The 56834-nt window shown below is 60.4% G+C and carries 56 protein-coding genes and 1 pseudogene (2 of these 57 cut by a window edge); 44 read left to right on the forward strand and 13 right to left on the reverse strand.

Going from position 1 to position 56834, the window contains the following annotated elements; genetic code table 11:
• Positions 1-620, forward strand: partial view of a TIM barrel protein gene (locus tag DFS28_RS03830; RefSeq protein ID WP_111448635.1) — the 3' portion only. 169 nt of this gene lie to the left of the window's left edge; only the last 620 of its 789 coding nucleotides appear in the window; its start codon lies beyond the left edge, outside the window; it ends in the stop codon at positions 618-620.
• An 87-nt stretch (positions 621-707) separates the two neighbouring features.
• Positions 708-1634, forward strand: coding sequence for a sugar ABC transporter substrate-binding protein (locus DFS28_RS03835; protein WP_111448636.1), 927 nt, complete (start codon positions 708-710; stop codon positions 1632-1634).
• 52 nt (positions 1635-1686) lie between these two features.
• On the opposite strand, the gene DFS28_RS03840 is transcribed toward DFS28_RS03835, so the two are convergent.
• The 3 genes from DFS28_RS03840 to DFS28_RS03850 form a co-directional block, all read right to left on the reverse strand.
• On the reverse strand, positions 1687-3090 hold the full coding sequence (locus DFS28_RS03840) for an MFS transporter (RefSeq protein ID WP_111448637.1): 1404 nt from the start codon (positions 3088-3090) through the stop codon (positions 1687-1689).
• 603 nt (positions 3091-3693) lie between these two features.
• Positions 3694-4131 (reverse strand): DUF1801 domain-containing protein, encoded by a 438-nt coding sequence (locus tag DFS28_RS03845; protein WP_218281360.1) that lies wholly within the window; start codon positions 4129-4131, stop codon positions 3694-3696.
• A gap of 42 nt (positions 4132-4173) precedes the next feature.
• On the reverse strand, positions 4174-4410 hold the full coding sequence (locus DFS28_RS03850; protein WP_008151753.1) for a hypothetical protein: 237 nt from the start codon (positions 4408-4410) through the stop codon (positions 4174-4176).
• A gap of 172 nt (positions 4411-4582) precedes the next feature.
• On the opposite strand from DFS28_RS03850, the gene DFS28_RS03855 reads away from it, so the two are divergent.
• Positions 4583-6346 (forward strand): L-lactate permease, encoded by a 1764-nt coding sequence (locus DFS28_RS03855; protein ID WP_111448639.1) that lies wholly within the window; start codon positions 4583-4585, stop codon positions 6344-6346.
• A 176-nt stretch (positions 6347-6522) separates the two neighbouring features.
• Here the strand turns inward: DFS28_RS03855 and glcC are convergent, their stop codons facing one another.
• Positions 6523-7290 carry a transcriptional regulator GlcC gene (glcC, locus tag DFS28_RS03860; protein WP_008157088.1) on the reverse strand — a complete coding sequence of 256 codons (768 nt, stop codon included), beginning with the start codon at positions 7288-7290 and terminating at the stop codon, positions 6523-6525.
• Between the two features lie 234 nt (positions 7291-7524).
• On the opposite strand from glcC, the gene glcD reads away from it, so the two are divergent.
• The 6 genes and pseudogenes from glcD to DFS28_RS03890 all read left to right on the forward strand — a co-directional run.
• Positions 7525-9024: a glycolate oxidase subunit GlcD gene (glcD, locus tag DFS28_RS03865; protein ID WP_111448640.1), complete on the forward strand. Its 1500-nt coding sequence runs from the start codon at positions 7525-7527 to the stop codon at positions 9022-9024.
• The gene (glcE, locus tag DFS28_RS03870) at positions 9024-10088 is read left to right on the forward strand and encodes a glycolate oxidase subunit GlcE (RefSeq protein WP_111448641.1); all 1065 of its coding nucleotides are present in this window, start codon (positions 9024-9026) and stop codon (positions 10086-10088) included. The genes glcD and glcE overlap by 1 nt, the downstream gene beginning before the upstream one ends.
• Before the next feature lie 3 nt (positions 10089-10091).
• Positions 10092-11309, forward strand: a complete 1218-nt coding sequence (glcF, locus tag DFS28_RS03875; protein ID WP_111448642.1) for a glycolate oxidase subunit GlcF — start codon at positions 10092-10094, stop codon at positions 11307-11309.
• 20 nt (positions 11310-11329) lie between these two features.
• Complete coding sequence (locus DFS28_RS03880; RefSeq protein ID WP_008157093.1) at positions 11330-11731, forward strand: heme-binding protein; 402 nt, start codon at positions 11330-11332, stop codon at positions 11729-11731.
• A gap of 51 nt (positions 11732-11782) precedes the next feature.
• Positions 11783-13963 carry a malate synthase G gene (locus DFS28_RS03885; protein WP_111449108.1) on the forward strand — a complete coding sequence of 727 codons (2181 nt, stop codon included), beginning with the start codon at positions 11783-11785 and terminating at the stop codon, positions 13961-13963.
• Between the two features lie 395 nt (positions 13964-14358).
• A pseudogene (locus tag DFS28_RS03890) lies at positions 14359-14739 on the forward strand (dienelactone hydrolase family protein); the annotation flags it as partial.
• 21 nt (positions 14740-14760) lie between these two features.
• Here DFS28_RS03890 and mug read toward each other — a convergent pair.
• Entirely contained in the window at positions 14761-15282 is a 522-nt protein-coding gene (gene mug / locus DFS28_RS03895) for a G/U mismatch-specific DNA glycosylase (RefSeq protein ID WP_008157096.1), read from the reverse strand.
• A gap of 8 nt (positions 15283-15290) precedes the next feature.
• On the reverse strand, positions 15291-15917 hold the full coding sequence (locus tag DFS28_RS03900; RefSeq protein ID WP_111448643.1) for a TetR/AcrR family transcriptional regulator: 627 nt from the start codon (positions 15915-15917) through the stop codon (positions 15291-15293).
• Between the two features lie 226 nt (positions 15918-16143).
• Here DFS28_RS03900 and DFS28_RS03905 point away from each other — a divergent pair, with 226 nt between their 5' ends.
• The 5 genes from DFS28_RS03905 to DFS28_RS03925 all read left to right on the forward strand — a co-directional run bounded on the left by DFS28_RS03905 (position 16144) and on the right by DFS28_RS03925 (position 22253).
• A complete protein-coding gene (locus DFS28_RS03905; protein WP_111448644.1) occupies positions 16144-17280 on the forward strand; it encodes an HlyD family secretion protein in 1137 nt (378 codons plus the stop codon).
• A complete protein-coding gene (locus DFS28_RS03910; protein ID WP_111448645.1) occupies positions 17280-18764 on the forward strand; it encodes a DHA2 family efflux MFS transporter permease subunit in 1485 nt (494 codons plus the stop codon). The genes DFS28_RS03905 and DFS28_RS03910 overlap by 1 nt, the downstream gene beginning before the upstream one ends.
• Before the next feature lie 19 nt (positions 18765-18783).
• Entirely contained in the window at positions 18784-20274 is a 1491-nt protein-coding gene (locus tag DFS28_RS03915; protein ID WP_111448646.1) for an efflux transporter outer membrane subunit, read from the forward strand.
• Positions 20275-20297: 23 nt separating this feature from the next.
• The gene (locus tag DFS28_RS03920; protein ID WP_111448647.1) at positions 20298-21248 is read left to right on the forward strand and encodes an aldo/keto reductase; all 951 of its coding nucleotides are present in this window, start codon (positions 20298-20300) and stop codon (positions 21246-21248) included.
• 66 nt (positions 21249-21314) lie between these two features.
• Positions 21315-22253: a LysR family transcriptional regulator gene (locus tag DFS28_RS03925; RefSeq protein WP_111448648.1), complete on the forward strand. Its 939-nt coding sequence runs from the start codon at positions 21315-21317 to the stop codon at positions 22251-22253.
• Between the two features lie 63 nt (positions 22254-22316).
• On the opposite strand, the gene DFS28_RS03930 is transcribed toward DFS28_RS03925, so the two are convergent.
• Entirely contained in the window at positions 22317-22589 is a 273-nt protein-coding gene (locus tag DFS28_RS03930; RefSeq protein WP_111448649.1) for a DUF2790 domain-containing protein, read from the reverse strand.
• A 238-nt stretch (positions 22590-22827) separates the two neighbouring features.
• Here DFS28_RS03930 and DFS28_RS03935 point away from each other — a divergent pair, with 238 nt between their 5' ends.
• Positions 22828-23280, forward strand: coding sequence for a hypothetical protein (locus tag DFS28_RS03935; RefSeq protein ID WP_111448650.1), 453 nt, complete (start codon positions 22828-22830; stop codon positions 23278-23280).
• A 39-nt stretch (positions 23281-23319) separates the two neighbouring features.
• Here DFS28_RS03935 and DFS28_RS03940 read toward each other — a convergent pair whose 3' ends face one another.
• Positions 23320-23724: a RidA family protein gene (locus DFS28_RS03940; protein WP_111448651.1), complete on the reverse strand. Its 405-nt coding sequence runs from the start codon at positions 23722-23724 to the stop codon at positions 23320-23322.
• 142 nt (positions 23725-23866) lie between these two features.
• On the opposite strand from DFS28_RS03940, the gene DFS28_RS03945 reads away from it, so the two are divergent.
• Positions 23867-24787 carry a LysR family transcriptional regulator gene (locus tag DFS28_RS03945; RefSeq protein ID WP_111448652.1) on the forward strand — a complete coding sequence of 307 codons (921 nt, stop codon included), beginning with the start codon at positions 23867-23869 and terminating at the stop codon, positions 24785-24787.
• A gap of 64 nt (positions 24788-24851) precedes the next feature.
• On the opposite strand, the gene DFS28_RS03950 is transcribed toward DFS28_RS03945, so the two are convergent.
• Positions 24852-25169: a carboxymuconolactone decarboxylase family protein gene (locus tag DFS28_RS03950; RefSeq protein ID WP_111448653.1), complete on the reverse strand. Its 318-nt coding sequence runs from the start codon at positions 25167-25169 to the stop codon at positions 24852-24854.
• Between the two features lie 212 nt (positions 25170-25381).
• Between DFS28_RS03950 and DFS28_RS03955 the strand changes: the two genes are divergently transcribed.
• From DFS28_RS03955 to DFS28_RS04060, 22 genes are all read left to right on the forward strand, one after another.
• Positions 25382-26755: a glutamine synthetase family protein gene (locus DFS28_RS03955; RefSeq protein WP_008157169.1), complete on the forward strand. Its 1374-nt coding sequence runs from the start codon at positions 25382-25384 to the stop codon at positions 26753-26755.
• 10 nt (positions 26756-26765) lie between these two features.
• Entirely contained in the window at positions 26766-28157 is a 1392-nt protein-coding gene (locus DFS28_RS03960; RefSeq protein ID WP_111448654.1) for an aldehyde dehydrogenase family protein, read from the forward strand.
• Positions 28158-28160: 3 nt separating this feature from the next.
• Positions 28161-29321 carry an iron-containing alcohol dehydrogenase gene (locus DFS28_RS03965; protein WP_008157173.1) on the forward strand — a complete coding sequence of 387 codons (1161 nt, stop codon included), beginning with the start codon at positions 28161-28163 and terminating at the stop codon, positions 29319-29321.
• Positions 29322-29476: 155 nt separating this feature from the next.
• Positions 29477-31042 carry an amino acid permease gene (locus tag DFS28_RS03970; RefSeq protein ID WP_111448655.1) on the forward strand — a complete coding sequence of 522 codons (1566 nt, stop codon included), beginning with the start codon at positions 29477-29479 and terminating at the stop codon, positions 31040-31042.
• A gap of 195 nt (positions 31043-31237) precedes the next feature.
• Positions 31238-31399: a DUF2986 domain-containing protein gene (locus DFS28_RS03975; RefSeq protein ID WP_111448656.1), complete on the forward strand. Its 162-nt coding sequence runs from the start codon at positions 31238-31240 to the stop codon at positions 31397-31399.
• A gap of 209 nt (positions 31400-31608) precedes the next feature.
• Positions 31609-31971: a DUF6463 family protein gene (locus DFS28_RS03980; RefSeq protein WP_111448657.1), complete on the forward strand. Its 363-nt coding sequence runs from the start codon at positions 31609-31611 to the stop codon at positions 31969-31971.
• Between the two features lie 34 nt (positions 31972-32005).
• Complete coding sequence (locus DFS28_RS03985; RefSeq protein ID WP_256596770.1) at positions 32006-33496, forward strand: M15 family metallopeptidase; 1491 nt, start codon at positions 32006-32008, stop codon at positions 33494-33496.
• Between the two features lie 87 nt (positions 33497-33583).
• On the forward strand, positions 33584-34267 hold the full coding sequence (locus tag DFS28_RS03990; protein ID WP_165933965.1) for a GntR family transcriptional regulator: 684 nt from the start codon (positions 33584-33586) through the stop codon (positions 34265-34267).
• 114 nt (positions 34268-34381) lie between these two features.
• Complete coding sequence (locus tag DFS28_RS03995) at positions 34382-35314, forward strand: 4-hydroxyproline epimerase (RefSeq protein WP_111448658.1); 933 nt, start codon at positions 34382-34384, stop codon at positions 35312-35314.
• Positions 35311-36426: an FAD-binding oxidoreductase gene (locus DFS28_RS04000; protein ID WP_111448659.1), complete on the forward strand. Its 1116-nt coding sequence runs from the start codon at positions 35311-35313 to the stop codon at positions 36424-36426. The genes DFS28_RS03995 and DFS28_RS04000 overlap by 4 nt, the downstream gene beginning before the upstream one ends.
• On the forward strand, positions 36419-36655 hold the full coding sequence (locus DFS28_RS04005) for a (2Fe-2S)-binding protein (protein WP_008157207.1): 237 nt from the start codon (positions 36419-36421) through the stop codon (positions 36653-36655). Before DFS28_RS04000 ends, DFS28_RS04005 begins: the two co-directional genes overlap by 8 nt.
• Positions 36652-37908: an FAD/NAD(P)-binding oxidoreductase gene (locus tag DFS28_RS04010; RefSeq protein WP_111448660.1), complete on the forward strand. Its 1257-nt coding sequence runs from the start codon at positions 36652-36654 to the stop codon at positions 37906-37908. Before DFS28_RS04005 ends, DFS28_RS04010 begins: the two co-directional genes overlap by 4 nt.
• A gap of 74 nt (positions 37909-37982) precedes the next feature.
• On the forward strand, positions 37983-38732 hold the full coding sequence (locus tag DFS28_RS04015) for an AraC family transcriptional regulator (RefSeq protein ID WP_074877194.1): 750 nt from the start codon (positions 37983-37985) through the stop codon (positions 38730-38732).
• A gap of 250 nt (positions 38733-38982) precedes the next feature.
• Positions 38983-39801: a transporter substrate-binding domain-containing protein gene (locus tag DFS28_RS04020; RefSeq protein WP_008157204.1), complete on the forward strand. Its 819-nt coding sequence runs from the start codon at positions 38983-38985 to the stop codon at positions 39799-39801.
• A gap of 10 nt (positions 39802-39811) precedes the next feature.
• Positions 39812-41590, forward strand: coding sequence for an aconitase X (locus tag DFS28_RS04025; RefSeq protein ID WP_111448661.1), 1779 nt, complete (start codon positions 39812-39814; stop codon positions 41588-41590).
• Positions 41583-42248 (forward strand): amino acid ABC transporter permease, encoded by a 666-nt coding sequence (locus tag DFS28_RS04030; RefSeq protein ID WP_008157202.1) that lies wholly within the window; start codon positions 41583-41585, stop codon positions 42246-42248. The genes DFS28_RS04025 and DFS28_RS04030 overlap by 8 nt, the downstream gene beginning before the upstream one ends.
• A 10-nt stretch (positions 42249-42258) precedes the next feature.
• Positions 42259-42909 (forward strand): amino acid ABC transporter permease, encoded by a 651-nt coding sequence (locus DFS28_RS04035; protein WP_008157201.1) that lies wholly within the window; start codon positions 42259-42261, stop codon positions 42907-42909.
• A complete protein-coding gene (locus DFS28_RS04040; RefSeq protein WP_008157200.1) occupies positions 42902-43624 on the forward strand; it encodes an amino acid ABC transporter ATP-binding protein in 723 nt (240 codons plus the stop codon). The genes DFS28_RS04035 and DFS28_RS04040 overlap by 8 nt, the downstream gene beginning before the upstream one ends.
• A 117-nt stretch (positions 43625-43741) precedes the next feature.
• Entirely contained in the window at positions 43742-44770 is a 1029-nt protein-coding gene (locus DFS28_RS04045; protein WP_111448662.1) for a proline racemase family protein, read from the forward strand.
• Between the two features lie 138 nt (positions 44771-44908).
• Positions 44909-45826 (forward strand): dihydrodipicolinate synthase family protein, encoded by a 918-nt coding sequence (locus tag DFS28_RS04050; protein WP_111448663.1) that lies wholly within the window; start codon positions 44909-44911, stop codon positions 45824-45826.
• A 71-nt stretch (positions 45827-45897) separates the two neighbouring features.
• On the forward strand, positions 45898-47295 hold the full coding sequence (gene abaF / locus DFS28_RS04055; protein ID WP_111448664.1) for a fosfomycin efflux MFS transporter AbaF: 1398 nt from the start codon (positions 45898-45900) through the stop codon (positions 47293-47295).
• A gap of 213 nt (positions 47296-47508) precedes the next feature.
• Entirely contained in the window at positions 47509-49089 is a 1581-nt protein-coding gene (locus DFS28_RS04060; protein WP_111448665.1) for an aldehyde dehydrogenase (NADP(+)), read from the forward strand.
• 138 nt (positions 49090-49227) lie between these two features.
• Here the strand turns inward: DFS28_RS04060 and DFS28_RS04070 are convergent, their stop codons facing one another.
• Positions 49228-50235 (reverse strand): Ldh family oxidoreductase, encoded by a 1008-nt coding sequence (locus DFS28_RS04070; protein WP_111449110.1) that lies wholly within the window; start codon positions 50233-50235, stop codon positions 49228-49230.
• Between the two features lie 236 nt (positions 50236-50471).
• On the opposite strand from DFS28_RS04070, the gene DFS28_RS04075 reads away from it, so the two are divergent.
• The 4 genes from DFS28_RS04075 (at position 50472) to DFS28_RS04090 (ending at position 52583) form a co-directional block, all read left to right on the forward strand.
• Positions 50472-50912 (forward strand): Ohr family peroxiredoxin, encoded by a 441-nt coding sequence (locus DFS28_RS04075; protein WP_111448667.1) that lies wholly within the window; start codon positions 50472-50474, stop codon positions 50910-50912.
• 76 nt (positions 50913-50988) lie between these two features.
• A complete protein-coding gene (locus DFS28_RS04080) occupies positions 50989-51441 on the forward strand; it encodes an Ohr family peroxiredoxin (RefSeq protein WP_111448668.1) in 453 nt (150 codons plus the stop codon).
• Positions 51442-51550: 109 nt separating this feature from the next.
• Positions 51551-51991, forward strand: coding sequence for an Ohr family peroxiredoxin (locus DFS28_RS04085; RefSeq protein ID WP_111448669.1), 441 nt, complete (start codon positions 51551-51553; stop codon positions 51989-51991).
• 133 nt (positions 51992-52124) lie between these two features.
• Positions 52125-52583 (forward strand): MarR family winged helix-turn-helix transcriptional regulator, encoded by a 459-nt coding sequence (locus tag DFS28_RS04090; RefSeq protein WP_111448670.1) that lies wholly within the window; start codon positions 52125-52127, stop codon positions 52581-52583.
• Positions 52584-52618: 35 nt separating this feature from the next.
• On the opposite strand, the gene DFS28_RS04095 is transcribed toward DFS28_RS04090, so the two are convergent.
• Entirely contained in the window at positions 52619-53503 is an 885-nt protein-coding gene (locus DFS28_RS04095) for a LysR family transcriptional regulator (RefSeq protein ID WP_111448671.1), read from the reverse strand.
• Positions 53504-53603: 100 nt separating this feature from the next.
• Between DFS28_RS04095 and DFS28_RS04100 the strand changes: the two genes are divergently transcribed.
• Entirely contained in the window at positions 53604-54995 is a 1392-nt protein-coding gene (locus DFS28_RS04100; RefSeq protein ID WP_111448672.1) for an aldehyde dehydrogenase family protein, read from the forward strand.
• 45 nt (positions 54996-55040) lie between these two features.
• Here DFS28_RS04100 and DFS28_RS04105 read toward each other — a convergent pair whose 3' ends face one another.
• Positions 55041-55412, reverse strand: coding sequence for a nuclear transport factor 2 family protein (locus DFS28_RS04105; RefSeq protein ID WP_111448673.1), 372 nt, complete (start codon positions 55410-55412; stop codon positions 55041-55043).
• Positions 55413-55559: 147 nt separating this feature from the next.
• Between DFS28_RS04105 and DFS28_RS04110 the strand changes: the two genes are divergently transcribed.
• Positions 55560-56240 carry a glutathione S-transferase family protein gene (locus DFS28_RS04110; protein ID WP_111448674.1) on the forward strand — a complete coding sequence of 227 codons (681 nt, stop codon included), beginning with the start codon at positions 55560-55562 and terminating at the stop codon, positions 56238-56240.
• Positions 56241-56259: 19 nt separating this feature from the next.
• Here DFS28_RS04110 and DFS28_RS04115 read toward each other — a convergent pair whose 3' ends face one another.
• A protein-coding gene (locus DFS28_RS04115; RefSeq protein ID WP_111449111.1) for an aldo/keto reductase crosses the window boundary here: on the reverse strand, positions 56260-56834 show its 3' portion. Its footprint extends 370 nt past the window's final position; the window shows 575 of its 945 coding nt (coding positions 371-945); the start codon falls outside the window, past its right edge — the gene reads right to left on this strand; its stop codon occupies positions 56260-56262.

The raw sequence follows: 56834 nt of genomic DNA on the forward strand, positions 1-56834 counted from the left end.
CGATGACGGGTTACATCTCGGGCAACCTGACCGATCCCGAAGACATCCAGCGCCTGCTCGACAGCGCACGGGAATCGCTGGCCGTCGCCGCCCAATTGAATTGCCCGAGCCTCAACTTGCATGGCACTGGCCTGGGCGACAAAGGCTTGCCGGTCAAACCCGTGGCCCTCACCACGGGACGCATGTGGTTGAGCGCCTGCAAGACCCTGGAAAAAATCGCTCGCCTGGGCGAAGAGGCAGGCCGGGTATTCTTGCTGGAGAACCTCAATACCGAGGTGGACCACCCCGGCACCCCTTTCGCTCGCGCCGACGATACCCTGGCGCTGATCGAGGCCGTGGGCAGCCCGCATTTGAAGATGAACCTGGACCTTTACCATGCGCAAATCGGTGAGGGAAACCTGATCGAACTGATCCAGCGCGCAGGCAGCGCCATCGGGGAAATCCAGGTCGCCGATGTGCCAGGCCGCATGGAACCGGGTACCGGTGAAATCCATTATCCGGCCATTGCCAAAGCGTTGTTCGGCATGGGATACACCGGGGTCGTCGGACTTGAGGGCTGGGCCAGTGGCGACAGCGAAGCGGCACTCGAACGCTTCCGGCAAGCCTTCACGCTGGATTGAGCCTAATGCCAGCTGCAAAGAGTGCATTGCGGCTTGGCTGACTGATCTTGATGAATGTGGACTCATAACAACAAAAGGAAAACCATCATGCGTCGTTGCACACTGCTATTTGCCACGCTGTTATTACTCTTCAGCCAATGGGCCGCCGCCAGCTATCGCATCGGCGTCAGCATTGCCAGGGTCGACGACAACTTCATGACCTACGTGCGTAGCGGCCTGGAAGACGCCGCCAAGAAGGAGAATGTCCAGATCCAGTTCGAGGACGCCCAAGGCGATGTGGTTCGCCAGCTCAATCAGATCGAGGGCTTTCTTAGCCAGAAGGTGGATGCGGTCATCGTCTTGCCCGTGGACACCGCTGCCACCGCCAACATGACGCGCGCCGCCGTCGAGGCGAAGACACCGCTGGTCTACGTCAACCGCCACCCGGACGAGCGCGTCTTGCCCAAAGGCGTGGTCACGGTGGCGTCCAATGACGTTGAGGCCGGGCAACTGCAGATGCGCTACCTGGCCGACAAGTTGGGGGGCAAAGGCAACATCGCGATCATCATGGGCGACCTGGCGCAAAACTCCACGCACGACCGTAGCGAAGGCGTGAAACAGGTGCTCAAGGACTATCCAGGGATCAAGGTCGTCGAACAACAAAGTGCCGAGTGGCAGCGCAACAAAGGGATGGACCTGACCAGCCACTGGCTGCTGGCAGGTACCCGTTTTGATGCCATCGTTGCCAACAATGACGAGATGGCCATCGGCGCCGCTATGGCATTGCAGCAAGCCGGCAAAGCCAAGGGCGAGGTTGCGATTGTCGGCATCGACGGTCTGCCTGACGGCCTGGCGGCCATCAAGCGCGGGATGCTCGTGGCCTCGGTATTTCAAGACCCCAAAGCGCAAGCGACGAGCGCGCTGCAAGCGGCCATCAAAATGATCAAGGGGGAGCCGGTGGAGGCGGATGTCTGGGTGCCCTTCCAGCTGATCATGCCGGAGCAAGTGGCCGTCTTTGAGCAACACTACAAGTAACGTCAAACGAGCGAATGACCTGCCGACGGAAAGTCAGCAGGTCAATCGTCGTTTACAGATCAGTGATTTCCTTATGGCGTGGCACCAGCGCCTTCATCACGCTCCACGCCACCAGATAGGCCAGCGCACAGATGGCGAACATGATCATGTAGCCGGTATGGATATCGCCGATCAGTTTGTAATGGTCGATCACCCAACCGCCGGTCTTGGTCATCACGACGCCGCCCAGGCCGCCGGCCAAACCGCCAATGCCAACCACCGACGCGATGGATTTTTGCGGGAACATGTCAGACACGGTGGTGAAGATGTTGCACGACCACGCCTGATGCGCCGATGCGCCCACGCCGATCAGCAGCACCGGCACCCAGAAACTGATGTAACCGAATGGCTGCGCCAGCAGTACCAGCAACGGGAAGAAAGCGATCACCAGCATGGCTTTCATACGACCGTCATACGGCGCATCACCGCGTGACATGAAATAGCTCGGGAACCAGCCGCCGCCGATACTGCCCACCATGGTCATGCTGTACAGCACGGCCAGCGGCAACACGATGGCCTGGCCCTTCATGCCGTATTGCGCAGACAAATAGGTCGGAAGCCAGAACAGGAAGAACCACCACACGCCGTCGGTCATGAATTTGCCGAAGGCAAAGGCCCAGGTCTGGCGGTAGGTCAGCAACTTGAACCACGATACTTTTTTGGCAGCGGCACCCGAGTCTGTGCCGGTGAGTGCTTGCGCGCCCTGATCGCTGCGGATGTAGGCCAGCTCTTGCACCGACAGGCGTTTTTGCTGCTCCGGTTTTTCGTACAGCGCAATCCACACCGCCACCCAAACGAAGCCCAACGCACCGATCACGATGAACGCCGCTTCCCAGCCCCATAGACCGGCGATCAGCGGCACGCTGATCGGCGCCAGGACTGCGCCCACGTTGGCGCCGGAGTTGAAGATACCGGTGGCGAAGGAACGCTCCTTCTTCGGGAAATATTCGGCAGTGGCCTTGATCGCAATCGGGAAGTTACCCGCTTCGCCGATCGCCAGCACGGCGCGCGCCAGCATGAAACCTGCAATCGAAACCGGGATGACGGCAAGGCCCAAGGCGCTGCTGATGCCGGCAATACCCTCGCCCATCGGCTCTGCAAAGGCGTGCATGATCGCGCCGGTCGACCAGATGCCGATCGCTATCACATAGGCCTTCTTGGTGCCGATCTTGTCAACGAAGCGGCCGGCGAACAGCATGGAAATCGCGTACACAAACTGAAAGACAGAGGCGATGTTCGCGTAATCGGTGTTACTCCAGCCAAATTGCGTCGACAGATCCGGCGCCAACAGACTCAGTACCTGGCGGTCCAGGTAATTGACGGTGGTAGCAAAAAACAACAGCGCGCAAATCGTCCAGCGGTACTTGCCAACGGCCTGGCCGACTCGTTGCGCATTGATGGGCTCGTTCAGATTCATGGCATCACTTTATTGTTGGTTTATGGTGATGATCTCTCGGTTTCAAGCGAGATCAATGGTGTCGTGATGGTCCACGCCACGGTATTGCGGGCTCGAAAATGGGTACTCCATGCACAGCGGCAGAAGTCGGACATTTGGCAAGAGCTATCGGGCGTTGGGTGGGACAGTTGTATGTGACTGGCCTGACCGTGGGGATGGGCAAGCAGTCGAGGTCGAACCGTAAGAAGCGGCATTCAGGGGGATGCGCAGGCGGGTGGAATTCATGATGGGCCGACACTCGTTTTTATTTTTAGTGTTTAACAGTCGATATTCGTCTGTCGTCGTACAACCGTGTCTTTTATATCGAGTTCACTACCGGGCTGTCAATCTGAAAAAACAGCCGTTCGTCTCTACAAGGACCGCCCATTAACCTTGCGATTTGTGCGCGAGCCATTGGTTGTGGGGCCATTAGCCTTTTGACGTTTCGGGTGTTAAACGCAGGCATGAGTGATTTGATGATTGAGCATCGTTGTACGACAACGCACTTCACAAGCCATGACGAGAGACATCGATTGCGGCCATCTCGTCAGCGTGCTTTTCGACTGGCAGATCGGCGAAGACGAATCAGGACTTCGCAGCCGGTTTGCTGCGAGCGGCCGCTCGTGTCGAGGTGTTGAGCGCCACGGCGGCGAGAATCAGCGCCTTCAACGCGCGCTCATCAAGCGTGTCGCCCTCATGCAAATCAATGGCACGTCGGGTGTTGCCTTCGAGACTGGCGTTGAAGAGGCCGGAAGGGTCTTCCAGCGAGGCGCCCTTGGCAAATGTCAGCTTCACCACCTGCTTGTATGTCTCGCCAGTGCAGATGATTCCGGCGTGCGACCACACTGGAACGCCCCGCCACTTCCATTCCTCGACCACGTCGGGGTCGGCCTGGCGGATGAGCGTTCGGACCCGAGCGAGCGTCTCGCCCCGCCAATCGCCCAGCTCGTTGATTCTCGCATCGATCAGCTGAGAGGCCGAATCGCCCCCCTCTTCTCTTGCACCGACCTGCTCTTTGTTCATGGTGGTTGTCGCCTTCTTCATGAGGGTGTCCAAAACCGGGCTTTACAGCGTTTTTTGACTGTTGCCGAGGGTCTTGGCCTTTTCGATCCCCCAGTCAAAGGCAGCCTCCATGTCCAGCAGGTGCGGTTTTGGATCGTGGTCCTCAAAAATGGCCGTGCCGTCCGGTCGGTAAACACCAATGAACATCCCCAGTGAGCCGTCCTTCAATATCTCGGCTTTGACCTCGATCTTGCATCCGTTCGACAGCGTTTCCTTGTGGTGCATATGGCGTTCAGTCATGGCTGCATTTCTCCCGTCGTTGAAGTCCGAGTAGCGCATTTACCCATTGGCCATGTTAGCTCAGTGCGGCTCACTCAAAGGCCTGCCAGGACAGCGGCGTAATGCCACCTATACTAGAAGCCACCGCCCCCTCGGGGTCTGCACTCCCAACAATAAAAAGCAGAGGTGGAACATGGTCTGGCAGCAAATCTACGATCCGTTCGGTAACCCGATACTTTCAACCATCATGGCAGCGGTGCCGGTCGTGGTCATGCTGGCGGCCCTGGCGTTTTTCCATGTCAAAGCGCATCTGGCCGCCTTGATGGCCCTGGCGTCTGCGCTGGTGATCGCGATCTTCGCCTTCGGCATGCCGGCGAACATGGCCGGCTCGGCCGCCCTGTACGGCGCCGCCAACGGCTTGCTGCCCATTGGCTGGATTGTGCTCAACATCATCTTCCTGCATCGGCTGACCACCGAGAACGGCTCGTTCAAGGTGCTGCAGGATTCCCTGGCGCGCATCACCGACGATCGACGCCTGCAATTGCTGCTGATTGCTTTCTGCTTCGGTGCGTTCTTCGAAGGGGCAGCCGGGTTCGGCACTCCGGTGGCGGTGACCGGGGCGATTCTGATCGGGTTGGGCTTCTCGCCTCTGGCTGCGTCTGGCCTGGCGTTGATCGCCAACACCGCGCCTGTGGCGTTCGGTGCCCTGGGCACGCCGATCATCACCCTGGCCAAGGTGACCGGGCTGGATGAAATGGAACTGTCGATGATGGTCGGCCGGCAATTGCCGTTCTTCTCGGTGATCGTGCCGTTCTGGTTGATCTGGGCCTTCGCCGGTTGGCGCAAGATGCTGGAAATCTGGCCGGCGATTCTGGTGGCCGGGGTCAGTTTCGCCGTGCCGCAGTTCCTGGTATCCAACTACCACGGACCGATGCTGGTGGACGTGATCGCTGCGCTGATTTCCATGGCTTGCCTGACCGGTTTCCTCAGGGTCTGGAAACCGGCCACCGTGCACACCTCCGCCGCGCTGTCTGGACGCGTCGACAACTCCAAAATTGCCGAAGAGCATGACGAAAAACCCGTCGCCAGCGCGACCTTTGCCAGCGATGCCAAACCTGCGGTGATGCGCGCGTGGATGCCGTGGATCATCCTCACCGTGTTCGTGTTCGCCTGGGGCACCCAGGGTTTCAAAAACATGTTCGATACCCGTCCGGCGATTGATCCGGCCACCCATTCGGCCAAGCTCGATCCTCAGGGCAAACCGATGCGCGAAGCGAACCCGATCTTCGCTCCGGTCGTGACATTCACCACGATCCACCAGCAGATCGAGAAGGTCCCGCCGGTGGTCCCAGCGCCTAAAACCGAGGACGCGGTCTACAAGTTCACCTGGTTCACCAGCACCGGCAGCGGCATCCTTCTGTCGGCGATCCTCGGCGGGTTGCTGATGGGTTACTCCATTCCGCAACTGATCAAACAGTACGTGCGAACGCTGTGGGTGGTGCGCTACTCACTGATCACCATTACCGCCATGCTCGCCCTCGGTTTCCTCACCCGTTATTCGGGCCTGGACGCCACCATGGGCCTGGCCTTTGCTGCGACGGGCATCTTCTACCCCATGTTCGGCACCCTGCTCGGTTGGCTCGGTGTGGCGTTGACCGGCTCGGACACGGCGTCAAACGTGCTGTTCGGCGGCTTGCAACGGGTAACCGCCGAGCAATTGGGCCTCAGCCCGGTGTTGATGGCGGCCGCCAACAGTTCCGGCGGGGTCATGGGCAAGATGGTCGACGCGCAGTCGATCGTGGTGGCCTCCACCGCCACGCGCTGGTATGGGCATGAAGGGGAAATCCTGCGTTATGTGTTTTTCCACTCGATCATCCTGGCCATTCTGGTCGGGGGGTTGGTGACGTTGCAGGCGTATGTGGCGCCGTTCAGTCATATGGTTGTTGGTGGGCATTGATTGATGTAGTTCGGGGTGGGATGGGGTGCATATCCGTTTCTGCGGGAGTGGGCCCCTGTGGGAGCGAGCCTGCTCGCGAAGGCGGATTTACATTCAACATTGAAGTCGACTAACAGGGCCTCATCGCGAGCAGGCTCGCTCCCACAGGGGAATGCGTACGCCTAAAGACCCGGGCATTACGCCCACCCCTCAAGTCGCAACGTGGCCCGAACCAACCGTTGTTCCTCGCTTTCGATTTCCTTGAGGTTCTCGCAGATGCTCTGAATATGCGCAATGGCAGCCTTGCGCGCCTGTTCCGGCATACGACCGGTGACAGCGTTGTAGAGCCGCGCATGTTGACGGTCGATCTGACGCTTCTGCGGCTCGCGGTGATAAAGGTTGTTCACCGAAGCAAACACCGTGTTCAGCAGCAAGTCCGTCAGCGAGCGCAACGTCTGCACCAGCACCGGATTATGCGAGGCCTCGCAAATCGCCAGGTGAAACGCATGATCGAGCCGGGCGTGTTCGGACGCCTCCAGCGAACGGCTATGGGCGTCGATCAACGCCTCATAGCTGCGGGTGATGAGCACAAAATCGGCGTCGGTTCCGCGCAACGCCGCCAAGCGTGCGGACTCGCCTTCAAGCAGGCTGCGGACCTCGAACAAATCGTAGAGCGTGCGGGGTTGCGAGCTGAACAAGTGCATCAGTGGTGATGCAGCACCGTGCCCTGAAAGATCGGCAACAAATGAACCTTTGCCCTGCTCTGTCTTGATAATCCCCCGAGCGCGCAACAGCTTCAGCCCCTCGCGAAGTGCCGTGCGGGAAACACCGAGCTTTTCGGTCAGACGACGCTCCGACGGCAACAGTTGCCCGGTCTTGAGTACCCCGTCCACGATCAGCCGTTCTATGCGTTCACAGACCACGTCTGCGACTTGTGGATTACGGCTCGTTTCTGCCCTTTCCATCGACTCTCCAACTGGTATGACCAGCCTCGCTGCCAAAACCACAAACGTTCAACCACATACATAAACTTATGTTTTAAAACAGTTTTTTTTAACAAGTGAAAAACCACCGAATAAAAAACTGGTTCGACCAGCCAAACAACACATAGACAGTAGAACGCCTCAGGCCAATGATGCAAGTCAGTGGTAAACGGACACAGACCTCCTATAAAAACAACTGAGGGTCGTCAACCGACTATGAACATTCTTTACGATGAACGCGTCGATGGCGTCCTGCCTGATGTCGACAAAACTGCCTTGCTACAAGCCCTGCAAACACAGTGGCCGGATCTGGAAGTCCTGCATCAACAGGAAGAGCTCAAGCCGTACGAATGCGACGGACTTTCTGCTTACCGCACCACGCCCATGCTGGTGGTGCTGCCGCGCCACATCGACGAGGTGCAAGGCGTGCTCCGACTCTGCCATGAACGGCAAGTCGCGGTGGTCGCCCGCGGTGCCGGCACCGGTTTGTCCGGCGGTGCATTGCCGCTGGAAAAAGGCGTACTGCTGGTGATGGCTCGCTTCAACTCTATTCTGCACATCGACCCCGCCGCCCGCACCGCTCGGGTTCAGCCGGGGGTGCGCAATCTGGCGATTTCCCAGGCTGCAGCACCGTTTGGCTTGTATTACGCGCCAGACCCTTCCTCACAGATCGCTTGTTCAATCGGCGGCAATGTGGCGGAAAACGCCGGTGGCGTGCATTGCCTGAAGTACGGGCTGACCGTGCACAACCTGCTCAAGGTCGACATCCTCACCGTCGACGGCGAACACCTGACCCTGGGTTCCCAGGCGCTCGATTCTCCGGGCTTCGATCTGCTGGCGTTGTTCACCGGTTCCGAAGGCATGCTCGGTGTCATCACCGAGGTCACGGTCAAACTGCTGCCCAAACCGCAGACCGCGAAAGTGCTGCTGGCGGCGTTCGACTCCGTCGAGAAGGCTGGCCGCGCGGTGGGGGACATTATTGCCGCTGGGATTATCCCCGGCGGCCTGGAAATGATGGACAACCTGGCCATTCGCGCCGCCGAAGACTTTATCCACGCCGGCTACCCGGTCGACGCCGAAGCCATTCTGCTGTGTGAGCTCGATGGCGTTGAAGCCGACGTTCATGATGACTGCGACCGTGTGCGCCAGGTGTTGGAACAGGCCGGCGCCACCGAAGTGCGCCAGGCCCGCGATGAAGCCGAACGGGTGCGCTTCTGGGCCGGGCGCAAGAATGCCTTTCCCGCGGTGGGCCGTCTCTCACCGGATTATTACTGCATGGATGGGACGATCCCGCGCCGCGAGCTGCCCGGTGTGCTGCAGGCGATCGCCGCGCTATCGGCCGAGTACGGCCTGCGGGTGGCCAATGTTTTCCACGCCGGTGACGGCAACATGCATCCGCTGATTCTGTTCGATGCCAACCAACCGGGTGAGCTCGATCGCGCTGAAACCCTGGGCGGCAAGATCCTCGAATTGTGCGTGAAGGTCGGCGGCAGCATTACCGGTGAACACGGCGTGGGCCGGGAGAAAATCAATCAGATGTGCGCGCAGTTCAATAGCGACGAATTGACCGTGTTCCATGCCGTGAAAGCCGCTTTCGATCCGAGTGGTTTGCTTAACCCCGGCAAGAACATTCCGACGCTACACCGTTGCGCCGAGTTCGGTGCCATGCACGTTCACATGGGGCAGTTGCCCTTCCCTGAACTGGAGCGTTTCTGATGCGCAGCGAACACGATATCGACGACAGCGCCTCGCTGCTGGAACAGGTCAACCAGGCGCTACAAAACGCCACGCCGTTGCGCATTCAAGGCTCCAACAGCAAGGCGTTTCTTGGGCGCATCGTGGCGGGCGAAGTGCTCGACACGCGCAGCCACCGAGGCATCGTCAGCTACGACCCGACCGAATTGGTGATCACCGTACGCTGCGGCACCCCGCTGGCAGAACTGGCGGAAGTGTTGGACGCGGCACAGCAGATGTTGCCCTGCGAACCGCCCTCCTTCGGCGACGGCGCCACGGTCGGCGGCATGATCGCCAGCGGGCTGTCGGGGCCACGGCGTCCCTGGTCCGGCTCCGTCAGGGACTTTGTCCTCGGGACACGGGTCATCACCGGCCACGGCAAGCATTTGCGCTTTGGCGGCGAAGTCATGAAAAACGTCGCCGGCTACGACCTGTCGCGGCTGATGGCCGGCAGCTTCGGCTCGCTGGGCGTGGTCACCGAAGTCTCGCTCAAGGTCCTGCCCAAGCCGCGTCAAACCTTAAGCATCAGCCTGGAAATGGACAGTGACCGCGCCTTGCTGCGCCTCGCCGAATGGGGCCAGCAACCGTTGCCGATCAGCGCTGCGTGCCACGATGGGGAACGCCTGCACCTGCGACTTGAGGGTGGCGAAGGTTCAGTGGCAGCGGCACATGACCGATTGGGCGGCGAGTTGCTCGACGCTTCGTATTGGGAGGATCTCAACGAACATCGATTGAGTTTCTTCGATGAGGACCAGGCGCTTTGGCGCCTGTCTGTCCCTCACAGCACGCCTCGGCTTTCCCTGCCTGGCGGTCAGTTGCTCGATTGGGGCGGTGCGCAGCGCTGGCTCAAATCCGACGCAGAGGCAACGTTCATTCGCTCGATCGTCGAAGAAGTCGGCGGGCATGTGACCTGCTACACCCATGGCCTGATCGACAGCCCGTTTCAACCGTTGCCTGACGCATTGATGCGCTACCACCGGAACTTGAAGCAACAACTCGATCCCCGGGGCATCTTCAACCCCGGACGCCTGTACGCGGAGCTTTGACCCATGCAGACCACCTTGAGCGAACAAGCCCGCCAACTGCCCCGCGCCGAAGAAGCCGAAAGCATCTTGCGCACCTGCGTGCACTGCGGTTTCTGCAATGCCACCTGCCCGACCTATCAATTGCTCGGCGATGAACTGGACGGACCGCGGGGTCGCATTTACCTGATCAAGCAGGTTCTGGAGGGCAACGAAGTCACGCAGAAGACCCAACAGCACCTGGATCGCTGCCTGTCCTGCCGTAACTGCGAAACCACCTGCCCTTCCGGCGTCGACTATCACAACTTGCTGGACATCGGCCGGGCGGTGGTCGATGCGGCGGTGCCGCGTCCACTTGGTCAGCGCTTGTTGCGTGAGGGCTTGCGTAGCGTCGTGCCCAATCCGGCATTGTTCAAAGGGTTGGTCAGCAGTGGCCAGGTGTTCCGGGCGTTGTTGCCCAACACCTTGCAGATAAAGTTGCCACGCCGCATCTATCCAGCCAAGCCACGCCCGGTCACTCGCCACACCCGGCAGGTACTGATGCTCGAAGGCTGCGTGCAACCGAGTCTGTCGCCCAATACCAACGCGGCCGCTGCGCGAGTACTGGATCGACTGGGGATCAGCGTCATCGCGACCCGCGAGGCCGGATGCTGCGGCGCCGTGGATTATCACCTCGACGCTCAGGCAACCGGCCTGGATCGCGCCCGCCGCAATATCGATGCGTGGTGGCCAAGCATTGAAAACGGTGCCGAAGCCATCGTGCAAACCGCCAGCGGTTGCGGTGCGTTCATCAAAGATTATGGTCACCTGCTCAGCACCGACCCTGCCTATGCCGGGAAGGCGAAAAAGGTCAGTGCGCTGGCCAAGGATCTGGTCGAAGTGCTGCGCGACGAGCCGCTGGAAAAGCTCGGTATCCACAGCGCCCAGCGCCTGGCCTTTCATTGCCCCTGCACCTTGCAGCACGCGCAGAAACTGGGGGGTGCGGTGGAAGCGATTCTGACGAGTCTGGGCTTCAACCTCACGCCGGTTGCCGACAGTCACCTGTGCTGCGGCTCGGCGGGCACCTATTCGCTGACCCAACCCGAGCTGTCCCGGCAACTGCGCGACAACAAGCTCAATGCGCTGGAAAGCGGACATCCCGAAGTCATTGTCACGGCCAATATCGGCTGTCAGTCCCACCTCGACGGTGCGGGCCGAACCCCTGTCAGGCACTGGATCGAACTGGTCGAAGCCGCCTTGCCCTAACCGAGTACTGGAGTATCCCCATGAAAAGCAAAGCCGTACTGAGCCAGACCGAAGTCAGCCAAATCCTCGCGGCTGCACGCACCGAAGCGCAGAACAACCAATGGGCCGTGACCATTGTGATTGTCGATGACGGCGGCCATCCCCTGGCCCTCGAACGCCTCGACGGTTGCGCTCCGATTGGCGCCTACATCGCCACCGAAAAGGCCCGCACTTCGGCCTTGGGTCGGCGCGAATCCAAAGGCTATGAAGAGATGGTCAATGGCGGGCGCCACGCCTTTTTGTCCGCGCCATTGCTGACATCCCTTGAGGGCGGCGTGCCGATCATCGTCGACGGCCAGGTGATCGGCGCGGTCGGGGTGTCCGGGGTCAAAGCCGAGCAGGACGCGCAGGTGGCCAAGGCCGGGGCGCAATGCCTGAACTGAACAGGGGCGTTATCCGCGCTCAATAAATTCTGTGTGATGGAGATGCAAAAAGTGACCGATTTCGTGAACTGCCAAGGCCTCAAGGTCGCGCCTGTCTTGCAACGTTTCGTTGATCTGGACGTGCTGCCGGGAACCGGCCTGGACTCTCAAGCGTTCTGGAGTGGTTTCGCCGCACTGGTGCATGAACTCGCACCTATCAACCGCGCGCTGCTGGCTGAACGTGATCGCCTGCAAACCGAACTGGACACCTGGCACCGCGCCCACCCGGGACCGGTGACGGACATGGCGGCTTATCGCAGCTTCCTCAGCGGTATCGGTTACCTGCAACCGCAACCCGCAGACGTCAAGGTCAGCACCGCCAACGTCGATACGGAGATCAGTGTGCAGGCCGGACCGCAACTGGTCGTCCCGGCGGTCAACGCGCGTTATGCGCTCAACGCAGCCAATGCGCGCTGGGGTTCGCTGTACGACGCGCTCTACGGTACCGATGTGATTTCCAATGACGGCGGCGCCGAACCGGGCCGGACTTACAATCCTGTGCGCGGGGCGAAGGTCATCGCGTTTGCCCGTGGCTTCCTGGATCAGGCATTCCCCTTGAGCAGCGGTTCCCATGCCGAAGTGGCGCGTTACCGAATCGACAACGGCACACTGCAAGCCTCCTTGAAAGACGGCAGCCAAACCGGTTTATCGAACACCGCGCAGTACGTCGGCTACCAGGGTTCCCTCGCTGATCCCACGGCCATTCTGCTGAAAAACAACGATCTGCACGTCGAGATTCAGATCGATCGGCAGAGCGTTATCGGCCAGGCTGACGCCGCTGGGGTCAAGGACCTGCTGATTGAAGCAGCGCTCTCGACCATCATTGATTGTGAAGACTCGGTGGCGGCGGTCGACGCCGATGACAAGGTGCAGGTGTACCGCAACTGGCTGGGTTTGATGAAGGGCGACCTGAAAGAGGACCTGGAGAAAAACGGTAAAACCATCACGCGACGGCTGAACCCGGACCGCGAGTACACTGCGGCCGATGGCCGCTCACTGTCGCTGCACGGGCGGTCGTTGCTGTTCATCCGCAACGTCGGACACCTGATGACCAGCCCGGCGATCCTCGACAAGGATGGACTGGAAATCCCGGAAGGCATTCTCGACGGCGTCATCACCAGCCTGATTGCCCTGCATGACCTGCAACGTCGCGGTAACTCCCGCACCGGTAGCGTCTACATCGTCAAACCGAAAATGCACGGCCCCGCCGAAGTGGCCTTCGCCGAGCAGTTGTTCAGCCGCATCGAAGACTTGCTCCAGCTCGAACGCCACACCCTGAAAATGGGCATCATGGACGAGGAACGGCGCACCAGCATCAACCTCAAAGCCTGCATCGCCGCAGCTTCCTCACGGGTCGCGTTCATTAACACCGGTTTCCTGGATCGCACCGGCGACGAGATGCACACCGCCATGGAAGCGGGCGCGATGCTGCGCAAGGGCGACATGAAAAATACCCCGTGGATCGAGGCCTACGAGCGCAACAACGTGCTCGTCGGTCTGGACTGTGGATTGCGTGGGCGGGCGCAGATCGGTAAAGGCATGTGGGCCATGCCGGACCGGATGGCCGATATGCTCAAGCAAAAAATCGCCCACCCACAAGCGGGCGCGAATACCGCGTGGGTGCCCTCGCCGACCGCTGCGACCCTGCACGCGCTGCATTACCATCAGGTCAACGTGCGCTCGGTGCAGGCGTCCCTTGAAACAACCGACTTCGGTGCCGCCAGCCCGGCACTTCTGGACGGCTTGCTCAGCGTGCCGGTCGTCACCGCCCCATCCTGGTCGGCCGATGAGATTCGTCAGGAAGTCGAAAACAATGCACAAGGCTTACTGGGCTATGTGGTGCGCTGGGTTGAACAAGGCATCGGCTGCTCGAAGGTGCCCGATATCCATAACGTGGGGTTGATGGAAGATCGCGCGACCTTGCGCATCTCCAGTCAGCACATGGCCAACTGGCTGCGACACGGGGTGATCACCCAGGATCAGGTCATCGAGATATTGCAGCGCATGGCGCGGGTCGTTGATGAGCAAAACGCCGGAGATCCGATCTACACGCCGATGGCGCAGGACTTCGAGCAGTCGGTTGCGTTTCAAGCGGCCTGCGCACTGGTGTTCGAGGGATGCACACAACCCAATGGTTATACCGAACCGCTGCTGCATAAATTCCGGCGCGCGTACAAGCAGTCGAGGGTGTAAACAGGGGTGCAAAAGAAGAGGCTCCGGCCTAATGCAAGTCGGTTAACGTAGATTTTGAGTCTGGTAAACACCCTGTGGCGAGGGGGCTTGTCGGAACGCCGCACCGCCCCGTTGGGTCGCGAAGCGGCCCTAAAATCTGCCTCCGAGGTGCACCAAATACACCGCATGCAATGGTTTTACGACTGCTGCGCAGCCGAACGGGGCGATGCGGCGTTCCGACAAGCCCCCTCGCCACAAGTTTTGTGTTCACCGCCTCCTTTTCTTACCTGATCAACATTAGAGGCTCCGGCCTCTTTTTTTATTGAGCGCCTACGCTCGATAGGTATCGCTCACCGACCCGCCAAAGAGGAAGCGCACAGACGCCCCGTCTCACTGCGAAAGACTTTGCTCCGGAACTGCTCGAACTGTACGACTACTACGCCCACGGCAAGATCAACCGGCGAGATTTTCTGGATCGGGCGGCGTTGTTCACTTTGGGTGGTTTGACCGCCAGCGCGCTCCTCGCCGCCCTGAGTCCGAATTATGCGCTCGCCGAGCAGGTTGAATTTACTGACCCGGACATCGTTGCCGAATACATCACCTATCCATCCCCCAAGGGCAACGGGCAGGTCCGTGGCTATCTGGTGCGCCCGGAGAAAGCCACCGGCAAGGTGCCGGCGGTGGTGGTTGTGCATGAAAACCGCGGGCTCAACCCGTATATCGAAGACGTCGCGCGGCGTGTGGCCAAGGCAGGCTTCATTGCCCTCGCCCCTGATGGCCTGGGACCGAACGCTGGGGTGGTTTCGGCGGTATCTGGCTTAATGATGAGGTTGCTCGCCGGTTGCTAAATAGAGTTGGCGGTACGCGCCCACCAGTTGATCAAGCGTGAACGCGCGATTTCGCCCACTGGGATTGGGCAGGATCCATACCGAAGCATTGCCGAAGGTCTTTGGCTGAAGCCCCCATGCAATGTCTCGTTGACCGGATAGCGCGCAATACGCCGCTTTACCGAGAAACGCCACAAAGCGCGGCGCATAGCGCAGGATTTTTTGTTCAAAATCCGCAGCGGCAGCGATGAATTCATGGGCAGACAGCTGATCCGCTCGGGCCGTCGGCCGTTCCACCACGGCCGTTAATCCACACTGATACTGCAAGATCGTCCGATCGTTTTCCGGGCGCACCTCCTCAGGCGTAAACCCCGCGAGATGCAGCGTGCGCCAGAAGCGATTGCCCCTGCCCGCAAAATGGTGGCCTTGGGCAGCGGCCGTCATGCCTGGGTTGATGCCACAAAAAATCACGGCCAGCTGTTCGGCAAGAATATCGTCGAGTCCTTCACTCACCGAAAACCTCACCCACCGCAGATCACGTTGACCGCGCTGCGCACAAGCTCGGTCAATTCAGCGCGGGATTTGCCCGCCCGCGCACGTATCGAAATGCTATGCAGCAGGGATGACGCGAGTACGGCAAGGGCCGCCGGGTCGACATCGCCTTTCAATTCACCAGAACTGATGGCCGTTCGCAGACGCGTTTCGAGATCGGCATCGAGCCTGCTGAGCCGGTCCGACAGCACGTCTCGTATTTCAGAATCCTCGACGGCTTCGGTCGTCGCTGTGCCAATCGCAAAGCAACCACGCGGCTGGCCGTCACCCGAGAAGTAGATCGACAACTGCCCTTCATAAAACCGCATCAATGCCTGGTTCAAGGTCAGTTCGTTGTCTGTCAGCGCCTCCTGCATGGCCGCAGCGGCAAACTCCCAATACTGCTCCAGCGCTTTTATATAGAGCGCGTGCTTGTCACCGAATGCCGCATAGAGGCTTGGGCGATTCATGCCCGCCGCCGTGGCGATGCTGTCCAGGGAAGCGCCGGAATATCCGGTACTCCAAAAAACATCAAGTGCCTGCAACAGCGCTGTCTGCGGGTCATACGCGCGCGGGCGGCCGCGGCCTTTGCCCTCTGTAATCTTTTTTTGTGCCATGTCGTACAAAATCCTTGAATGAAGGTGAGCTTGAGGGATATTCTTACACCATCGCACAAAATTAAGGAACCAGAAATTCCTTGGCTTTGAGGTTTGTTGTAGCGGAGCTCGAACTGGGTATTGCGGCGACGAAACAGAGGCGGCGGAGCGATCCTCCTGACCGCACACGGTATGGCTGTTTTTGCGGGTGTTAGCCCGACTTCCCGGTTAATAGGTGCAATCGATCATGACCAAACAGTTCGACATCCCAGCTACACAGACCTTCGAGCATCCAGGGCCGAACCCGTCTGACTCACCGATCAAGAAGCCGCTTAAAGAGAAAATTCGGCCATTGCTGATGGTGGGGTTCCCTGTCCTCTTCGCTGCAGTTGGGTACGCCCACTATGTCGCGGGTGAGCCCTTTGTTTCGACCGATAACGCTTACGCCCGAGTGGCGAAGGCATCGGTCAACGCGCGCATTTCCGGGCAAGTCGTCGAAATCGCCGTCGAAGACAACCAGCCTGTTCACAAGGGCCAGATTCTGTTCCGGATCGACCCGAAACCGCTGCAGATCGCGGTTGACCGTGCACAAGCGCAATTGAGCGTCGCGCGGCTGCGCATCGATGGCCTCAAGGCCAGCTACCGCCAGCAACAGGCTGAACTGCAATCGGCTAAAGAGTCGGCCGATTTCGACCAGCGGGATTTTGCCCGCAAGAAGGCGCTGGTCGCTACAGAGTTTGTCTCGCGCTCGATTTACGAGCGCGCCGACACTGACGTTAAAGTGGCCCGGCAACGAATCGCGTCGGTCGAACAACAGATCGCCAGCACGATCGTTGCCTTGAACGGCAATCCAAACATCGAAGCCGATAGTCACCCGTCGGTTCGCGAGGCCAAGGCTCAGCTCGACGAGGCGCAGCTGTACCTCTCGTACGCGACGGTGTATGCGCCGGACGATGGCATCGTGGCCAAGGTCGACGACTTGCAGGTGGGCAACTATGTGAACAACGGTGCGCCAGCCTTTGCACTGCTGTCCGATCGCGAGATCTGGGTTGAGGCCAACTTCCGCGAAACCGACGTGACCCACATGCGTCCAGGCCAGGACGCGACCATCAGGATCGATACGTATCCTGATCGCGTCTTCAAAGCGCACGTGACCAGCATGAGCCCCGGTGCCGGGTCGGACTTCGCCCTGCTGCCGCCGGAAAATGCGACCGGCAATTGGGTCAAGGTTGTGCAGCGGGTGCCGGTCCGACTCGAACTCGACGAGATGGACCCTGCCCTACCGCTTTTCTCGGGTACCAGCGCCACGGTCAAGGTCGATACCGGTTATCGCACGCCTTGGTGGCATCCGCTCAAAGCCCTGTTGTCCGCAGGTAACTTCTGATGAACGCCAGACTTGCCGGACCTCAAGGTGCGCGGACATTAAGGTTCGCCGCATTGCTCGCCACCTATATGCAGTCGGCGAACCTGCCTTTGCCAAATGCGGTTCTCAGGTTGATTCAGGGCAGTCTGTCGATGACTGACGACCAGGCTGGCTGGATATTCACCTCGTACCTCGCGGCGAGCGCCATCACGATGCCGATTGCGCAATGGCTCGCCGGGCGCTATGGCTTGAAGCTGGTTTATCAAGCCGCGCTGGCCTTCTTCGTCCTTGGCTTGCTGCTCGCGACGCAGGCAACGACGCCGCTGGAGTTCGTTGGCGCACGCATTATTCAAGGCCTGGCGAGTGGCGTGCTGGCACCGCTGTCGATGGCGATTTCCCTGGAGACATTGCCCCTCGAGAAGCGTGCGAAATTTGGCGCGACGTGGACGGCCATCGTGCTGTTCGGCATCGTCAGCGGCCCGAGCATCGGCGGTTGGCTCGGCGAACATTTCGGATGGCGCCCGATCTTCTACATCAGCCTTCCGCTGTCGGCGTTTATCTTCCTGGTGATGGCGCTGTTGCTTGCCGAGAAAAAGGCCGAGAAACGTCCGTCGTTCGACTTCTTTGGCTTCGGCAGCTTCACGCTGGGTTTGATCAGCCTGCAAATGTTGCTCGACCGTGGTGAACGCCTGGACTGGTTTGCCTCGACCGAAATCTGGCTGGAAGCGATCGGCTGTGCACTGGGGCTCTACCTGTTCGCTGCGCATGTGCTGACCACGAAGGTGCATTTCCTCAACAAGCGTTTGTTCAATGACCGCAACTTCGTGCTCTCGACGGTCATCTTTTTCGCCGTGGGTTTCGTGCTGTTGTCGACCATGGCGCTGACCTCGCCGATGCTCGACGAGATTCTCGGCTACCCGCCTGACACCACGGGTTCCCTGACGATTCCGCGCGGGATCGGGCTGGTCGGTGCGTTCCTGTTGATGAGCCGTGTTCCCGAGCGTTTCGACCGTCGGTTGTTCGTGGCGGCAGGCGTCGCCGTGGTGATTTATGCCAACTGGTTGATGCTCGGCTATTCGCCGTTGATGGACTGGTCGCCCGTGGCGGTGGCGGGTGCGATCCAGGGCATTGGCATCGGCATCTTGATGCCGTCGCTGACCAAGGTCGCGTTCAGCACACTCGACCCGACGTTACGCCCGGAAGGCACCGGTCTGTTCAACCTGTCACGCGTCTACGGCAGCACCCTGGGCGTTGCGATTGTGCAGCTGTTCTTCTTCAACAACACGCAGGCGATGCACATGGCGCTGGCCAGTAACCTGACGCCGTATCGCGCCGCTGCGCATTCCGCGCCGACGTCCCTGCAAGCACTGGCGGGGCTCAACGAAATGATCACCGGCCAGGCCGCGTTTATCGCGGTGGTCGACCAGTTCAAGATTTTGATGTTCGCGATGCTGGTGGTCAGCCCACTGGTTGTCTTTCTTCGCAAGCCCGTTCCGACCAACTAGTTTTCGTGGAGTTTGCCAAATGAAATTCCCTGCACGCTTCATCAATAGACAAATGTTCAAAACCACGTTCGGTGCGGTGTCGGCGCTTGCGTTCCTGACCGCCTGCACCGTCGGCCCTGACTATCAAATACCGCCACCGAGCCTGTCGCAGCACTACGATCAACAGGCCGAGCAACGTCTTGGCCAAGGCGGCAACAAGCCCGGTGAACAGCGCATTGACCTGGGCAAAAAGGTCAACGGTGACTGGTGGTCTGCGTTTCGTTCGCCGAAGCTCGACAAGCTTGTACGTCGCGCCATTGACGGCAATCTTGAGCTCGTGGCCGCAGACGCGACGATCCGGCAAGCGGCTTCCTCCGTCGCTGCGGCGGAAGGTGCGCTGTATCCGCAGGTCGATTTTGGTGCCCAGGCTGGCCGCCAACGGGTGCACAACGCGAAAGAACCTTCCACCTCCAACTTCTATGCGATTGGGCCGCGGGTTGGCTTCGACCTTGACGTTTTCGGCGGTAACAAACGGCAGGTCGAACAACAGCAAGCGTTTACCGATCTGCAGACGCATCGCTACGAAGCGGCGTACCTGACTCTGACGGGCGATGTCGCGAGTCAGGCGTTGTTGCTGGCCTCTGCCAGCGCACAGATGGCAGCCGTCGAAAAGTTGCTCGCCAATGACGCAAAGAACCTCGAACTGGTGCGCATGGCGCACGCCAATGGCAGCACCACGCAGATCGATGTTTCACTGGCCGAAACCCGGCTCGCCCAGGACCGCACGCTGTTGCCCCCCCTCGCCCAGCAGCGCGACTCGGCACGTCACGCACTCTCGATTCTGACGGGCAAAGGCCCGGCTGACTGGATCGCACCTGACTTCACGCTCGCCGAGTTTGTCTTGCCGGCAAACGTGCCGGTCAGTCTCCCTTCCGAAATGGCCCACGATCGGCCGGACGTACGACAAGCAGAGGCAGAACTGCACATGGCCAGCGCCGCGGTTGGCGTGGCGACCGCCAACCTCTATCCGCATGTCGAACTGTCCGCGTCGCTTGCACAAGCGGCTTCAGGCAATGGCGGCGCCGCACTCTGGGGCTTCGCCGCCGGGCTCACGGCGCCCATCTTCAATGGCGGAACGCTGAAAGCCGAACGCCAGGCCGCCGTCGACGGCTACAAGGCAACCCTCGCCGGCTACCAGCAAACCGTCATTAGTTCGTTCGGTCAGGTCGCCGACACCTTGCAGGCGATCAATCATGACGCTGAGGAAAACCTGGCCCAGGAGGACGCGTTACGAGCGGCTGAAACGAGCTTTCGGTTGAACCAGCAAGCCTACGCGCAAGGCGAGAACAGCATTCTCCAGGTGTTGGAGGCGGAACGTGCTTATGAGCAAGCGTTACTGGGTCAAATCAGAGTGAAGACTGCGCAGTACCTCGACACGGTGCGGCTGTACGTGGCACTCGGCGGTAATTCCGTCGGTGTGTTTGAGCAACGAGTGGCCAGTCGCGAAGAGCAGAAACCTTCCTATCAATAGAGCCCGATATTGGAGTAAAAGCTATGCCTTACGAATCATTTCACGATGCACTTCGCGATACCCGATTCCCTCTGATACACGGTTCGGGTGAGATGCCGGCCGTTGGCTTTGGCACGTTGTTTCGGGATCTCAGCGTCACAACTCAAGCGGTCAAAGACGCGCTGGAAGCAGGATTTCGCCATTTCGACTGTGCAGAACGTTATCGAAATGAAGAGAGGGTCGGCATTGCCCTGCAGGAAGTGATTGAGGCGGGTAAGGTCCTGCGCGAGGACGTGTTCATTACCACCAAACTGTGGAACACCAACCATCGTCCCGAGCGCGTCGAACCTGCTTTCGAGGCCAGTTGCCGACGGCTTCAAGTGGATTACATCGATTGCTATCTGATCCATACGCCGTTTGCCTTTAAGCCCGGTGATGATCAGGACCCAAGAGACGAGCACGGTCGAGTTATCTACGACGCCGGCGTGACGTTAATTGAAACCTGGCGGGCGCTTGAGCGCCTGGTGGATGAAGGCCGCTGCAAGTCCATCGGCTTGTCTGATATCACGCTGGAGCGGTTACAAGAGATTGTGGCAGTGGCCCGGATAAAACCCGCCGTCGTGCAGGTTGAATCCCACCCTTATTTGCCTGAATGGGAACTGCTTGATTATTGTCAGCAGCACGGAATTATCGTCCTTGCCTTTGCGCCACTCGGGCATGGCATGGAGCCGAACGTATTGGAAGACTCTGTGATTACAGGGATCGCCAAGCGCATACAGAAAACTCCGGCTCAAGTAGCATTGGCCTGGTCGGTCCAGCGGGGAGTCGCTTTCCTGACCACGTCTGCGACGCCGAGCCATATTCAGGAAAACATTGATATTTCTACCCTGCCGCACAGGGCCATGCGTGAAATCCGGGAAGAGATTACGACCCGGGTTCGATTCAACTCAGTCGTGGAAACGGGTGTACCTGGATTTATTCCGCAGAAAAAGTAATACACCACGAGGGGGCGGTCTTTTTGCAGGGCCGCCCTCTTTATCCATACCCTTGAGGTGGAAACGATGGACGTTTTCCAAACCATGCGTTTTTTTGTTGCGGTCGCTCAGAGCGGTAGCTTTACCGCGGCGGCTGAGGTGTTGGACACCACAACAACCAACGTTTCCAAAGCGGTCTCCAGCCTGGAGGCCAGGCTTCAAACACGCTTGATTAACCGCACAACCCGACGCCTGGCGCTGACCGAAGCCGGTCTGCGCTACTTGCAACGCTGCGAGAAAATTCTTGAAGAAGTGCGTGAAGCGGACGAAGAAGCAGGCACGGCTCATACCTTGCCCGTTGGCCGGCTGAAGATTCACGCGATGTCAGCCATTGGCAACCATTACGTGATCGATGCCATCGCCCGCTATCGAGAGACTCATCCCTCGGTGATGTTTGATCTGACCCTGACCAACCGGCTCCCTGACTTGCTGGAAGAAGGCTATGACATGTCGATTGTCTTGGCGCGGGATTTACCCGATTCAGGGTTTGTCGCTCAGCGGCTCGGCATGACCTACAGCATCCTCTGTGCCTCGCCTGCGTACCTGAAGAAACGCGGACACCCGGAGTCCCCGAGTGCACTGGGCTCACATGATTGTCTGAGAATTGTGAATACCGTCATGCCGGCTGAAAACTGGGCATTTGAAGGGCCCGAAGGCATGGAAACCGTCAACGTCCCGCTGTCGCCGTTGCACATCAACACCGCCGATGGCATGACCATCGCGATTACCAACGGAATGGGCATTGGCATTCAGCCGATTGCTTCGGCAGTCGACGGTCTCAAGGCGGGTACGTTAGTGCGGGTACTACCCGACTATCATCTTGAAGAGTTGAATCTATTTGCAATCTACCCATCACGAAAGTTCGTGGATGCAAAGATCAAGACATGGGTGGAATTTCTTAAAAGTTACATTCCAGCCTTGTTGGCATCCGATGAAACAATCACCGGTTCACCCAGGAAACGATAACAACATTTGAAATCGTCAGTGCGGCAGGCATGGAGTGTCGACCCTCCATCTTCCACACGCGACTCAACCATTTGAACAGCCAGTTCCCATGACTTGATACTGCAGGATATGCCGTTGACCCTGAGAGTCTTCATACGTCATTTGCGCCGGGACTGGCCCGCACTGGTCAGGAATATCTGACACTGTAATGACTTTCTGGATATCCAGCTTCATGTCGTAAGTGTACGTGTCTACAGGCGTCTTGCTGTCCGCGGCAGTTGACTGGCTTTCGCCTGCAAAGGCCTGTGTACCTAAAACGCCAAGCGCAAGAACCATCGCAAGTTTTGAAATTTTCATCGTCTTCACCCTATCGTCAAAAGTTAACCTCGTGAGCGAGTTGACACTGACGCTATTGGCTCACTCGGTAGAGACGATGCTAGGTGTTTACCCCTCCCTCAAACAGCGACCCACTGGACAAACACTGTTGCCAGATTCCACATGAATGGAGGATTTCGAACAGACAACGCCAGGAAGACGACGAATGAGCTATACCCGCTAATCTCCCATTGCAGTTCTTCACCGCAGGAGGTTGGCAATGAAGCGTAGAAACTCACTTGCAGCGCTATTGGTCACCGCAAGCCTTTTCGGCTGCACCACTTCATCAAACCATGGCGTGAGCGTTCCTTTGGTTGCCACCCGGCAAAACACCGGTCAGATCGGCAATGTAACGTTGGCCGACTGGGGCAAAGAGACCGGGTTCAGTTTCTTCATCAGTGGTGCTCCAAGCGGAGCGTCTCTGCCCTTGCGCCTCTTCACCTTCATCAATAAAGGCAGCTGCCAGCACCCCGGGCCAGTCGCTTACGCGATGAATGATCATGTCACCACCGAACGCCAGGCCATACGCGGCTGGGCTTTCTCAAGAAGCGCACCTGTCGCACTGCCGGTCCTGCTTTCAGGCGAGTACTCCATCGTCGTGCGAAGTGCGCCGGACAGTGGCAACGTCGATATTTTTTGCGGAGATATCAGGCACAAAGGCCCGGGGAAATAGCCTCGGTTCGACCTGCTCCGGAGATTTTCGCTGGTCAGATCATCCCCTGGCGGTTTCTGGAAGCTTGGCGATCACCTTGATCTCGAACTGGTAACCATAGAGCCACGTGACGCCGACGCCGGTCAGTGTCGGGTGCGGCGCGTTACCCCAGAACTCTGGCACAACCTTCCAGATCGTCTCGAACTTTGATTCGGGATCGACGATGAAAACGGTGACGTCAATCACATCGTCGAAGGTGCAACCGGCAGCGACCAGGATTGCATTCAGATTGTTGAACGCGAGTCGGACCTGGGCCTCCAGGTCGGGTTCGGGCGAGCCGTCTTCCTGACTGCCGACTTGCCCCGACACGAATAAAAAGCCATTGGACTTGATAGCCGGCGAATAGCGATTGCGTTCATAAAGCGCCTGGCGTCCAGGTGGAAAAACAACATCACGCTGCGTCATAAGTGCCTCCATCAATGGGTCAAAGCCGACCCGAAGCTAACGATGGAGAGACTGTAAGGACTTGTGCCTGGGCGATAAACAAGCAACCTTGGCTATCACTGTTTGTGAAATCCAAACAATCTGATCGATAGCGGGGGCAGCAATGGACCGTTTTGATGCTATGCAGGCATTTGTTCGAGTGGTGGAAGCGGGCAGCTTCACCAAGGCAGCCGAAACACTGCATAAGACCACCGTGACACAACTGGTGCAGCAGCTGGAGGCTCGGTTGCGCGTTAAATTGCTTAACCGCACGACTCGCAAAGTCAACGTCACTGCCGATGGTGCCGTCTATTACGAGCGAGTGCTACGGCTGCTGGCCGACATGGATGACGCTGAGACTAGCCTGTCCGGCGCCTCGGCGCTGCCCAGGGGCCGGTTGCGAGTGGATGTGCCGAGCCCACTGGCCAGCATGATTCTCGTACCCGCATTGCCTGCATTTTACGAACGGTACCCAGACATCCAGATCGACATGGGCGTAAGCGATCGTATCGTGGATATGATCGATGAAAACGTCGATTGCGTGGTGCGCGGCGGCGAGCTGACGGATCAATCGTTAATAGCCCGGCGGGTAGGCGAACTTCAGCTTGGCGTTTTTGCAGCGCCGAGCTACCTGGCACGCGTTGGTATGCCCGCGCATCCGCGGGAGCTGGAAAATTCGCATCATCGTATCGTCGGCTTCTTGTGGGCGCGCACCGGCAAAGCCGTGCCCTATGCCATGCGCAACTCCGTTGAGAGTGTCAAGATCAAAGGCCGCTACGCGCTGGCAGTCGACGATGGCAACGCCTATCTCGCAGCCGGCCTTGCCGGATTGGGTGTGCTTTGGCTGCCAAAGTACATGTCCAGGACCTTCGAAGCGCGCGGCGAGTTAGTGCCCCTGTTCGAGAACTGGAGCCTCGATCCAATGCCCATCTACGTGGCATTTCCCCCGAACCGGCATATCAGCATCAAGTTGCGCGCGTTCATCGATTGGGTCGCTGAGCTGATGGCACAACTTGCGCCTGTCAGCGACCGACATGATTCGTGACTACCGCTTTGCGGGGCTCGCTGATGATCAAGGCGACCGGCGCCCTGCCTGCCAGCGAACTCGTTCACGTCTCAATCACATCGTCCGCCCAACTGATGGCCGCAACGACGGTGGGGAAACCGATCGTGCTGGTCAGGGAGATCAACGTGTGACGGATCTGCTCTGGTGTAGCGCCCGCCTCCAGTGCCCGTCGGGTATGGCTGTGCACCGCGCCCTCAGAGCGGATGGCCGCCGCGGCACCGAGCTGGATCAGCTGGACAACGATCTCTTCCAGTGGGCCGGTATGACACACCGCCGTCCCCAAGGCCTCCACGGCGGCCAGGTAATCCGGGTACTGCTGTTCGAGACGTTGGTAGGTGTTGTGCGCTTTCTTCTTTGTCATGTTTGTTTCCTCGCGTTGGAGGGCGATCAATTCGCGCCTTTGCGCTCGAGTCATCAGGCTGCGATTGGCGAAACTTGCACACTGCAACAGTAGGCTACGCTTACAGCAGCTTATTGCACACGATGCTCGCGTCTGCAGGTTTTGGTTGGTTCTGGAGAGCGTCTGCAACAGCTATTTCAGACAGGCCCAAACAATTCACGCAGGACTACGTGATGACCGAGCCCCTCCTCAGTTTTGATCAACTCAAGCGTGCCGCCGCGTCCGGCGAGATCGATACCGTGCTGGTCTGCATGGTCGACATGCAAGGCCGACTGGTCGGCAAACGATTCCAGGTCGAGTTTTTCATCGACAGCGGCCATGAAGAAACCCATTGCTGCAATTACCTGCTGGCCGACGACATCGACATGGAGCCGGTGCCGGGTTACGCCGCAGCCAGCTGGAGCAAAGGCTATGGCGACTTTGTGCTCAAACCCGACATGGCCACGTTGCGACGGGTGCCCTGGCTCGAGTGCACGGCGCTGGTGCTCTGCGATGTACTCGATCATCACCATCGGCGCGACCTGCCGCACAGCCCCCGGGCGATTCTGAAAAAGCAGGTCGAGCGACTGCGCGAGCGCGGTTACACCGGCATGTTCGCCTCGGAACTGGAGTTCTATCTGTTCGACGAGAGCTACGAGGCCATCCACGAGCGCAACTACCACAAGCCGAAGACGGCCGGTCATTACATCGAGGACTACAACATCTTGCAGACCACCCGCGAAGAGCCGGTGCTGCGGGCGATTCGAAAACATCTGCAGGCCAGCGGCATTCCCGTCGAAAATTCCAAGGGTGAATGGGGGCCGGGTCAGGAAGAGATCAACATCCGTTACGCCGACGCGCTGACCATGGCCGACCACCACGTCATCATCAAGCACGCCTGCAAAGAGATCGCGCAACTGCAGGGCAAGGCGATCACGTTCATGGCCAAGTGGCGTTATGACGCCGCCGGTTCCAGCAGCCACATCCACAATTCGCTGTGGGACAAGAACGGTAAAAAGCCTTTGTTCTTCGACGCCAAGGCGGAGTTCGGCATGTCGAAACTGATGCGCTCCTGGGTGGCCGGGCAGCTCAAGTACGCCAACGACATCACCTGTTTTCTCGCGCCCTACATCAATTCCTACAAGCGCTTTCAGGCCGGCACCTTTGCCCCGACCCGGGCGGTGTGGAGTCGGGACAATCGCACCGCGGGCTTTCGTTTGTGCGCAGAAGGCAGCAAATCCATCCGCATCGAATGTCGCATTGGCGGGGCCGACCTCAACCCCTATCTGGCCTTCGCCGCCTTGATCGCTGCGGGACTGGCCGGTATCGACGAGAAGCTCAGCCTCGCGCCGCCCTTCGAGGGTGATGCCTACGTCGACGAACACTTGCCTGAAGTATCGAAGACCCTGCGCGAAGCCTGCGCCGCACTCCAGGGCTCAACCATGTTGCGCGAAGCGTTCGGCGATGAAGTGATCGACCACTACGTGCACACCGCCGAATGGGAGCAGAAAGAGTACGACCGGCGGATCACCGACTGGGAACTGCAGCGCGGGTTTGAACGCTATTGAGATCGCCATCATGACTTCAACCATTCAACTCATCTCACCGGTCGATGGCCGGGTCTATGCCGAACGCCGCTGCGCCGATGCGGCGCAAATCGACCAGGCGCTGGCGGCGGCCGAAGCTGCCCAGGCGCAATGGAAACGCCGGCCACTGAGCGAACGCGCCGCCTTCTGTAGTGCCGCGGTAGACGCGATGCTGGCCATGAAGGCCGACATTGTGCCGGAACTGGCCTGGCAAATGGGCCGTCCGGTGCGCTTTGGTGCTGGCGAACTGCGCGGTTTCGAAGAGCGTGCCCGGCATATGATCGCCATTGCGCCTGAAGCCTTGGCAGCGATTGAACCCACGCCTGTTGCCGGTTTTCGACGCTATATCAAACGCGAACCGTTGGGTACGGTGTTGGCCGTCGCCCCTTGGAATTATCCCTACCTGACAGCGGTGAATACGATTATCCCGGCGCTGATGGCCGGCAACAGTGTCATCCTCAAACACGCGTCGCAAACATTGCTGGTGGGTGAACGGTTCGCCGAAGCGTTTCGCCGCGCCCATCTGCCCGAAGGACTGTTCCAGAACCTGCTGCTGAGTCATGTTTATACCGGAGCGATCATTGCCTCTGGACGCGTGCAGCAAGTGAACTTCACCGGCTCGGTCGAAGCCGGTAAATCCATGGAACAGGCTGCCGTCGGAAGTTTCCTCGGCGTAGGCCTGGAACTCGGCGGCAAAGACCCGGCCTATGTCCGCGCAGACGCCAACCTCGAACACGCAGTGGAAAACCTGGTGGATGGCAGCTACTTCAACTCCGGACAAAGCTGCTGCGCGGTCGAACGGATCTATGTCGATGAAAAAATCTACCCGGCGTTTGTCGAGCGCTTCGTCGCGCTGACCCACCAATACGTGCTGGGCAACCCACTGGACGAAGCCACCACCCTCGGCCCGCTGGTGAATCCGGGAGCCGCTGAATTCGTTCGGGGTCAGATCGCCGAAGCACTGTCAAAGGGCGCCAAGGCGCTGATTGATCCGAAGACCTTTCCCGCCGACGCACCGGGCAGCGCCTACCTCGCGCCGCAAGTATTAGTCGACGTCACCCATCAAATGTCGGTGATGCGCGAGGAAAGCTTTGGTCCCGTGGTCGGCATCATGCCGGTGGCCTGCGACGACGAAGCCATTGCCTTGATGAACGACAGTGAGTTCGGGCTCAGCGCGTCCATCTGGACGCAAGACCTTGCCGCCGCCGAACACCTGGGCAACGAGATCGACACCGGCACCGTGTTCATGAACCGCTGCGATTACCTGGACCCGGCCCTGGCCTGGACCGGGGTGAAGAACAGCGGACGCGGCGTCACGCTGTCGCGCCTGGGTTATGAACACCTGACCCGCGCGAAATCCTTCCATTTGCGCCACGAGATCTGAGCCATGAGCCTGACCGCGAACTGGAACTACCCCACAAGCATCCGCTTCGGTGTCGGCCGCATCGCCGAGCTTGCCGAGATCTGCCGCAGCCAAGGAATCCAGCGACCGTTGCTGGTCACCGACAGTGGCCTGGCGCGTGCCCCGATCACCCTTTCAGCGCTGGACGCCTTGCGCGCCGCCGGCCTTGGCGTCGCGCTGTTTTGCGACCTTAAACCCAATCCGGTCGAAGCCAATCTGGCGGGCGGGCTCGACGCCTGGCGCGCCGGCAAACACGATGGCGTGGTCGCCTTCGGCGGGGGCAGTGGCCTGGACATGGGCAAACTCATCGCCTTCATGAGCGGCCAGACCCGACCGGTGTGGGATTTCGAAGACATCGGCGACTACTGGACCCGTGCCGACGAAGGCAGCATCGCCCCGATCATTGCGGTGCCGACCACAGCGGGTACCGGCTCCGAAGTGGGTCGTGCCGCGGTGATCATCGATGAGCGTACGCACACCAAACGCATCATCTTCCACCCGAAGATGATGCCGCGCGTGGTCATCAGCGACCCGGCCCTCACCGTCGGCATGCCGGCCAAGGTCACTGCGGGCACCGGCATGGATGCGTTTGCGCATTGTCTGGAATCGTATTGCGCTCCCGGCTTTCACCCCATGGCCGAAGGGATTGCGGTGGAAGGCATGCGCCTGGTCGCCAATGCCCTGGTGCGAGCCGTACACACCCCCTCGGACCTGGAGGCGCGAGCGGAAATGCTCGCGGCTGCCGCGATGGGCGCTACCGCTTTCCAGAAAGGGCTGGGCGGGATGCACGCCCTCTCACATCCGGTGGGCGCCCTGTACGACACCCATCACGGCATGACGAACGCCACGTTCATGCCCTATGTCCTGAAATTCAATCGCCCGGCCATCGAGGAACGCATCACCCGCCTCGCCGCTTATTTGCGTCTGCCCTCGCCCGGCTTCGACAGTTTTCTGGCCTTCGTCCTCAAGTTGCGCAAGGACATCGGCGTGCCCCATACGCTGGTTGAGCTGGGGGTGGATGACCGGCAGGCCGACCTGATCGCGGACATGGCGATTGTCGACCCTTGCGCCGGCGGCAACCCGCTGCCATTGACCCGAAATGGCGCGGCAGAAATTTTCGAAGCGGCGTACCACGGCCGTTTGTAGGAGCAGTTGACTGTCCATGGCCAAGGTGCGAACGCGCAGCATGGACGGGGTTTATCCGTTAGCAACAGGAGCAGTACGACAAGGGGTTGAAGGCCAGCCCGTCCGGCAACGTAAACCCGGATGGATGCGTATCAAAACCTGAAGGGGCACACAATATGAAGCCAACAAGCCAGCCCGGCACGAGCGCGCCGCAAGACGATGACGTCAAGGTGCTGCACAGCATGGGCTACGCCCAGGAACTCTCGCGACGCATGGGCGTTTTCTCCAACTTTGCCATTTCCTTTTCGATCATCTGCATCCTCTCGGGTGGCATCAACTCACTCGCCCAGGGCACCTCGGGGGCGGGCGGTGCGTCAATCGGCATCGGCTGGCCGATCGGTTGCCTGATCTCCGGGGTTTTCGCCATGGCCATGGCGCAAATTTCCTCGGCTTACCCCACCGCTGGCGGCCTCTATCATTGGGGTTCGATTCTCGGTAATCGCTTCACCGGCTGGCTGACCGCGTGGTTCAACCTGCTGGGGCTGGTCACCGTGCTCGGCGCAATCAACGTCGGTACTTATTATTTCTTTTTCGGCGCCTTCGGACCGTCCCTGGGAATGGAAGACACCACCACGACCCGGGTGATTTTCCTGGCGATCCTGACCGGTATCCAGGCCTTGTGTAACCACCTGGGTATCGGCCTGACCGCGAAACTCACCGACTTCTCGGGGTATCTGATCTTCGCCACGGCGCTCGCGCTGACCATCGTCTGCCTGATCTCCGCGCCCAGTTATGAGTTCGCCCGGTTATGGACCTTCAGCAACTATTCCGGCGAGGCTGGCGGCAGCGTCTGGCCACAGGTGTCGAACGGCTGGGTTTTCATGCTCGGCCTGCTGCTGCCGATCTATACCATCACGGGTTATGACGCCTCTGCGCACACCTCCGAAGAGACTCGACAGGCAGCCATGTCCGTGCCGCGTGGCATGGTCACGTCGGTGGTCTGGTCGCTGCTGTTCGGCTGGGTCATGCTCTGCTCGTTTGTGCTGATGCTGCCGAACATGGATGAGGCGGCGAAGCAAGGCTGGAACGTATTTTTCTGGGCCATGAACACGCAGGTCAACCCAACCGTGAAGCTCGCGCTGTACGTGGCGATTTTCATCTCGCAGTTCCTCTGCGGGTTGGCAACCGTGACCTCGGTTTCACGCATGATCTTCGCGTTTTCCCGTGACGGCGGCCTGCCCTGCTCGAAAGCACTGGCCTCGGTGTCGCCGACCTATCGCAGCCCGGTGGCGGCGATCTGGACCGGTGCCACCCTGGCGGTATTGTTCGACTGGGGATCGTCGGTGATATCGGTCGGCGCAACGCCGGTCTATACCATCGTGGTGTCCTGCACGGTGATCTTCCTGTTCTTCTCCTTCATCATTCCCATCGTGCTGGGCCTGTTTACCTACGGCACGTCGAAGTGGCCGACCATGGGGCCGTGGAACATGGGACGCTTCTGGTACTCCGTGTTCGCTATCCTCTCGATCCTCTCGATGGTGATCATTTTCGTCATCGGCATCCAGCCACCGAACGATTGGGCGTTGTACATCACCATCGGCTTTCTGGTGCTGACGGCCATCGTCTGGTTCGGTTTTGAAGCCCGACGTTTTCAGGGGCCGCCGATTGGCGACATGATTATCAAGCGTCAGGCTGAAATTGCGGCGGCGGAAGAGGCGTTGAATAAACGGGCCGGGAGCTGATTGCCGCAGTCATGAACGAACTGGGAGCTGAGCAAACTGTGGCGAGGGAGCTTGCTCCCGCTGGCTGCGCAGCGGCCCCAAAAGATCGCAGCCTTAGGCTGCGATCTTTTAACGCAGTGAAGTCCTCTCTCACTCCCTAGGCTTCGTGCGCCAACCTCTGCCATCATTGAAGAACTTACCAGCCGAGCAGAAAACATGAATCGTCGTAAAAAAATACAGCAGTTATTAAAGGCTCACGCAAAAAAGGCCAGTGCCAAATTGGCACCGGCCAACAAGTCTAAATACATTAGTAAAGCTGACCGATTGAAGCTCGCGGCTGAACCTGGTCTAGACTCGATCATTTCCCCGGAGAGCTGATCTATTTACCTTAAACACCAGCGCAATTTACACATCTGTTTGGGCCAGGTATTCCTATGGCTCGCACCGTGAGGACGCAGCCTGACAATGCGCTCAACATCGCTCTCTTCGGTTGCTGGACGTTACGCGATAAAACCGGGACCGTGCCGCGCTCCCTTAACCAAACGTCAGGCACTTATCCAGCCTTACCGTTACGGAGCATATAAGACATGTCAAACATCGTCGCATGGACCCTGTTCGCCTTGGGCGTCTTCCATATTCCATTCGGTATTATCAAGTTCAAAACAGCATTCGCCGCCGCTGTAGACTCTGGCTTCGTTGACCAATTCAGAGCGCACGAAGATCGGCGCACTGCCCTCTGGTTTACCATGCTGGGGCCGCTTTTTATGCTCGCAGGGCAGACAGCGATTCACGCCGTAGCCGTTGGCGATCTCGCGCTACTTAAAATGGTTGGCCTCTATGTGTTGATGATCTCGATCATTTGCGTCATTGCTGTTCCAAGATCGGGGTTCTGGGCAACGCTGCTGGTTTCTCCGCTGATCATTGCGGCAGGGTATGGTTTGTACGCCTGATTCAGCTTGAGAATCGGCCTCTTTGGAGTCTCGCATGCCCCGTCTCTGCACCCTCCTGCCTCTGCCCTCCTCGACACTGTTTTCGCTGCGTTCGCGCAGCCTGCTCACGCGGCACTGGCGGCGATGGATCCTGTGCCTGAGCATTGTCGTGCCCGGCATCGCCGGTGCAGAGACACGACCCGAGAGCATGGTGTATCTGCGTACGATTGATCCGGGCATCGAGCAAGACATTCGCTATGCCAGCGCTCACAACTTCACCGGGCACCCACTCGACGGTTACGCCGCGCCACAGTGTCTGTTATCGCTGGACGCCGCCAAGGCCCTCGCTCGGGTACAAACGGCCTTGCGGGCGCAGGGCTACGGTTTGAAGGTGTTTGACTGTTATCGACCCAACCGTGCCGTTGCCGATATGGGGCGTTTTGCGTCGGAGCCGGGTGACCCGCGCAAGGCCGAGTTCTATCCACGTGTGGACAAGCAGGACTTCTGGCGCCTGGGTTACGTGGCCCGGGTGTCGAACCACTCCAAAGGCTCAACCGTGGACCTGACATTGACCGGCCCGGATGCCCTGCCCGCCGAGACCTGGACGCCTTCAGCCGGGCAAGTCGATTGCACGGCCGCCTATGGCCAGCGTTGGCGCGACGGCGCGCTCGACATGGGCACGGGGTTCGATTGCTTCGATGAGCGCGCGCATACCGACAACCCGACGATCAGCGCTGCCGCCAAAGAAAATCGCCAGAAGCTCAGCAGGGCCATGGAGAAAGAAGGGTTTACCGGGTACTCGAAGGAATGGTGGCACTTCACCTACAGCGGGGAAGGTTCGCCGAAGAACGTCATGGACTTCCCCATCACGCCGCTGGGTGCACGCGATGTTCTCGACACCGCCAATCAGCTGATTGTGGTCACCACAAAAAACTGGACTGACATCCAGGGCACGGCCCAGCGTTATGAACGGCAGGGCAACACCTTTCGTAAATACGAAGGATCGTTTCCGGTAGTGGTCGGCAAGAGCGGGCTGGCGTGGGGCAAGGGTCTGAGCAGTGTTGAGCAACGCGAAGGCCCGCTCAAACATGAAGGCGATGGAAAAGCACCTGCCGGGGTGTTCAAACTGGGAACGGCGTTTGGCTACGACAGCACGGCCGACACCAGACTGCCTTACCTGGCACTCACCCCAACCATCGAATGCGTGGATGACAGCCACTCCGCACGCTATAACGAGCTGGTCGATGGAGCGACTGTTTCAAAAGACTGGAACAGCTCCGAACGTATGCGTCGCGATGACGACATGTATCGAAAAGGCATTTTCATCGAGCACAATACGCCGGCGTCCCCCGCCTCGGGCTCGTGCATTTTCTTCCACATCTGGCGCGGCCCCGCCTCGCCGACGCTGGGCTGCACCGCCATGGACCCAGCGGATATTTCTCGCTTGTTCAATTGGCTGGATCCTCGCCAGTCCCCTCTGCTCGTTCAAATGCCTGAGGCGCAATACGAACAAATCCGCGAAAGCTGGAACCTTCCCGAACGTTGATGGCTGGCAGACGGTGGCGGGAGGTCCTGACCATCGCCGAAGACCACCCAGTGCAAATTCGTATACCCTATCTGCAATTCAATCCTGATGATCACGACCGTGGCCCTGACAAAACTCAACGCTCCCGACCTTGGCAATTCGCCTTCGACGTCGGAAATCATCACCCGTCATCTGCGTGACGCCATCGTCGCCGGGCATTTTGCCGAGGACGAGCCGATCCGCCAGGACGACATCGCCCGTCAGTTCAACGTCAGCAAGATTCCGGTGCGCGAAGCCCTCAAGCGCCTGGAGGCCGAAGGCCTGGTAATGTTCCAGCGTAATCGCGGGGCGATGGTCACCCGGGTTTCCGATGCAGAACTGGCGCAGATGTTCGAAGTGCGCATGCTGCTCGAAGACAAGGTGCTGCGCCTGGCCATTCCGAACATGACCGAAGACACCTTCGCCCGTGCCGAACGCATCTGCCAGGAGTTCATCGGCGAAGATGATGTGGGCCGCTGGGCCGAGCTCAACTGGGAACTGCACGCTTGCCTCTACGAGCCGGCGCAACGACCGTTTCTGGTCGGCCTGATCCGCTCGGTCAACGACAAGCTGGAGCGCTACCTGCGCATGCAGATGAGCCTGTCGGCCGGCAAGGAACGCGCCGATCACGAACACCGGGAAATCCTTGCGGCCTGTCGCGCCGGTGACGTGGACCTGGCGGTGAAGTTGCTCGACGAGCACATTGCCGGGGTCTGCAAGACCCTGTTCGAGCACCTGCCCCACCACCACTAACCGCTCGCCGCACTGTGCCGATTTCGTCATCGGCACTGGATAAAACCATCAAGCCGGCAAGCCCTCGCACAGGCCACTCTTTCGTTCACTCATCTGAACGGACGTGGCCATCCCATGAAACGCATCACCGTGATCGACTCCCACACCGGCGGCGAACCGACCCGCCTGGTGACCGCCGGTTTTCCTGACCTGGGCAATGGCAGCATGGCCGAGCGTCGGCAGCGGCTGGCCGAACAGCATGATCAATGGCGCGCCGCTTGCGTGCTGGAACCACGGGGCAGCGATGTGCTGGTCGGCGCCCTGCTCTGTGAGCCGGTGGACCCGAGCGCCTGTGCCGGCGTGATTTTCTTCAACAACAGCGGTTACCTCGGCATGTGCGGCCACGGCACCATCGGGCTGGTGGCCTCGCTGGCGCATCTGGGCAAGATCGGCCCTGGGGTGCACAGCATCGAAACCCCGGTGGGCACGGTGCAGGCGACGCTGCACGAAGACCATTCGGTCAGCGTGCGCAATGTGCCGGCCTACCGTTACCGCAAAGCGCTGTCGCTGCAGGTGCCGGGGATCGGTCAAGTGACCGGCGATGTTGCCTGGGGTGGTAACTGGTTTTTCCTGATTGCCGAGCATGGCTTGCGCATTGCCGGCGATAACCTCGATGCACTGACCGCCTACACCTTCGCCGTGCAGCAAGCACTGGAAGCTCAGGGTATTCGCGGCGAAGACGGCGGCTTGATCGACCATGTCGAACTGTTCGCCGATGACGTGCAGGCCGATAGCCGCAACTTCGTCCTCTGCCCCGGCAAGGCTTACGACCGCTCGCCCTGTGGCACCGGCACCAGCGCAAAACTGGCTTGCCTGGCGGCCGACGACAAATTGCAGCCGGGACAGATCTGGCGTCAGGCCAGTGTCATCGGCAGCGAGTTCGAGGGTTCCTACGAAATTCAGGGCGAGCGCATTGTGCCGACCATTCGCGGCCGCGCCTTTATCAGCGCCGAAGCCAGCCTGATCATCGAGCAGGACGACCCGTTCGCCTGGGGCATTCGTCCGTGAACGAGGGCCGGGTGGCCGATGTGATCGTGATCGGCGCCGGCATCATCGGCGCCGCTTGTGCCCAGGCGTTGGCGGGACGCGGCTTGCGCGTGCTGGTGCTGGACGCCGGCCTGCCCGGCGCTACGGCGGCGGGCATGGGCCACTTGCTGGTCCTCGACGACAACCCGGCCGAACTGGCCCTCAGCCAATATTCCCTGCAACGCTGGCGCGAACTGGCGCCGGCCCTGCCCGACGGCTGCGCCTACCGGTGCAATGGCACCCTCTGGCTGGCCGCCAATGCCGAAGAAATGGTCGTCGCCCACAGCAAATACCTGAACTTGCAAGCCCAAGGCGTGGCCTGCGAATTGATCTCCAGCAGCGCCTTGCACCAACGCGAACCGGAACTGCGCGAGGGCCTGGAAGGCGGACTGCTGATCAATGGCGACGGCATTCTTTATGCTCCGGCGACCGCCAACTGGATGCTCGACACACCGAACATCAGCCAACGCCGGGCGCGGGTCAGCGAAGTCGACGGCAACCGCGTGCGACTCGACAACGGCCACTGGCTAAGCGCCGAAGCGGTGATTCTGGCCAACGGCGTCCAAACCAATGAGCTGTGCCCGGAATTGCCGATCGAGCCGAAGAAAGGCCACTTGCTGATCACCGACCGCTACCCCGGCAAAGTCACTCACACCCTGGTGGAACTTGGTTACGTCACCAGCGCCCATAACGCCACAGGCCCATCGACGGCATGCAATATCCAACCTCGACCGACCGGGCAATTGTTCATCGGCGCTTCACGACAATTCGGCACCACCGACCCGCAGGTCGAGGGCTGGATGCTGGCGAAAATGCTCCGGCGTGCCACCGACTACATGCCGGGTCTGGCTCAGCTCAACGGCATCCGCGCCTGGACCGGTTTTCGCGCTGCCAGCCCCGACGGCTTGCCGCTGGTGGGTCAGCATCCGCAACGCAAAGGCTTATGGCTGGCGGTCGGTCATGAGGGCCTCGGCGTGACGACCGCCCCCGGCACCGCCGACCTATTGGTCGCGCAGCTGTTCGACGAAACGCCGCCGCTGGCCGCGCAACCGTATCTGCCGCAACGTTTTCTCGGAGAGTCCGTTTATGCCTGAATTGATGCTGGACGGACGTGCCCTGCGGGTTGCCGAGGGCACCAGCGTCGCCGCTGCACTGGCGCTGAGCGGCGACGGCTGCACGCGCACCTCGGTCAGTGGCCAACGTCGCGCACCGCTGTGCGGCATGGGCATTTGCCAGGAATGTCGGGTGACCATCGACGGTCGGCGACGACTGGCCTGCCAGACGCTGTGCCGTGACGGCATGCACGTGGAGACTCAAGCATGAGCGAATACGCCGACCTGCTGATCATCGGCGCCGGTCCCGCCGGCATGGCCGCTGCGCTCGCCGCCGCGTCAAGCGGTGCGCGCATCGTCCTGCTCGATGACAACCCGCTGCCGGGCGGACAAATCTGGCGCGATGGACCTCAAGCCAAGTTGCCGAACCCGGCGCGTCAGATGCGCGAGCGATTGGAGGCGTGCAGCACCATCCGCCGTCATTCGGGCACTCGAGTGATCGCCTGCGCCGGGCCGAAACAACTGCTGGTCGAAGACGCCGATCGAGGCTGGGTGATCGGTTACGACAAACTGATTCTGTGCACCGGTGCTCGCGAATTACTGCTGCCCTTCCCCGGCTGGACGCTGCCCGGCGTGACGGGTGCGGGTGGCCTCCAGGCATTGATCAAAGGCGGGCTGCCGGTGCAGGACGAACGCATTGTGATTGCCGGCAGCGGACCGTTATTGCTGGCCAGCGCCGCCACCGCAAAACACAACGGCGCCCGGGTACTGCGCATCGCCGAGCAAGCCTGCGCGGCCGCCGTTGGCGGTTTCGCCGCGCAACTGCCACGCTGGCCCAACAAGCTGATGCAGTCGGTCACGTTGTTCGACCGCCATTACCGTACCGGAACCTATGTACTGGCCGCTCTGGGCAGTGAGCGACTGGAAGGTGTGCGCCTGCAACAGCAAGGGAAAATCATCGAACTGGAATGTGATCGCCTGGCCTGTGGCTTTGGTCTGATCCCTAATACCCAACTCGGCCAGGCTCTGGGCTGCGAACTTGAGGATCAGGCGATTGCCGTCGATGCCTGGCAGACCACTCGCCGCGCCGACCACTACGCGGCCGGTGAATGCACCGGTTTCGGTGGCAGTGAACTGGCGTTGGTCGAAGGCGCCATCGCTGGCCACGCCGCCGTCGGTGACCTTGATTCGGCCCGAGCATTGTGGCCGCGTCGTGCGCGCTGGCAGGGTTTCGCCAACGCCCTCAACAAAGCATTCACCCTCAATCCGCAACTCAAGTCGCTGGCGCAACCCGACACCCTGGTGTGCCGTTGCGAAGACGTGCCTTACGGTTTGCTGGCCGGGCATGCTGACTGGCGCGAGGCCAAACTGGCCAGTCGCTGCGGCATGGGCGCTTGCCAGGGCCGGGTGTGTGGCGGCGCGTTGCAGCACCTGTTCGGCTGGCAACCTGCGGCGCCACGCCCGCCCTTCAGTCCGGCGCGGATCGAGACCTTGCTGTGCCTGGACGACACCCCGCCCGCCTGAATGCTGGCCCGGGGCTTTCGGCTCCGTCGCCGAGTCTTTATGATCCGGGGCATTGCCTCCAGACGCCCAGCGCCATGTATGCCTCGCTCACTACCTTCAAACCCTGCGACCTGCCCACTCTGCTGAGCAGTCTGCAGCCGATCGCGGCGCTGCTCGACACCCTGTCGGACGTGGTGTTTTTCATCAAGGACAGCGAGGCCCGCTACGCCTTCGTCAACCAGACCCTGGCCCGGCGCTGCGGCTTCAAACACAGTGACGAGCTGCTCGGACGCACCGCCGACATGGTCTTTCCCGAGCGTTTCGGCCCGCTGTACACCGAGCAGGATCGACGGGTGCTGTCCACCGGCCGCGAACTGGCCGACCAACTCGAACTGCACCTGTATTACGGCAACCAGCCGGTCTGGTGCCTGACCCACAAACTCGCGTTGCGCGACCTGCAAGGTCAGATCGTCGGTTTGGCCGGCATTTCCCGCGACCTGCAAGCGCCACAGTCCAGTCATCCGGCATTCCAGAAACTTGCGGCGGTGGACGCGCATATCCGCAGCCATTTCGCCCGGCCGATCAGCCTCGCCGAACTGACCGCAATCGCCGGGTTTTCCGTGGCGCAACTGGAGCGCCATTGCAAACGGGTGTTCCAGCTCACCCCACGGCAGATGATTCACAAGGCGCGGCTGGAAGAAGGCTCCCGGCTTTTGTTGCACACCGACCTGCCCATCACCGAGATCGCCCTGCGCTGCGGTTACACCGACCACAGCGCGTTCAGCCGGCAGTTCCGCGCCTTGACCAGCCTGGCGCCAAGTCAGTATCGCGAAAGCCGTCGCTGAAGCCGGGCGAGTGTTCCTTTAAGGCGCGCCCGCCGTTCCCACTGCTCCCTTCTGTAACACCGCCTGATACGGCCCGCCGAGGCGCTCTTTTCCTACGCCCTGTTCCCACAATCTTGTAAGACCTTTAGCTCAAGGCTTGGCGATTAATTCTCGTCTCAGTTCGGAAACAGGCACGCTCATTGCTAATCTAATATCGTATACGAAATTCACAATACGATATCCAACAGCACTTTCCGACAACGAGGCCTCTATGAAAAACCCCGCATTTGCCGTAGCCCTCAGCGCTGTTCTCAGTACCTCCTTTATCGCCACCGCCCAGGCCGACAAGCTCGACGACATCATTGGTTCGGGCAAGCTGCGCTGCGCCGTGACCCTGGACTTCCCGCCGATGGGTTTTCGCGATGAAGGCAACAACCCGGCCGGTTTCGACGTGGACTACTGCCGCGACCTGGCGAAGATCCTCGGGGTCGACGCCGAAGTGGTTGAAACGCCCTTCCCGGATCGAATTCCGGCACTAGTCTCCGGGCGCGCAGACGTGATCGTTGCCTCCACGTCCGACACCCTCGAACGGGCCAAGACCGTCGGCCTCACCGTGCCGTACTTCGCCTTCCAGATGGTGGTGCTGACCCGCGACAACACCGGCATCAACAGCTTCGCCGATATCAAAGGCAAAGCCCTGGGCAACACCAGCGGCACCTATGAAGCCATTGCTCTGGAAAAAGACGTGAAGAACTGGGGGACCGGCACCTTCCGCGCCTATCAGTCGCAGAACGACACGCTGCTGGCGGTCGCCCAGGGTCACATCGACGCCACCGTGGTCACCAACACCGTGGCCGCCGCCACGATCAAGTCGGGCAAATACAAGAACCTGAAAATCGCCGGCAACGCGCCGTACACCATCGATTACGTGTCCCTGGGCGCCAAGCGTAACGAGTATGGCTTGCTCAACTACCTCAACCTGTTCGTCAATCAGCAGGTGCGCAGCGGCCGCTACAACGAGTTGTTCACCAAATGGGTCGGCACCGAGATTTCACCCACCGACCTGACCGTGCCCAAGGTCTATTACTGAGGTGTCCGGCATGCCTAGGCCAACCTCTCTGACCGGTCGCAGCCTGGTCGCCGGCGCCGCCCAAGGCGCCCTGCTGTTTGCCGATGTGGGCTTGAGTTTCTGGGGCGGGGTCGATCCGTTTAGTGGAGAGATCATCGACCGTCACCACCCGCTCAGCGGCGAACATCTGGCCGGCCGGGTGCTGGCAATCCCCAGTGGTCGCGGCTCATGCACCGGCAGCAGTGTGCTGATGGAGCTGATCAGCAACGGTCATGCGCCGGCCGCACTGGTGCTGGCCGAACCCGATGAGATCCTGACCCTGGGCGTGCTTGTGGCACAGACCATTTTCGAGCGTTCCCTGCCGGTGCTGTGCATCGGCCGGGAGGCCTTCGCCGCCTTGCGCGGCCAGGCCTTTGCTCGGGTCGAAGAGTTAACAGTGACCCTGTTCGAACACCTGCCGGGCGATGCCTGGCAGGCACTCGACAGTCCGTTGCAGACAGCAGAAAAAACCACCGCCATCGAACTCACCGAACACGATCAGGCACTGCTCGACGGCGAGCATGGCAAGGCCGCCCAAGTGGCGATGCAGATCGTCCTGCGCATGGCTGAACTGCAAGGTGCGCGCAGTCTGGTGGACGTCACCCAAGCGCACATCGACGGCTGCATCTATACGGGACCTGCGAGCCTGCGCTTCGCCGAACAACTGGTGCAGTGGGGAGCCAAAGTGCGGGTGCCGACCACCCTCAATTCGATTTCTGTCGACCAACGCCGTTGGCGCGAGTTGGGCATTGATCCGGCACTCGGGGTACCGGCCAGCGCTCTGGGCGATGCCTACATGGCGATGGGCGCACAGCTGAGTTTTACCTGCGCGCCCTACCTGCTCGACAGCGCGCCGAAGGCCGGCGAGCAAATCGTCTGGGCCGAATCCAACGCCGTGGTGTATGCCAACAGCGTGCTCGGCGCACGCACCCTGAAATACCCGGATTACCTGGATATCTGCATCGCCCTGACCGGCCGCGCGCCTCTGATCGGCTGCCATCTGGACGCGCAACGTAAAGCGAGACTGCAAATCGAATTGCCGGTTTTAAGTGACCTGGACGATGCCTTTTACCCCCTGCTCGGTTACCACATCGGGGCCCTGGCCGGCAGCCGGATTCCGCTGGTGCTGGGGCTGGAACAGAGCAGGCCGAGCCTGGACGATTTGAAAGCCTTCGGCGCGGCTTTCGCCACCACCTCTGCCGCGCCGCTGTTTCACATCGCCGGGGTGACCCCGGAAGCACTCGACCCGACGCAGGTGCTGGAGGCGAATGTCCCCGTGCCGGTGGAAAAAATCCGCCTGAAGGATTTGCTGCTCAGCTGGCGCGAACTCAACAGTGCCCGCGACAACCGGGTGGATGTGGTCTCGCTGGGCAACCCGCATTTCTCCCTCAGCGAATTCGCGCATCTGGCGCGGCTGTGCCGGGGTCGGCACAAACACCCCGAAGTAGTGCTTGCCATTACCTGCGGTCGTGCGGTGCTGGAGCAGGCCCGCGAGGCGGGACATATCGCGGTGATCGAAGCCTTTGGCGCGACGCTGGTCACCGACACCTGCTGGTGCATGCTCGGCGAACCGGTGATCCCGCTGGCCGCCAAAACCTTGATGACCAACTCGGGCAAGTACGCCCATTACGCACCCGGCCTGGTGGGCCGCAAGGTGCACTTTGCCAACCTCGCCGAATGTGTCGACGCCGCCTGCAGCGCCACGGCCAGTGGTCGTTTGCCGGCCTGGCTGCAATCGGCCGCTTCTCTGGAGAGCCCCGCGCATGTTTGATTACACCTTCCAATGGCGCGCGACCCTGCGCGCCCTGCCGGACATGCTCGCCGGCGCCTGGGTCACCTTCGAGACCGCTGCACTGTCGATGATCTTCGGCGTGCTGATCGCCCTGGCCCTGACGGTGATGCGCGAAACCAAACAACCGTTGTTGCGCGGCATCGGCAACGGCTGGGTGTCGATCGCCCGCAACACCCCGTCGCTGTTCCAGATCTACGTTCTCTACTTCGGCCTCGGCTCGCTGGATTTGCATGTCAGCTCATGGTTCGCGCTGCTGGCCGGGATCACCTTCAACAACGCCGGTTACCTGGCGGAAAACTTTCGCGGTGGCCTCAAGGCTGTGCCCGGCACGCAGGTGCGCGCCGCGCGTTCGCTGGGTATGAGTGCCTTCCAGGCTTACCGGATGATCATCGTCCCGCAGCTGCTGCGGATCGTGTTCTATCCGTTAAGTAACCAGATGGTCTGGGCGGTATTGATGACGTCGCTGGGGGTGATCGTCGGACTGAACAATGATCTCACCGGCGTGACCCAGGATTACAACGTCAAGACGTTCCGCACCTTCGAATACTTCGCCATCGCCGCGGCGCTGTATTACCTGATTGCCAAGGCGATCGTCGCCGTCGCCCGGCTGATGGCCTGGCGACTGTTCCGCTACTGAGGAGGTGAGCATGTTGACCACCAGTTTTTCCTGGAATGACCTGTTGTTCTTGCTTGATGGCGCCTGGGTCACTCTGAAACTCACGTTCTGGTCGATCATCCTCGGCTCCTTCGCCGGGTTGCTGTTCGGCTTGCTGCGGGCGTTGTTGCCGCGCGCCAGTCTGCCACTGGCCTGGGTGCTGGACGTGTTTCGCAGCGTGCCGTTGCTGATCCAGTTTGTGTTGTTCAACTCACTGAAAAGCATCGTCGGCTTGAACATCAGCGCCTTCAGCGTCGGCTGCATTGTGCTCGGGGTCTACGCCGCCGCGTACTTCACCGAGATCGTGCGCAGCGGCGTGCTGTCAGTGCCGTTCACCGTGCGCCGGGCCAGTCGCTCGCTGGGCCTGAGCTTCCTGCAGGACTTGCGCTGGATCGTCCTGCCGATGGCCACGCGCGTAGCCTTTCCCGGCTGGCTGAACCTGGTGCTCAGCGTGATGAAAGACACCGCGCTGGTGATGTGGATCGGCATCGTCGAACTGCTGCGCGCCTCGCAAACCATCGTGACCCGCATTCAGGAGCCGCTGCTGGTGCTGTGCATTGCGGGCCTCATCTACTACGTCATGAGCCTGGTGGTCGCTCGCCTCGGCGCTCGTCTGGAAAGAAGGTGGCAAGAAAATGATTGAGATCGACAACGTACACAAATCCTTCGGCAACCTCGAAGTGGTCAAGGGCGTCAACCTGACGGTGAACAAGGGCGAGGTGGTGTCGATCATTGGCGGCTCCGGCTCGGGCAAATCGACCCTGCTGATGTGCATCAACGGCCTGGAGCCGATCCAGAAAGGCAACATCCGCGTCGACGGTGTCGAGGTCCATCACAGCGCCACGGACCTCAACCGTCTGCGGCAGAAGATCGGCATCGTCTTCCAGCAATGGAACGCGTTCCCGCACCTGACCGTGCTGGAAAACGTGATGCTGGCGCCGCGCAAAGTACTGGGCAAGAGCAAGGCCGAAGCCGAGGAACTGGCGGTGAAACAACTGACCCACGTCGGTCTGGGCGACAAGCTCAAGGCCTTTCCCGGCAAGCTCTCCGGCGGTCAGCAACAGCGCATGGCGATTGCCCGCGCCCTGGCCATGTCGCCGGACTACATGCTGTTCGACGAAGCCACTTCGGCCCTCGATCCGCAATTGGTAGGCGAGGTGCTGGACACCATGCGCATGCTCGCCGAAGACGGCATGACCATGGTGTTGGTGACGCATGAGATTCGCTTTGCCCGGGATGTGTCTGATCGTGTGGCGTTCTTTCGCAATGGGCTGGTGCATGAGATTGGCTCGCCGGATCAGGTGATTGGTAATCCGGTGCATGCCGAAACTGCGGCGTTCCTGAAATCAGTGAAGTAGCGGATGGCCCCTTCGCGAGCAAGCCCGCTCCCACAGTGATTTTGTGTACACCATCAAACCCTGTGGGAGCGGGCTTGCTCGCGAAGGGGCCCTAACAGACAAAACAAGGAGCAGACCATGCGCTCATCGAAAGTCATCCATGTAGTCAGCTGCCACGCCGAAGGCGAAGTCGGCGACGTGATCGTCGGCGGCGTCGCGCCACCACCCGGGGCCACCGTGTGGGAACAGTCGCGCTGGATTGCCAAGGATCAGACCCTGCGCAACTTCGTCCTCAACGAGCCGCGCGGCGGCGTGTTCCGTCACGTCAACCTGCTGGTGCCGGCCAAGGATCCTCGGGCGCAGATGGCCTGGATCATCATGGAACCAGCCGACACACCGCCGATGTCCGGTTCCAACTCACTGTGCGTGGCCACCGTGTTGCTCGACAGCGGCATCCTGCCGATGACCGAACCGCAAACCCGGCTGGTGCTCGAAGCACCGGGCGGACTGATCGAAGCGGTGGCCGACTGCCGTGACGGCAAGGTCGAACGGGTGGAAATCAAGAACGTGCCCTCCTTCGCTGACCGCCTCGACGCCTGGATCGAAGTCGAAGGCGTTGGCTCATTGCAGGTCGACACCGCATATGGCGGCGACAGTTTTGTGATCGCCGATGCCAAGCGCCTGGGCTTTTCCATTCGTCCTGATGAAGCGGCGGAGCTGGTCGAGGTCGGGCTGAAAATCACCCGCGCGGCCAACGAACAACTGGGCTTCATCCATCCGCTGAACCCCGAGTGGTCGCACATTTCCTTCTGCCAGATGGCTGCGCCCCTCGTCTATGAAAACGGCATCTCCACCGGCGCCAACGCGGTGGTGATTCAACCCGGCAAGATCGACCGTTCGCCCACCGGCACTGGCTGCTCGGCGCGCATGGCGGTGTTGCAGGCCAAGGGCTTGATGCAGGTCGGCGAACGTTTTATCGGCCGTTCGATCATCGGTTCCGAGTTTCACTGCCGCATCGATTCGCTGACCGAAGTGGCCGGACGCCCGGCAATTTACCCGTGCATTTCCGGCCGGGCCTGGATCACCGGCACTCACCAATTGCTGCTTGATCCGAGCGATCCGTGGCCACAAGGCTATCGCCTGTCTGACACCTGGCCTGGGGCCTGAGCACGGCCTTACAAACCCTGACCAAAAAACTCTGACCAACGGCTAGTAAAAAAACCCTCGTAACTGAAAAAAGCACTGGCCGAGTCTTTTCACTTGAAATATCGTATACGAAATACAATTAACGAACCGGAGGCAACAATGAGCAAGCGCATTAACTGGAGTGGTGTCTTCCCCGCGGTGACCACTCAATTCAACGACGACTTCTCCATCAACCTGGAAAAAACCCACCAGGTGATTTCCAACGTGATCCGTGACGGCGTGTCGGGCCTGGTGGTGTGCGGTTCGGTGGGGGAAAACACCTCACTGACCGCCGAAGAAAAAATCGCCGTGACCGAAGTCGCGGTCGACGCTTCCCGCGGTCGCGTGCCGGTGATTTGCGGTGTGGCTGAATTCACCAGCATTCAAGCGGCCAAGGTGGCCAACGCGGTGCGCCGGGTTGGCGTTGACGGGGTCATGCTGATGCCGGCGCTGGTCTACGGTTCCAAGCCGTTCGAAACCGCCGAACACTACCGCTACGTGGCGAAAAACGCCGACGTACCGCTGATGGTTTACAACAACCCGCCGATCTACAAAAACGACGTCACCCCGGACATCCTGATTTCCCTGGCCGACTGCGACAACGTGGTGTGCTTCAAGGATTCCTCCGGCGACACCCGTCGTTTCATCGACGTGCGCAATGAAGTGGGCGACCGTTTTGTGCTGTTCGCCGGCCTTGATGACGTGGTGCTGGAAAGCATCGCCGTGGGGGCCGAAGGCTGGGTCTCGGGCATGTCCAACGTATTCCCGAAAGAAGGCGAAACCATCTTCCGCCTGGCCAAGGCCGGTCGCTTCGCCGAAGCCATGCCGATCTACGAATGGCTGATGCCGATCCTGCACCTCGACGCCCGTGCCGACCTGGTGCAGTGCATCAAGCTGTGCGAAGCCATCGCCGGTCGCGGCAGCGCCCTGACCCGTCCACCACGCCTGGCCCTGCCGGAATCCGATCGGGTTTTCGTCGAGCAGATCATGGCCAAGGCCTTGGCCAACCGTCCGGAACTGCCGGACGTCGGTCTCTGAGTGATTGCCGGGCGGGTCCTTGAGGACCCGGCCCGGCTGCCTGTCTCTGCGCCTCTACAGGAAACGTCAGCATGCCCACTCCTCACAGCATCTCTCGCGCAACTACGCCCTCGGGACTCAAGCGTGTCGTGGCCGCCGCCATGGCCGGCACCGTCGCCGAATGGTATGAGTTCTTTCTCTACGGCACTGCCTCGGCACTGGTCTTCGGCCAGCTGTTCTTCCGTCAAACCGACAGCCCAATCGACGGCATCCTCGCCGCCTTCGCCTTGTATGCCGTTGGCTTCCTCGCCCGCCCATTGGGTGGCCTGGTGTTCGGTCACTACGGTGACAAGTTCGGCCGCAAACGCTTGCTGCAACTGAGCCTGGTGGTGGTCGGTATCACCACGTTCCTGATGGGTTGCCTGCCCGGCTTCGACCAGATCGGCTACGCCGCGCCCGTGTTACTGGTGCTGCTGCGGCTGATCCAGGGTTTCGCCTTCGGCGGTGAATGGGGCGGTGCAATTCTGCTGGTGTCCGAACACTGCCCGGACAATCGCCGAGGCTTCTGGGCCAGTTGGCCGCAAGCCGGTGTCCCGGCCGGTAACCTGGTGGCGACCGTCGCGTTGCTGCTGTTGTCGTCGAACCTGTCGGAGGAACAATTCCTCGCGTGGGGCTGGCGTGTAGCGTTCTGGTTCTCGGCGGTGGTGGTGGTGATCGGCTACTGGATTCGCACCAGCGTCGATGACGCGCCGATCTTCAAAGAAGCCCAGGCCCGTCAGGCGCAAAACAAGCAACAGCAATTGGGCGTGGTCGAAGTGCTGCGTCATCACTGGCGTGCGGTGCTGGTCGGTATCGGCGCGCGGTTTGCCGAGAACATTCTTTACTACACCGTTGTAACCTTCTCGATTACCTACCTGAAATTGGTGGTGCACAAGGACACTTCAGAGATTCTGTTTCTGATGTTCGGCGCGCACCTGCTGCATTTTTTCATAATCCCGCTGATGGGTTATCTGTCCGACCTGGTCGGACGCAAACCGGTGTACCTCACGGGTGCGATCCTCACCGCGTTCTGGGGCTTCATCGGCTTCCCGATGATGGACACCGGCAACAATTGGCTGATCATCGGGGCAATCACCCTGGGCCTGGCGATCGAGTCGATGACCTACGCCCCCTACTCGGCGCTGATGGCGGAAATGTTCCCGACCCACGTGCGCTATACGGCGTTGTCCCTGTGCTACCAGGTGGCACCGATCTTCGCCGGCTCGTTGGCGCCGCTGATTGCCCTCACCCTGCTCAACAAGTACCACAGCTCGACACCCATCGCCTGGTACCTGGTCGGCGCCGCGCTGATCTCTATTGTCGCCGTCGGCCTGACCCGGGAAACCCGTGGCAAGTCACTGCACCTGGTGGATAGCGAATCTGCGGCGCGGATCGCTGCCCTGGACAACGCCGAACCCGCCACCGCTCGCCGGGGTGATTCGCTAGCTTGAGCCTGGCGATCAATTGTGGCGAGGGGACTTGTCCCCGTTGGGTCGCGAAGCGGCCCCAAAACCAGTGATCGGCTGCGTCAGGCACTCCCCATTCGTTGAATTTGCGACCGCTACGCGGTCGAACGGGGCGATGCGGCGTCCCGACAAGCCCCCTCGCCACAGTTTTGTGTCCGGCGCGCCTTTGCCTTTGCCCCTTTTCGACAGGAGTTTTTCATGCCCCACATCATCGGCCACAACTACATCGGCGGAGCGCGCAGTGCCGCTGGCAACATCACCGTGCAAAGCCATGACGCCAGCACCGGTGAAGCGCTGCCCTACTCGTTCACACAAGCCACCGTTGAAGAAGTCGACGCCGCCGCCCAGGCCGCAGCTGCCGCCTACCCAACCTTCCGCAACTTGCCGGCGAGCCGGCGCGCAGAGTTTCTCGAGGCCATCGCCGCGCAACTGGATGCGCTGAACGATGAATTCGTTGCCCTGGTCACCCGCGAGACGGCGCTGCCAACCGGGCGTATTCAAGGTGAGCGCGGGCGCACCAGCGGCCAGATGCGCCTGTTCGCTCAGGTCCTGCGCCGTGGCGATTTCTACGGTGCGCGCATCGATCGCGCTTTGCCCGAGCGTCAGCCGCTGCCTCGTGTGGATCTGCGTCAGTACCGCATCGGCGTGGGCCCGGTCGCGGTGTTCGGTGCGAGCAATTTCCCACTGGCGTTCTCCACCGCCGGTGGCGACACCGCTGCCGCCCTGGCCGCCGGTTGCCCGGTGGTGTTCAAGGCCCACAGTGGGCATATGGCGACTGCCGAACGGGTGGCCGATGCAATCCTCCGCGCCGCCGAGCAAACCGGTATGCCCAAGGGTGTGTTCAACATGATCTACGGCGCGGGTGTCGGCGAAGCGCTGGTCAAGCATCCGGCGATCCAGGCGGTGGGTTTTACCGGTTCGCTCAAGGGTGGACGCGCCCTCTGCGACATGGCCGCCGCACGGCCTCAACCGATTCCTGTGTTTGCCGAAATGAGCAGCATCAATCCGGTGCTGGTGTTGCCCGAAGCCCTGAAACTGCGCGGGGATAAAATCGCCAGTGAGCTCGCCGCGTCAGTGGTGCTGGGCTGTGGCCAGTTCTGCACCAACCCCGGATTGGTGATCGGCATTCGCTCCCCCGAGTTCAGCGCATTTGTTCAATCGCTCAGCGCGGTAATGGCCGACCAGCCGGGGCAAACCATGCTCAACGCCGGCACGTTAACCAGCTACGCCAAGGGCGTGCAGGCGCTGCACGCGCATCCGCACATCAGCCACCTCGCCGGCCGCGAACAACAGGGCAAGCAGGCCCAGCCGCAGCTGTTCAAGGCCGACGTCAGCCTGCTGCTCAATGGCGATCCTCTGTTACAGGAAGAGGTTTTCGGCCCGACTACCGTGTTGGTGGAAGTGGCCGACAAGGCCGAACTGCAACGGGCGTTGCAGAGTTTGCACGGTCAACTCACGGCCACCCTGATTGCCGAAGCCGGTGACCTGCAAACCCATGACGAGCTACTGCCGCTGCTTGAACAGAAAGTCGGCCGGGTACTGTTCAACGGCTACCCGACCGGCGTCGAAGTCTGCGATGCGATGGTGCATGGCGGGCCCTACCCGGCCACCTCCGATGCCCGTGGCACCTCGGTCGGCAGCCTGGCCATCGAGCGTTTCCTGCGTCCGGTGTGCTACCAGAATTGCCCGGATGCGCTCCTGCCCGACGCGCTGAAAAACGCCAATCCGCTGGGCATTACCCGTCTGGTCGATGGCAACAGCCATCGCGAACCGCTGTAAAACCACCCAATCGAACAGCGACCTCCTGTGGGAGCGGGCTTGCTCGCGAAGGGGCCATAACATTCAACATTTCTGTCGACTGTTACACCGCTTTCGCGAGCAAGCCCGCTCCCACAGGGGGATTGGTTGCCCTCCGTTTCAATCCAGCAGGGCTTTCAAGTCGTTGTACAAGGCTTCGGGAATCTGCACGCCCTCCACCAGACTGCGCGCTCGCGCCTCGTAACGCCGTTGCGACGGCAAGCGGGCGCCCTGCCCTTGTATGCTCTGGAACATCACTTCGGCACGAGCCAGATGCTGCTCGGTGGCCTCGCCGAGAAAGCGTCGCGGATCGAGGGCGATGATCAGCTCGCCGTGGTATGGCGACGACTTGCTGCCGGCGTCATAGGCCAGCGACTCGGCACTGGTCAGGTCACCAATCAACGGCCCGGCGATCAACTCCACCATGGCGGCCAGCGCCGAGCCCTTGTGCCCGCCGAACGTCAGCATCGCGCCGGCATCGAGTACCACGTTCGCATCGGTGCTCGGCTGCCCGTCTGCATCGACGCCCCAACCTTCGGGAATCGCTTTGCCGGCACGTCGATGCAACTCGATCTCGCCACGGGCAATCGCACTGGTGGCGAAGTCGAACACAAACGGATCCTTGCCCGAACGCGGCCAACCGAAGGCAATGGGATTGGTGCCGAACACCGGCTGACTGCCCCCCGCCGGCGCGACCCAGGCATGGCTGGGATTACACGCCAGCGCCACCAGGCCGGCAGCGGTCAATTGCTCGATCTCGACCCACAGGGCGGAAAAATGCACACAGCGATTGATCGCCAGGGCCGCAATCCCGTTTGCCCGGGTTTTCTCCTCCAGCAATGGCAGACCCGCCTGAAACGCCAACTGGGAGAAACCACCCGCCGCATCGACCCGCACAATCGAAGGTGCCTGGTCGATCACCCGTGGCTCGGCATCGGCCACCACCTTGCCGGCCCTGAGCGAATTCACACACCCCAATACCCGATACAAACCGTGGGAGGCGCAGCCATCGCGCTCGCCGGCAATCACCGTGGCGGCCACCGCCTGAGCGTGGGCAAGGTTGAAACCGTGGTGCAGCAAGATCGATTCGGCCAGCTCGCGAGCTTCGGCCAGGGACAGTCGTTTCATCATCAACTCCTTGGACAGACCGTCCAGACTGGCCCAATCCAGACGCCACGGCTTGATCGCTTTAGGCCCGGTCGACGACGAATTCGGCATATCCCGCCAACAAGCCATTCGTCGGCTGGACCGCGCACCACCCCTTGACACCGATTGAGCTCTGCGCGAGTATTATTTCCATCGCATACGATACAAACGTATACGACAGACAAATACCACCTATTGAAACGTTGAGGATTCATCCCATGAGCAAGATCGAAAAAGTACTGGTTACCGGCAAGACCCACACTACATTCAGCGACGCCACCCGTGCCCACGGCAAGCTCGACATCGAGCTGTCATCGCCAAGTGACGCGAAACCGGCCCACGTGTTCGCAGCCACCCAAGCGCACCCGACCGCCGAGCAACTGTTCGCCGGTGCGTGGTCGGCCTGCTACATCTCCGCCATCGAACACATAGCCAAGGCGAAAAAAGTGGTGCTGCCGGCCGATGCATCTGTCGACATCGAGATTGATCTGGGCCAGACCGGTCAGGCTTATTTCCTCCAGGCTCGATTCTTTGTCCGCTTGCCGGGCGTGGCACACGACGTCGCCACCGCGCTGGCGCACGCCGCCCACGAACTCTGCCCGTACTCGAAAGCGACGCTGGGCAACATCGACGTGGCGCTGAACGTCCTGACGGCGTGAAGATCGCTTTAATTTATTAAACATATCGCATGCGATATAAGCGCATACGAAAACAGTAAACACTCAGGAAATCATCATGAGCAAGATCGAAAAAGTACTGGCCACCGGCAAAACCCACACCACCGTCAGCAGCGCTGGCACTACCTCGCGCGGCCATGACGGCAGCCTCGACATCACCCTGTCAACGCCCGGCATCGCCAAGCCCGCCCACGTGTTCGCCGCTACCCAGGCGCACCCGACTGCCGAGCAACTGTTCGCCGGTGCCTGGTCGGCCTGCTACACCGCCGCCGTCGGGCTGGTGGCCGGTGAGATGAACGTGGTGCTGCCGTCGGATCTGTCCGTCGACATCGAAGTCGATCTGGGTCAGACCGGTCCGGCTTATTTCCTTCAGGCTCGATTGACTCTGCGCGTGCCGGGTTTGTCCCACGATATCGCGACGACACTGGCGCACACCGCCGATCAAATCTGCCCGTACTCGAAAGCGACGCGGGGTAACATTGACGTGGCCCTGAACGTCCTCACGGCTTGACGCACCGCGCGGCGTTGCTATCGATCAGCATTGTCGATATGCCACATATGACGTATGCGCTTTAAGCGCATACGAATCACAAACCCAACAACACGTTGAGGACTCAACCATGAACAAGATCGAAAAAGTCCTGGCCACAGGCAAAACCCACACGACATTCAGCGACGGCGCCAACTCTTCCCGCGGCCTCGCCATCGAGCTCTCGTCGCCGGGAAACCCTCGGCTGGCACACGAGTTCGCCGCCATTGTGCCGCACCCAACGGCAGAGCAGTTTTTCGCCGGCGCATGGTCGGCCTGCTACACCGCTGCCGTCGAGCTGGCGGCGAAAAATATGCAGGTGACGCTGCCGCCCAATCTGGCCATTGATATTGAGGTCGATCTGGGTCAGACCGGTCCGGCCTACTTCCTCCAGGCCCGGCTGACTCTTCGCGTGCCAGGCTTGACGCAAGCCGTCGCGACGGAGCTGGCGCACGCTGCAGACCAAATCTGCCCGTACTCGAAGGCAACGCGCGGCAATATCGACGTGGTCATCAACGCCCTGACCGCATGATGCACCGTACGACCGGTTCGACTTTCGCCGTCGAGCCGGTCGCCACCGTCAGTTAGAGTCGTTCCGACACAATCGCATACGAGGTATATTTCACTTTTTGCGAGCCACCCGTCTTTGGCCAACGAGGAAGCACATGAAACCCACAGACAACACCCCTGCTGATCTAAAGCTCTCCGAATTCCTGTGTTTTGCGGTCTATTCCACCAACCTGGCCTTCGGCAAGGCGTACAAGCCGATACTCGAGCAGCTTGGGCTGACCTATACGCAATACATCACCATCGTAGCGCTGTGGGAGGAAGACCATCAGACCGTCGGCAGCCTGGGGGAGAAGCTGTTTCTGGAATCGAACACCCTGACCCCGATCCTGAAGAAGCTGGAAGCGATGGGCTTTTTGCAAAGGCAACGCGACCCCGAGGACGAGCGCCAGGTACGGATCAGCCTGACGAAGAACGGTCGACAGCTGCGCGAAAGCCAACCGGAAATGGGCCTCGCCGACGCGACGGGCCTGACGCTCGACGAGTTCACGATTTTGCAGAAGGCGATCGTGAAGTTGCGCGGCAATCTGATCAAATCGACAAAAGCCGGGGAATGAGCCGGCACACCGATCTGGACATTTTCGTGCGCGAACTAGCGCACCGCCTCATCCCCCACCACCCCGCGCTCCTCCAGCAAGCGCACAAACATGGTCAGGCTTTGCGACACCGTCCCTCGGCGCCACACCAGCCAGGTGCGCAAATAGCGGAACGATTCCGATAGCGGCCAGACGCTCACCGTGGTGCATCCGGGCATGCTGTTGAGCATGCTGCGGGGCATCAGCGCCAGGCCTGCACCAGCGCTGACGCACGCCAGCATGCCGTGATAGGACTCCATTTCGAAAATCTTGCCGGGCACCGCCGCGTCCTTGGCGAACCAGCTTTCGAAGTGATGGCGGTAGGAGCAATTGGAGCGGAAGGCGTAGATGTTTTCGCCATTAACATCCCGCGCTCGATGGATGGGGGAATGGTTGAGCGGTGCGATTACCACCATTTCTTCCTCAAACGCCGGCACGCCTTCCAGTGCCGGGTGCAGCACCGGTCCATCGACAAACGCTGCCGCCAGTCGGCCCGACAACACCCCGTCGATCATCGTCCCCGAAGGCCCGGTGGACAGGTCCAGCTCAACCTTGGCGTACTTCTGGTTATACGCAGCCAACAGCTCAGGGATGCGCACCGCAGCGGTACTCTCCAGTGATCCCAACGGAAACGAACCCTGCGGTTCTTCGCCCGCCACCGTCGCGCGAGCCTCCTGGACCAGGTCGAGGATGCGCCGGGCATAGTCGAGAAAACTCCAGCCCGCCGGCGACAGGCGCAGACGGCTCTTCTCGCGGATAAACAGGTCCACGCCCAGATCCAGCTCCAGCTGCTTGATCCGCGTCGTCAGGTTCGACGGCACCCGATGGATGTGCTGAGCCGCCGCGCTGATGCTGCCGTGTTCGGCGACGGCCTTGAAAATTTCCAGCTGAACCAGATCCAAGTCATTCTCCAAACGTGAACGATATGCTCAGTATTATTCAGTTTCCAGAAAACAAACGCCACCGTAACCTGAGCGCATCCCCACCTCGCAGGACGGTGCCATGACTCAAGTTTCCAGCCTCACCCATGCCATTTCGATCAACCCCGCCAACGGCGAGCAGATCGGCCACTACCCTTTCGAATCCGCATCAGCACTGGACGCCGCCCTGTCCCGCGCCGCTGCCGGGTTCCGCGCCTGGCGCAGCAAACCGGTTGATCAACGCTCGCAGTTGTTGATCGCTCTGGCTCGGGCATTGCGCGACAACGTCGCCGCGATGGCGAACATGATCACCCTGGAAATGGGCAAGCCGATCACTCAGGCACGCGGCGAAATCGAAAAATGCGCGCAACTCTGCGAGTGGTACGCCGAACACGGCCCGGCGATGCTGAGCGCTGAACCGACGCTGGTGGAAGGTGGAAAAGCGCGCATTGAATACCGCCCACTCGGCCCGATTCTCGCGGTGATGCCATGGAACTTCCCGATCTGGCAGGTTCTGCGCGGCGCCGTTCCAGCGCTGATCGCCGGCAACACCTACGTGCTCAAACATGCGCCCAACGTGATGGGCAGCGCCTATCTGTTGCGCGAAGCCTTCAAGCAAGCCGACTTTCCCGAAGGTGTCTTCGAGGTCATCAATGTCACGCCGGACGGCGTCTCCAGCGCAATCGCCGATCCCCGCATCGCGGCGGTGACCCTCACTGGCAGCGTGCGAGCCGGCATGGCCATCGGCGCTCAAGCCGGCGCGGCGTTGAAGAAGTGCGTGCTGGAACTGGGCGGCTCCGATCCGTTCATCGTTCTTAACGATGCCGACCTCGACGAAGCGGTCAAAGCCGCCGTGATTGGCCGTTATCAGAACACCGGGCAAGTTTGCGCAGCGGCCAAACGCTTGATCGTCGAGCAAGGCATCGTCGAGGAATTCACACGTAAGTTCGTCGAAGCCACGCAAAAACTTGCAGTCGGTGATCCACTGGCCTCCGACACCTACATCGGCCCGATGGCCCGCTTTGATCTGCGTGATGAACTGGATCAACAGGTGCGCGACACCCTGGAAGAAGGTGCGACGCTGTTGATGGGCGGCAAGAAGGCTGAAGGCCCTGGCAACTTTTACGAGCCCACGGTGTTCGGTGATGTCACCGACCAGATGACCTCGTTCAAACAGGAACTGTTTGGCCCGGTGGCCTCGATCATCACCGCACGCGATGCGGCCCATGCTCTGGCACTGGCGAATGACAGCGAATTCGGTCTCGCCTCAACCATTTACACACGCAACGTCGAGCTTGCCGAGCAGATGGCCAATGAACTGGAAACCGGTGGCGTGTTTATCAATGGCTATTGCGCCTCCGATCCGCGTGTCACTTTCGGCGGAGTGAAGAAAAGCGGTTTTGGTCGTGAGCTCTCGCATTTCGGTGTGCGCGAATTCTGCAATGCCCAGACGGTGTGGCTGGATCGGCACTGATTGCATAACGATGCCCGGGAGCCCTTTGGCTCCCGGGCTCACGTGCTATTCGTTCAGGTAATACAGTTTGTTCACAATCATCCAGCGATAGTTGATGTTCAGTAGCGACAGATAATCGGTAAAGCGCATGCCGAGATATTCATCAATGACTTTTACCGCGGCGGCATCGCCCGTGATATCGATGCTGAGTACTTCCCAAAATGGTTTGACCTCTTTGGGTGCCGGTCCTTCGGCCTTGATCGCGCCGATAAATTCCTCCAGCGATAACCATTCAAGCTTGTCTTCGTAATGGCCGATGATGCGGCAAGCAGGATGAAAGGCTTGTCGCAGCAAGGCTTCATCGGCGAACACCATGCCTTCCACATAATTACGGACCACCACGTTGATGTGTTCTTTAGCCAGCGATTGAGTCGTCATGTCATACCTCCAGCGTTCTCGTCCTCGCACCGCCGGATCAGGTTGTTCGATCGTCTATTCCACCCTGAAAGTCTAGCACCGCGCGCCTGGCCGTCCTGGACGGCGACTATGATGATGAGGGTCACCTGCCTTTCGAGGAGCTGAGAGATGTCGCTGACTCTTTATCACCATCCGCTGTCGTCGTTCTGCCACAAAGTGCTCATCGCGCTCTATGAAAACGCTGTCGACTTCGAAAAGCGGATCATCGATCTCGCCAACGATGCAGACAGAACAGAGCTGCAAGCGCTGTGGCCGTTCGGCAAGTTCCCGGTCATCCGCGACCATGCTCGCCAACGCAACGTGGCGGAGACCACGATCATCATCGAATACCTGGACCGATTTTATGCGGGTGAACATCCACTCGTTCCCAACGATTGGGACACCGCGCTGGAAGTCCGTCTGTGGGACCGAATCTGCGACCACTACCTGCAAACGCCGCTGCAACAGATCGTGCTCGATCGCATCCGCGACGCTCACGGCGATTTGACCAGAGAACGTTCCACACTGCGGACAACGTACGGCATGCTCGACCACCAGATGGCGTCGAGAATCTGGCTCGCCAGTGCAGATTTCAGTCTGGCCGATTGCGCCGCGGCCCCGGCGCTTTTCTATGCCAGCACGCTCGAGCCGTTCCCCGACGACTATGGCCACTTGAAAGCCTATTTCGACAGACTGACAAGCAGACCGTCCGTCCAGCGGGTCATCGACGAAGCCAGGCCCTGGTTTTCGTTTTATCCATTTGAAGAGGCGATCCCGAAGCGATTTCGCCAGCCGCCGGACAACACCTGACCGGCCAAGAAAGTTCGCCCTACCCCACCACGTCAATCAACTGCTCGCGCTGCGCCCCCGTCAGCATCGGACCAAAACCGGCACCGGCATTTTCCGCCATGTAACGCGGGTTGCTGGTGCCGGGGATCACGCAGGTCACCGCCGAATGCGTCAGCAGGAACTTGAGCGCCAGTTGCGGCCAGCTGCTGATCCCCACTTGCGCGGCCCAACCCGGTAGCGGCTTGCCCTTCAAGCGGGCGAGCAAATCACCGCCGCCGAAGGGCCGATTGCAGATCACCGCCACGCCCCGCTCGCGACACAGCGGCAGGATGCGTTTCTCGACGCCACGATCGTCCAGGGCATAGTTGATCTGCAAAAAGTCCAACGGCTCGGCCTTGAGCACCGCTTCCACCTCGTCATACGCCGACGCCGTGTAATGGGTGATGCCGATGTAACGAATGCGCCCTTCTTCCTTCCATTTGCGCAGCGTGGGCAAATGGGTTTTCCAGTCCAGCAGGTTGTGAATCTGCATCAGGTCGATCCGGTCGGTCTGCAGCAGCTTGAAAGACTGTTCCATCTGCGCGATGCCTTCTTCGCGGCCACGGGTCCACACCT

The sequence above is a fragment of the Pseudomonas sp. 478 genome (genome assembly GCF_003254125.1).
GTDB lineage: Bacteria > Pseudomonadota > Gammaproteobacteria > Pseudomonadales > Pseudomonadaceae > Aquipseudomonas.

Coding starts and splice junctions, on each gene's coding strand:
- DFS28_RS03850 (WP_008151753.1), bottom strand. CDS start 4,410: ATGACTGAACGCCATATGCACCACAAGGAAACGCTGTCGAACGGATGC.
- DFS28_RS04050 (WP_111448663.1), top strand. CDS start 44,909: ATGAGCAAGCGCATTAACTGGAGTGGTGTCTTCCCCGCGGTGACCACT.
- DFS28_RS04085 (WP_111448669.1), top strand. CDS start 51,551: ATGAACAAGATCGAAAAAGTCCTGGCCACAGGCAAAACCCACACGACA.
- DFS28_RS04010 (WP_111448660.1), top strand. CDS start 36,652: ATGAGCGAATACGCCGACCTGCTGATCATCGGCGCCGGTCCCGCCGGC.
- DFS28_RS04080 (WP_111448668.1), top strand. CDS start 50,989: ATGAGCAAGATCGAAAAAGTACTGGCCACCGGCAAAACCCACACCACC.
- DFS28_RS03910 (WP_111448645.1), top strand. CDS start 17,280: ATGAACGCCAGACTTGCCGGACCTCAAGGTGCGCGGACATTAAGGTTC.
- abaF (WP_111448664.1), top strand. CDS start 45,898: ATGCCCACTCCTCACAGCATCTCTCGCGCAACTACGCCCTCGGGACTC.
- DFS28_RS03845 (WP_218281360.1), bottom strand. CDS start 4,131: ATGAACAAAGAGCAGGTCGGTGCAAGAGAAGAGGGGGGCGATTCGGCC.
- DFS28_RS03930 (WP_111448649.1), bottom strand. CDS start 22,589: ATGAAAATTTCAAAACTTGCGATGGTTCTTGCGCTTGGCGTTTTAGGT.
- DFS28_RS03945 (WP_111448652.1), top strand. CDS start 23,867: ATGGACCGTTTTGATGCTATGCAGGCATTTGTTCGAGTGGTGGAAGCG.
- DFS28_RS03840 (WP_111448637.1), bottom strand. CDS start 3,090: ATGAATCTGAACGAGCCCATCAATGCGCAACGAGTCGGCCAGGCCGTT.
- DFS28_RS03920 (WP_111448647.1), top strand. CDS start 20,298: ATGCCTTACGAATCATTTCACGATGCACTTCGCGATACCCGATTCCCT.
- DFS28_RS03905 (WP_111448644.1), top strand. CDS start 16,144: ATGACCAAACAGTTCGACATCCCAGCTACACAGACCTTCGAGCATCCA.
- DFS28_RS03950 (WP_111448653.1), bottom strand. CDS start 25,169: ATGACAAAGAAGAAAGCGCACAACACCTACCAACGTCTCGAACAGCAG.
- glcF (WP_111448642.1), top strand. CDS start 10,092: ATGCAGACCACCTTGAGCGAACAAGCCCGCCAACTGCCCCGCGCCGAA.
- glcC (WP_008157088.1), bottom strand. CDS start 7,290: ATGGAAAGGGCAGAAACGAGCCGTAATCCACAAGTCGCAGACGTGGTC.
- DFS28_RS03935 (WP_111448650.1), top strand. CDS start 22,828: ATGAAGCGTAGAAACTCACTTGCAGCGCTATTGGTCACCGCAAGCCTT.
- DFS28_RS03975 (WP_111448656.1), top strand. CDS start 31,238: ATGAATCGTCGTAAAAAAATACAGCAGTTATTAAAGGCTCACGCAAAA.
- DFS28_RS03970 (WP_111448655.1), top strand. CDS start 29,477: ATGAAGCCAACAAGCCAGCCCGGCACGAGCGCGCCGCAAGACGATGAC.
- glcE (WP_111448641.1), top strand. CDS start 9,024: ATGCGCAGCGAACACGATATCGACGACAGCGCCTCGCTGCTGGAACAG.
- DFS28_RS04100 (WP_111448672.1), top strand. CDS start 53,604: ATGACTCAAGTTTCCAGCCTCACCCATGCCATTTCGATCAACCCCGCC.
- DFS28_RS04035 (WP_008157201.1), top strand. CDS start 42,259: ATGTTGACCACCAGTTTTTCCTGGAATGACCTGTTGTTCTTGCTTGAT.
- DFS28_RS04045 (WP_111448662.1), top strand. CDS start 43,742: ATGCGCTCATCGAAAGTCATCCATGTAGTCAGCTGCCACGCCGAAGGC.
- DFS28_RS04090 (WP_111448670.1), top strand. CDS start 52,125: ATGAAACCCACAGACAACACCCCTGCTGATCTAAAGCTCTCCGAATTC.
- DFS28_RS03990 (WP_165933965.1), top strand. CDS start 33,584: ATGATCACGACCGTGGCCCTGACAAAACTCAACGCTCCCGACCTTGGC.
- DFS28_RS03995 (WP_111448658.1), top strand. CDS start 34,382: ATGAAACGCATCACCGTGATCGACTCCCACACCGGCGGCGAACCGACC.
- DFS28_RS03955 (WP_008157169.1), top strand. CDS start 25,382: ATGACCGAGCCCCTCCTCAGTTTTGATCAACTCAAGCGTGCCGCCGCG.
- DFS28_RS04015 (WP_074877194.1), top strand. CDS start 37,983: ATGTATGCCTCGCTCACTACCTTCAAACCCTGCGACCTGCCCACTCTG.
- DFS28_RS04110 (WP_111448674.1), top strand. CDS start 55,560: ATGTCGCTGACTCTTTATCACCATCCGCTGTCGTCGTTCTGCCACAAA.
- DFS28_RS03985 (WP_256596770.1), top strand. CDS start 32,006: ATGCCCCGTCTCTGCACCCTCCTGCCTCTGCCCTCCTCGACACTGTTT.
- DFS28_RS03855 (WP_111448639.1), top strand. CDS start 4,583: ATGGTCTGGCAGCAAATCTACGATCCGTTCGGTAACCCGATACTTTCA.
- DFS28_RS04025 (WP_111448661.1), top strand. CDS start 39,812: ATGCCTAGGCCAACCTCTCTGACCGGTCGCAGCCTGGTCGCCGGCGCC.
- DFS28_RS03915 (WP_111448646.1), top strand. CDS start 18,784: ATGAAATTCCCTGCACGCTTCATCAATAGACAAATGTTCAAAACCACG.
- DFS28_RS03880 (WP_008157093.1), top strand. CDS start 11,330: ATGAAAAGCAAAGCCGTACTGAGCCAGACCGAAGTCAGCCAAATCCTC.
- DFS28_RS04105 (WP_111448673.1), bottom strand. CDS start 55,412: ATGACGACTCAATCGCTGGCTAAAGAACACATCAACGTGGTGGTCCGT.
- DFS28_RS03940 (WP_111448651.1), bottom strand. CDS start 23,724: ATGACGCAGCGTGATGTTGTTTTTCCACCTGGACGCCAGGCGCTTTAT.
- DFS28_RS03980 (WP_111448657.1), top strand. CDS start 31,609: ATGTCAAACATCGTCGCATGGACCCTGTTCGCCTTGGGCGTCTTCCAT.
- DFS28_RS03960 (WP_111448654.1), top strand. CDS start 26,766: ATGACTTCAACCATTCAACTCATCTCACCGGTCGATGGCCGGGTCTAT.
- DFS28_RS04075 (WP_111448667.1), top strand. CDS start 50,472: ATGAGCAAGATCGAAAAAGTACTGGTTACCGGCAAGACCCACACTACA.
- DFS28_RS03835 (WP_111448636.1), top strand. CDS start 708: ATGCGTCGTTGCACACTGCTATTTGCCACGCTGTTATTACTCTTCAGC.
- DFS28_RS03925 (WP_111448648.1), top strand. CDS start 21,315: ATGGACGTTTTCCAAACCATGCGTTTTTTTGTTGCGGTCGCTCAGAGC.
- DFS28_RS04030 (WP_008157202.1), top strand. CDS start 41,583: ATGTTTGATTACACCTTCCAATGGCGCGCGACCCTGCGCGCCCTGCCG.
- DFS28_RS04020 (WP_008157204.1), top strand. CDS start 38,983: ATGAAAAACCCCGCATTTGCCGTAGCCCTCAGCGCTGTTCTCAGTACC.
- glcD (WP_111448640.1), top strand. CDS start 7,525: ATGAACATTCTTTACGATGAACGCGTCGATGGCGTCCTGCCTGATGTC.
- DFS28_RS04005 (WP_008157207.1), top strand. CDS start 36,419: ATGCCTGAATTGATGCTGGACGGACGTGCCCTGCGGGTTGCCGAGGGC.
- DFS28_RS04040 (WP_008157200.1), top strand. CDS start 42,902: ATGATTGAGATCGACAACGTACACAAATCCTTCGGCAACCTCGAAGTG.
- DFS28_RS03900 (WP_111448643.1), bottom strand. CDS start 15,917: ATGGCACAAAAAAAGATTACAGAGGGCAAAGGCCGCGGCCGCCCGCGC.
- DFS28_RS03965 (WP_008157173.1), top strand. CDS start 28,161: ATGAGCCTGACCGCGAACTGGAACTACCCCACAAGCATCCGCTTCGGT.
- DFS28_RS04060 (WP_111448665.1), top strand. CDS start 47,509: ATGCCCCACATCATCGGCCACAACTACATCGGCGGAGCGCGCAGTGCC.
- DFS28_RS04070 (WP_111449110.1), bottom strand. CDS start 50,235: ATGAAACGACTGTCCCTGGCCGAAGCTCGCGAGCTGGCCGAATCGATC.